The 52,363-nt window shown below is 63.7% G+C and carries 47 protein-coding genes and 1 tRNA gene (1 of these 48 running past the window's edge); 37 read left to right on the top strand and 11 right to left on the bottom strand.

Annotated elements, in window-relative coordinates; translation table 11 throughout:
• Positions 1 to 3,614 (bottom strand): retention module-containing protein (locus tag M2D63_RS12870; RefSeq protein ID WP_285863301.1); only part of this gene is annotated, 3,614 nt, incomplete at its 3' end.
• A 347-nt stretch (positions 3,615 to 3,961) separates the two neighbouring features.
• On the opposite strand from M2D63_RS12870, the gene M2D63_RS12865 reads away from it, so the two are divergent.
• The 7 genes from M2D63_RS12865 to M2D63_RS12835 all read left to right on the top strand — a co-directional run bounded on the left by M2D63_RS12865 (position 3,962) and on the right by M2D63_RS12835 (position 12,825).
• Positions 3,962 to 5,299: a TolC family outer membrane protein gene (locus M2D63_RS12865; protein WP_285863300.1), complete on the top strand. Its 1,338-nt coding sequence runs from the start codon at positions 3,962 to 3,964 to the stop codon at positions 5,297 to 5,299.
• Between the two features lie 42 nt (positions 5,300 to 5,341).
• Positions 5,342 to 7,498: a type I secretion system permease/ATPase gene (locus tag M2D63_RS12860; protein WP_285863299.1), complete on the top strand. Its 2,157-nt coding sequence runs from the start codon at positions 5,342 to 5,344 to the stop codon at positions 7,496 to 7,498.
• 7 nt (positions 7,499 to 7,505) lie between these two features.
• Positions 7,506 to 8,861, top strand: a complete 1,356-nt coding sequence (locus M2D63_RS12855) for an HlyD family type I secretion periplasmic adaptor subunit (protein ID WP_405309955.1) — start codon at positions 7,506 to 7,508, stop codon at positions 8,859 to 8,861.
• Between the two features lie 275 nt (positions 8,862 to 9,136).
• Complete coding sequence (locus tag M2D63_RS12850; protein ID WP_285863297.1) at positions 9,137 to 10,036, top strand: TauD/TfdA family dioxygenase; 900 nt, start codon at positions 9,137 to 9,139, stop codon at positions 10,034 to 10,036.
• Between the two features lie 19 nt (positions 10,037 to 10,055).
• The gene (locus M2D63_RS12845; RefSeq protein WP_285863296.1) at positions 10,056 to 11,075 is read left to right on the top strand and encodes an ABC transporter substrate-binding protein; all 1,020 of its coding nucleotides are present in this window, start codon (positions 10,056 to 10,058) and stop codon (positions 11,073 to 11,075) included.
• Between the two features lie 5 nt (positions 11,076 to 11,080).
• Complete coding sequence (locus M2D63_RS12840; RefSeq protein WP_285863295.1) at positions 11,081 to 11,944, top strand: ABC transporter ATP-binding protein; 864 nt, start codon at positions 11,081 to 11,083, stop codon at positions 11,942 to 11,944.
• 14 nt (positions 11,945 to 11,958) lie between these two features.
• The gene (locus M2D63_RS12835) at positions 11,959 to 12,825 is read left to right on the top strand and encodes an ABC transporter permease (RefSeq protein WP_285863294.1); all 867 of its coding nucleotides are present in this window, start codon (positions 11,959 to 11,961) and stop codon (positions 12,823 to 12,825) included.
• A 5-nt stretch (positions 12,826 to 12,830) separates the two neighbouring features.
• Here M2D63_RS12835 and M2D63_RS12830 read toward each other — a convergent pair whose 3' ends face one another.
• Positions 12,831 to 13,451 (bottom strand): WYL domain-containing protein, encoded by a 621-nt coding sequence (locus M2D63_RS12830; protein ID WP_285863293.1) that lies wholly within the window; start codon positions 13,449 to 13,451, stop codon positions 12,831 to 12,833.
• Positions 13,452 to 13,658: 207 nt separating this feature from the next.
• On the opposite strand from M2D63_RS12830, the gene M2D63_RS12825 reads away from it, so the two are divergent.
• The 5 genes from M2D63_RS12825 to M2D63_RS12805 all read left to right on the top strand — a co-directional run bounded on the left by M2D63_RS12825 (position 13,659) and on the right by M2D63_RS12805 (position 19,146).
• Positions 13,659 to 14,477: a tetratricopeptide repeat protein gene (locus tag M2D63_RS12825; RefSeq protein ID WP_285863292.1), complete on the top strand. Its 819-nt coding sequence runs from the start codon at positions 13,659 to 13,661 to the stop codon at positions 14,475 to 14,477.
• Between the two features lie 100 nt (positions 14,478 to 14,577).
• The gene (locus M2D63_RS12820) at positions 14,578 to 16,668 is read left to right on the top strand and encodes an FUSC family protein (protein WP_285863291.1); all 2,091 of its coding nucleotides are present in this window, start codon (positions 14,578 to 14,580) and stop codon (positions 16,666 to 16,668) included.
• Positions 16,665 to 16,877: a DUF1656 domain-containing protein gene (locus M2D63_RS12815; RefSeq protein WP_285863290.1), complete on the top strand. Its 213-nt coding sequence runs from the start codon at positions 16,665 to 16,667 to the stop codon at positions 16,875 to 16,877. The genes M2D63_RS12820 and M2D63_RS12815 overlap by 4 nt, the downstream gene beginning before the upstream one ends.
• Positions 16,874 to 17,749 carry an HlyD family secretion protein gene (locus tag M2D63_RS12810; RefSeq protein ID WP_285863289.1) on the top strand — a complete coding sequence of 292 codons (876 nt, stop codon included), beginning with the start codon at positions 16,874 to 16,876 and terminating at the stop codon, positions 17,747 to 17,749. Before M2D63_RS12815 ends, M2D63_RS12810 begins: the two co-directional genes overlap by 4 nt.
• Positions 17,746 to 19,146, top strand: coding sequence for an efflux transporter outer membrane subunit (locus M2D63_RS12805; RefSeq protein WP_285863288.1), 1,401 nt, complete (start codon positions 17,746 to 17,748; stop codon positions 19,144 to 19,146). The genes M2D63_RS12810 and M2D63_RS12805 overlap by 4 nt, the downstream gene beginning before the upstream one ends.
• Before the next feature lie 156 nt (positions 19,147 to 19,302).
• On the opposite strand, the gene M2D63_RS12800 is transcribed toward M2D63_RS12805, so the two are convergent.
• On the bottom strand, positions 19,303 to 20,049 hold the full coding sequence (locus tag M2D63_RS12800) for a slipin family protein (protein WP_285863287.1): 747 nt from the start codon (positions 20,047 to 20,049) through the stop codon (positions 19,303 to 19,305).
• A gap of 2 nt (positions 20,050 to 20,051) precedes the next feature.
• On the bottom strand, positions 20,052 to 21,437 hold the full coding sequence (locus M2D63_RS12795) for a nodulation protein NfeD (protein WP_285863286.1): 1,386 nt from the start codon (positions 21,435 to 21,437) through the stop codon (positions 20,052 to 20,054).
• Positions 21,438 to 21,539: 102 nt separating this feature from the next.
• Between M2D63_RS12795 and M2D63_RS12790 the strand changes: the two genes are divergently transcribed.
• From M2D63_RS12790 to M2D63_RS12780, 3 genes are all read left to right on the top strand, one after another.
• A complete protein-coding gene (locus tag M2D63_RS12790) occupies positions 21,540 to 21,998 on the top strand; it encodes an aminoacyl-tRNA deacylase (RefSeq protein ID WP_285863285.1) in 459 nt (152 codons plus the stop codon).
• Positions 21,999 to 22,058: 60 nt separating this feature from the next.
• Positions 22,059 to 22,301 carry a DUF2789 domain-containing protein gene (locus M2D63_RS12785; RefSeq protein WP_285863284.1) on the top strand — a complete coding sequence of 81 codons (243 nt, stop codon included), beginning with the start codon at positions 22,059 to 22,061 and terminating at the stop codon, positions 22,299 to 22,301.
• Positions 22,302 to 22,373: 72 nt separating this feature from the next.
• A complete protein-coding gene (locus M2D63_RS12780) occupies positions 22,374 to 23,015 on the top strand; it encodes an NADH:ubiquinone oxidoreductase subunit N (protein ID WP_285863283.1) in 642 nt (213 codons plus the stop codon).
• Positions 23,016 to 23,031: 16 nt separating this feature from the next.
• Here the strand turns inward: M2D63_RS12780 and M2D63_RS12775 are convergent, their stop codons facing one another.
• From M2D63_RS12775 to M2D63_RS12765, 3 genes are all read right to left on the bottom strand, one after another.
• Complete coding sequence (locus tag M2D63_RS12775; protein WP_285863282.1) at positions 23,032 to 23,472, bottom strand: CBS domain-containing protein; 441 nt, start codon at positions 23,470 to 23,472, stop codon at positions 23,032 to 23,034.
• Between the two features lie 180 nt (positions 23,473 to 23,652).
• A complete protein-coding gene (locus M2D63_RS12770; protein ID WP_285863281.1) occupies positions 23,653 to 23,955 on the bottom strand; it encodes a DUF3077 domain-containing protein in 303 nt (100 codons plus the stop codon).
• A 395-nt stretch (positions 23,956 to 24,350) separates the two neighbouring features.
• A tRNA-Arg gene (locus M2D63_RS12765) sits at positions 24,351 to 24,427 on the bottom strand.
• A 260-nt stretch (positions 24,428 to 24,687) separates the two neighbouring features.
• On the opposite strand from M2D63_RS12765, the gene gabD reads away from it, so the two are divergent.
• The 3 genes from gabD (at position 24,688) to M2D63_RS12750 (ending at position 28,940) form a co-directional block, all read left to right on the top strand.
• On the top strand, positions 24,688 to 26,130 hold the full coding sequence (gene gabD, locus M2D63_RS12760; protein WP_285863280.1) for an NADP-dependent succinate-semialdehyde dehydrogenase: 1,443 nt from the start codon (positions 24,688 to 24,690) through the stop codon (positions 26,128 to 26,130).
• 183 nt (positions 26,131 to 26,313) lie between these two features.
• Entirely contained in the window at positions 26,314 to 27,594 is a 1,281-nt protein-coding gene (gene gabT, locus M2D63_RS12755) for a 4-aminobutyrate--2-oxoglutarate transaminase (RefSeq protein ID WP_285863279.1), read from the top strand.
• Positions 27,595 to 27,731: 137 nt separating this feature from the next.
• The gene (locus tag M2D63_RS12750) at positions 27,732 to 28,940 is read left to right on the top strand and encodes a response regulator (RefSeq protein WP_285863278.1); all 1,209 of its coding nucleotides are present in this window, start codon (positions 27,732 to 27,734) and stop codon (positions 28,938 to 28,940) included.
• A gap of 69 nt (positions 28,941 to 29,009) precedes the next feature.
• On the opposite strand, the gene M2D63_RS12745 is transcribed toward M2D63_RS12750, so the two are convergent.
• On the bottom strand, positions 29,010 to 29,999 hold the full coding sequence (locus tag M2D63_RS12745) for a sensor domain-containing diguanylate cyclase (protein WP_285863277.1): 990 nt from the start codon (positions 29,997 to 29,999) through the stop codon (positions 29,010 to 29,012).
• A gap of 134 nt (positions 30,000 to 30,133) precedes the next feature.
• The gene (gene desA, locus M2D63_RS12740) at positions 30,134 to 31,318 is read right to left on the bottom strand and encodes a delta-9 fatty acid desaturase DesA (protein WP_285863276.1); all 1,185 of its coding nucleotides are present in this window, start codon (positions 31,316 to 31,318) and stop codon (positions 30,134 to 30,136) included.
• 148 nt (positions 31,319 to 31,466) lie between these two features.
• Between desA and dibA the strand changes: the two genes are divergently transcribed.
• From dibA to M2D63_RS12655, 17 genes are all read left to right on the top strand, one after another.
• The gene (gene dibA, locus M2D63_RS12735) at positions 31,467 to 33,362 is read left to right on the top strand and encodes a phosphodiesterase DibA (RefSeq protein WP_285863275.1); all 1,896 of its coding nucleotides are present in this window, start codon (positions 31,467 to 31,469) and stop codon (positions 33,360 to 33,362) included.
• 203 nt (positions 33,363 to 33,565) lie between these two features.
• Complete coding sequence (oscA, locus tag M2D63_RS12730) at positions 33,566 to 33,748, top strand: sulfur starvation response protein OscA (protein ID WP_285863274.1); 183 nt, start codon at positions 33,566 to 33,568, stop codon at positions 33,746 to 33,748.
• Between the two features lie 72 nt (positions 33,749 to 33,820).
• Positions 33,821 to 34,828: a sulfate ABC transporter substrate-binding protein gene (locus M2D63_RS12725; RefSeq protein WP_285863273.1), complete on the top strand. Its 1,008-nt coding sequence runs from the start codon at positions 33,821 to 33,823 to the stop codon at positions 34,826 to 34,828.
• 87 nt (positions 34,829 to 34,915) lie between these two features.
• Complete coding sequence (gene cysT / locus M2D63_RS12720) at positions 34,916 to 35,734, top strand: sulfate ABC transporter permease subunit CysT (protein WP_285863272.1); 819 nt, start codon at positions 34,916 to 34,918, stop codon at positions 35,732 to 35,734.
• A gap of 14 nt (positions 35,735 to 35,748) precedes the next feature.
• Positions 35,749 to 36,621 (top strand): sulfate ABC transporter permease subunit CysW, encoded by an 873-nt coding sequence (gene cysW / locus M2D63_RS12715; RefSeq protein ID WP_285863271.1) that lies wholly within the window; start codon positions 35,749 to 35,751, stop codon positions 36,619 to 36,621.
• Positions 36,622 to 36,624: 3 nt separating this feature from the next.
• Entirely contained in the window at positions 36,625 to 37,614 is a 990-nt protein-coding gene (locus M2D63_RS12710) for a sulfate/molybdate ABC transporter ATP-binding protein (protein ID WP_128322962.1), read from the top strand.
• Between the two features lie 250 nt (positions 37,615 to 37,864).
• Positions 37,865 to 40,207 (top strand): TonB-dependent receptor, encoded by a 2,343-nt coding sequence (locus M2D63_RS12705; protein WP_405309935.1) that lies wholly within the window; start codon positions 37,865 to 37,867, stop codon positions 40,205 to 40,207.
• A gap of 244 nt (positions 40,208 to 40,451) precedes the next feature.
• Complete coding sequence (locus tag M2D63_RS12700) at positions 40,452 to 41,255, top strand: energy transducer TonB (RefSeq protein ID WP_285863270.1); 804 nt, start codon at positions 40,452 to 40,454, stop codon at positions 41,253 to 41,255.
• Positions 41,256 to 41,282: 27 nt separating this feature from the next.
• Entirely contained in the window at positions 41,283 to 42,005 is a 723-nt protein-coding gene (locus M2D63_RS12695; protein WP_285863269.1) for a MotA/TolQ/ExbB proton channel family protein, read from the top strand.
• Between the two features lies 1 nt (position 42,006).
• Positions 42,007 to 42,408, top strand: coding sequence for a biopolymer transporter ExbD (locus M2D63_RS12690; protein ID WP_285863268.1), 402 nt, complete (start codon positions 42,007 to 42,009; stop codon positions 42,406 to 42,408).
• Positions 42,409 to 42,600: 192 nt separating this feature from the next.
• On the top strand, positions 42,601 to 43,182 hold the full coding sequence (locus M2D63_RS12685; RefSeq protein ID WP_285863267.1) for an alpha/beta hydrolase: 582 nt from the start codon (positions 42,601 to 42,603) through the stop codon (positions 43,180 to 43,182).
• A gap of 65 nt (positions 43,183 to 43,247) precedes the next feature.
• A complete protein-coding gene (locus M2D63_RS12680; protein ID WP_285863266.1) occupies positions 43,248 to 44,177 on the top strand; it encodes a sigma 54-interacting transcriptional regulator in 930 nt (309 codons plus the stop codon).
• A 146-nt stretch (positions 44,178 to 44,323) separates the two neighbouring features.
• Positions 44,324 to 45,109, top strand: coding sequence for a MetQ/NlpA family ABC transporter substrate-binding protein (locus M2D63_RS12675; protein ID WP_285863265.1), 786 nt, complete (start codon positions 44,324 to 44,326; stop codon positions 45,107 to 45,109).
• Positions 45,110 to 45,539: 430 nt separating this feature from the next.
• Positions 45,540 to 46,205 carry an amino acid ABC transporter permease gene (locus M2D63_RS12670; RefSeq protein WP_285863264.1) on the top strand — a complete coding sequence of 222 codons (666 nt, stop codon included), beginning with the start codon at positions 45,540 to 45,542 and terminating at the stop codon, positions 46,203 to 46,205.
• On the top strand, positions 46,186 to 46,845 hold the full coding sequence (locus M2D63_RS12665) for an amino acid ABC transporter permease (RefSeq protein WP_285863263.1): 660 nt from the start codon (positions 46,186 to 46,188) through the stop codon (positions 46,843 to 46,845). Before M2D63_RS12670 ends, M2D63_RS12665 begins: the two co-directional genes overlap by 20 nt.
• Positions 46,842 to 47,615: an amino acid ABC transporter ATP-binding protein gene (locus tag M2D63_RS12660; RefSeq protein WP_285863262.1), complete on the top strand. Its 774-nt coding sequence runs from the start codon at positions 46,842 to 46,844 to the stop codon at positions 47,613 to 47,615. Before M2D63_RS12665 ends, M2D63_RS12660 begins: the two co-directional genes overlap by 4 nt.
• Positions 47,612 to 48,490 carry a transporter substrate-binding domain-containing protein gene (locus M2D63_RS12655; protein WP_285863261.1) on the top strand — a complete coding sequence of 293 codons (879 nt, stop codon included), beginning with the start codon at positions 47,612 to 47,614 and terminating at the stop codon, positions 48,488 to 48,490. Before M2D63_RS12660 ends, M2D63_RS12655 begins: the two co-directional genes overlap by 4 nt.
• A gap of 110 nt (positions 48,491 to 48,600) precedes the next feature.
• On the opposite strand, the gene M2D63_RS12650 is transcribed toward M2D63_RS12655, so the two are convergent.
• Positions 48,601 to 50,970 carry a penicillin acylase family protein gene (locus tag M2D63_RS12650; RefSeq protein WP_285863260.1) on the bottom strand — a complete coding sequence of 790 codons (2,370 nt, stop codon included), beginning with the start codon at positions 50,968 to 50,970 and terminating at the stop codon, positions 48,601 to 48,603.
• Between the two features lie 84 nt (positions 50,971 to 51,054).
• Here M2D63_RS12650 and M2D63_RS12645 point away from each other — a divergent pair, with 84 nt between their 5' ends.
• A complete protein-coding gene (locus tag M2D63_RS12645) occupies positions 51,055 to 51,621 on the top strand; it encodes a sugar O-acetyltransferase (RefSeq protein WP_285863259.1) in 567 nt (188 codons plus the stop codon).
• Here the strand turns inward: M2D63_RS12645 and M2D63_RS12640 are convergent.
• On the bottom strand, positions 51,600 to 52,169 hold the full coding sequence (locus M2D63_RS12640) for a DUF6436 domain-containing protein (RefSeq protein ID WP_285863258.1): 570 nt from the start codon (positions 52,167 to 52,169) through the stop codon (positions 51,600 to 51,602). The genes M2D63_RS12645 and M2D63_RS12640 overlap by 22 nt on opposite strands.
• 101 nt (positions 52,170 to 52,270) lie before the next feature.
• Between M2D63_RS12640 and M2D63_RS12635 the strand changes: the two genes are divergently transcribed.
• Positions 52,271 to 52,363 carry the beginning of an alpha/beta hydrolase gene (locus M2D63_RS12635; RefSeq protein WP_285863257.1) on the top strand. Its footprint extends 849 nt past the window's final position, so only the first 93 of its 942 coding nucleotides appear in the window; it begins with the start codon at positions 52,271 to 52,273; the stop codon falls past the right edge of the window.

Genomic DNA, 52,363 nt, shown 5'->3' with positions numbered 1-52,363 from the left:
TAGGTGATTTCACCACCTTCGTTGACCGATGGGGTGGCGGTCAGCTTCAGACCGGTGGTGTCTTCGGTACCTGGACCGTCGGTGACGGTCACGGTGGTGGTACCCGAGGCAGTCAGCTCCTCGTAGTTGCCGCCCGAAACGTCCTTGATGGCGTTGGTCAGATCGAGGTTGGTGGTGTGCACGTTGTCCGGTGCGGTGAACTGCACGGTGCCAGTGCTCTGACCGACGCCAATAACAATCTGCTGGCCATTGGTCAGGTTGATCACCAGCGGCGTGCCAGTCACTGGTGCGCTGACGGTGGCGGTGTAAGTAATCACGCCACCTTCGCCGATGGTGCTGACATCGGCGGTCAACTTGACGGTCGACGGATCGATGGTGTCGTTGACCTCGGTGACGGCCGCCGACGGGTCGACGTTAAGGTTTTCGAAGTCGCCACCGGAAGTGCCGGTGATGGTCGCTTCGACCTGACCAGCATCGATGTACACGTCATCGTCCGGTGCCGCGACAGTCACGCTGCCGCTGGTTTCGCCCGCCGCGATGGTGATGGACTCACCATTGCTGAGGGTGATGGTCATGGCGGTGCCAGCCGGGTTGGTCAGGGTGGCGGTGTAGGTGATCTCGCCACCTTCGTTGACCGACGGGGTCGCGGTCAGCTTGAGGCCAGTTTCATCCTGGGTACCTGGGCCGTCGGTGACGGTCACGGTGGTGGTACCCGAGGCAGTCAGGTCCTCGTAGTTGCCACCCGAAACGTCCTTGATCGCGTTGGTCAGATCGAGGTTGGTGCTGTGCACGTTGTCCGGCGCAGTGAACTGCACGGTACCGCTGCTTTGGCCGACGCCGATAACGATCTGCTGGCCATTGGTAAGGTTGATCACCAGCGGCGTGCCAGTCACTGGGGCGCTGACGGTGGCGATGTAGGTGATCACGCCACCTTCGCCGATAGTGCTGACATCGGCAGTGAGTTTCACCGTCGACGGATCGATGGTGTCGTTGACCTCGGTGACGGCTGGGGTGTTATCCACAGCCAGGTTCTCGAAGTCACCGCCACTGGTGCCGGTGATGGTCGCTTCGACCTGACCGGCATCGATGTAGACGTCATCGTCCGGCGCCGCCACGGTCACGCTGCCGCTGGTTTCGCCCGCCGCAATGGTGATGGACTCACCATTGCTGAGGGTGATGGTCATGGCGGTGCCAGCCGGGTTGGTCAGCGTCGCGGTGTAGGTGATCTCGCCGCCTTCGTTGACCGATGGGGTCGCGGTCAGCTTCAGGCCAGTTTCATCCTGGGTGCCCGGGCCGTCAGTAACGGTGACGGTGGTTTCACCGGAAGCGGTCAGTTCCTCGTAGTTGCCGCCACTCACGTCCTTGATGCTGTTGGTCAGGTCGAGGTTGCTGTTATGCACGTTGTCTGGCGCAGTGAACTGCACGGTGCCAGTGCTCTGGCCGACGGCGATAACAATTTGCTGGCCGCTGGTGAGGTTGATCACCAATGGAGTGCCGGTCACCGGCGCGCTGACGGTAGCGGTGTAGGTGATCACGCCACCTTCGCCGATAGTGCTGACATCGGCAGTGAGTTTCACCGTCGACGGATCGATGGTGTCGTTGACCTCGGTGACGGCTGGGGTGTTATCCACAGCCAGGTTCTCGAAGTCACCGCCACTGGTGCCGGTGATGGTGGCTTCGACCTGACCGGCGTCGATGTACACGTCATCGTCCGGAGCAGCCACGGTGACGCTGCCCGAAGTCTCACCGGCCGCAATGGTGATGGACTCACCGTTGCTGAGGGTGATGGTCATGGCGGTGCCAGCCGGGTTGGTCAGCGTCGCGGTGTAGGTAATTTCACCGCCTTCGTTGACCGACGGGGTGGCGGTCAGCTTCAGACCGGTGGTGTCTTCAGTCCCCGGACCATCAGTGACGGTAGTCACCGGATTACCCGCCGTCTCCAGCTGCTCGTAATTGCCCCCGGTGGTGCCGGTGATGCTGTTGGTCAGGTCCGGATTGGTGCTGTGCACATTGTTCGGTGCGACAAAGTCCACGGAGCCGGAGCTGCTGCCCACAGGAATAGTGATCTGCTGACCATTGGCCAGGTTGATCACCAGCGGCGAACCGGTCACCGGAGCGCTCACCGACGCGGTGTAGGTCACCACGCCGCCTTCGGCGACGCTGCTGTTCGCGGTCAGGGTGACGGTCGAGGTGTCGAGGGTGTCGGTGACTTCGGTAACGGCTGGCTCATTGCTGACCACCAGGTTCTCGAAGTTGCCACCATCGACTTTGTCGATATGCACGCTGACGTTGCCGGCATCGACGTACACGTCATCGCTCGGCGCTGGCACGGTGATGCTGCCGGAGGTACCGCCGGCGGCGATGGTGATCACCGCGCCATTGCTCAGGGTCACGGTAACCGGCGTGCCGGCCGGGTTGGTCAGGGTCGCGGTGTAGACGATCTGCCCGCCCTCGGCGACGCTGCCCGTGGCGCTCAGGCTCAGGCCGGTGTTGTCGATCGAGTCGTTGATGCTGGTGACGGCCGGGTTCGGGTTCGGCACCAGGTTTTCGAAGTTGCCGCCTGTGGCGCCAGTGATGGTGGCGCTGACGGTGCTGCCGTTGTTGTAGACGTCGTTGGCCGGGGTCTGCACGTCAACGGTGCCGGTGGTCTGGCCGGCGGCGATGGTGATGGTGCTGCCGTTGGACAGGGTCACGGTCACCGGCGTCTGCGCCGGGTTGGTCAGGGTCGCGGTGTAGGTGATCACGCCGCCTTCGGTGACGCTCGGCGTCGCCGTCAGGTTGACCGTGGTGGTATCGATGGTGTCGGTGATCTGGGTGACCGCCGGGGTGGTGTCCGGGGTGACGATCAGGCCCCCGCCACCGGTGGTGCCGGTGATGGTCGTGGAGATCTGGCCGCCATCGACGTACACGGTGTCGTTCGGGGCGATGGTGACGCTGATGCTGCCGCTGGTCTGCCCGGCGCTGATGACGATGATCTGGCCGTTGGAGAGGGTGACGGTCAGGTCGGTCAGCGGCGGCTGGCCCAGGGTGGCGGTATAAACGATTACGCCACCGGCTTCGGTGATCGAAGGCGTGGCGCTCAGGGTCAGGCCGGTTTCGCGGGTGGGCGTGGTGGTTGCCGGGTTATTGGCATCCAGCGCGCCGATCTCTTCGATACGGGTTTCGGTGGCAAAGCCGATCGGGGCGGTCGGGAAGCCGATGGTCGGGTCGACCGAGCCGGCCGTGGCGTCGAGCATGACGAAGCTGTGGCCGCCACCGGCGGCGCCACTACCGGCGGCAGACGGGCCGGCTGCGGTGGCTTCGAGTTCGGTGGTCGGGTCGGCACCGGCGGCAATAGCTTGTTGCAATTCTTCCACGGAAGGCGCGGCCTGCGCCGTGGCTGCTGCCAGGTCGGTGCTGCTGTCCGGCGCGTCGGCACTCCATTGCGTGTCGCGGCCCAGGTCCAGGGTGCGGCCATCGGCCAGCTCCAGGGTAACCGCGCCAGCCAGGCCGGTCAGCACTTGTTCGCCGGCAAACAGGCGGTCTCCTTCGATGAGTACGCGACGAGCGCCCTCAGGGGATACGGCAATAACCTGACCAACAATGCTTTTGACGATGGCAACAACGCTGCTCATTGGACTCTCCGAATGACCCGTTCAATTTGGCTTCCATGCCCGGCCGGCGCTGAATTGCCGCATCCGATGGAATGTATCTGTTCATATGTTGACGCTTGCTTGCGTCAATTTTACGTCAATAACTAATGGCTATTAAGTTTATGCCAAACTATTGACCTTCTGGCTGCCATCCTAAACAATCAGCACCGTAATGTCACATTGATATTTGGCCGGTTGCACCCTTCCTTCGTACGTTCCAGTACCCCTTCGGAAACTCTCCGACATTAAGGTCAAACCGGTTGCCATTTTCGAATGCAGCAACGTTTTTTGCTGTGATTTAGGACAAGATGTCCCTGGGAAAAAAGTACATGCGCGCGTTACTGTTCACCGCTCTTCCTTTCGCTCTCTCTGCCACTTTCGCTCAAGCCCAAAGCCTGCCGGAGGCCATGCAGAAAGCCCTCGAGGTGCACCCGGAGATCCAGGCCGGGGTCAACAGCCGCATCGCCGCCGACTACCAATTGCGTGCCGCCAAGGGCGGCTATTTGCCGCGGGTCGATGTGCTGGGCGGTTATGGTCGCGAAGGGACCGACAGCCCGAGCACCGGCAACCGCTGGGAAACCCTCAACCGCGGTGAATCCAGCCTGCGTTTGCGCCAGATGGTGTTCGACGGTTTTGCCACCTCCAGTGAAGTCGGGCGTCAACAGGCCACCGTCAACTCCCGCGCCTACTCCCTGCTGGGTGCTTCCGAGCGCACCGCACTGACCGTTGCCCAGGTCTACCTGGACGTCCTGACCCGTCGCGACATGGTGCGCCTGGCCGAAGACAACCTGCGCAGCCACGAACGCATCTTCGACCAGATCAAGCTGCGCACCACCCGTGGCGTCGGTCGCCTGGCCGACATGGACCAGGCCGAAGCGCGTCTGGCCCAGGCCCGCAACAACCTGCTCACCGAGCAGACCAACCTGGCCGATGCCAGGACCAACTACCTGAGCGTGGTCGGGCAAATGCCCGACGAGTTAAGCACGCCTGCGCCGTTTGTCGACCTGCTGCCGGCCAGCCTCGACGAAGCCCGTCACCAGATGGTCGAAAGCAGCCCGATCCTGCGCTCGGCGGAATCCGATATCGCGGCTGCGGAAAAACAATACGAGGCGGCGAAGTCTACGTTCTATCCGCGCTTCGATGCGGAACTCGGACGGACGGCTGACAACGACATCGATGGCCTGAACGGGCACAACAACGAATGGCAGGCTATGCTGCGCATGAGCTTCAACCTGTATGCCGGTGGGAGCAACAAGGCCGACCTGGAATCCAAGTCGTACTTGACCAACCAGGCGCTGGACATTCGTAACAATGCCTTGCGCCAGCTCAATGAGGAGTTAGGTCTGGCATGGAATGCTATGGACAACGCCAACGCGCAATTGCCTATTGCCCAGCAATACGTCGATTACAGCCGCAACGTACGCAGCGCCTACCAGCAGCAGTTCAGCCTGGGCGAGCGGACGTTGCTCGACCTGCTCGATAGCGAGAACGAACTGTTCACTTCCCAGCGTCGCCTGGCCGAGGTGAAGTTCATTCAAATGTTTACTCAATATCGAATCAAGGCGACCATTGGTCAGCTGCTCAAGAGCCAGGGTGTCGTCGCGCCGATGGCAACCGTTGTGCAGAACGACATGAAACCGCAAGTGAGCCTGCCAGGGATGAACTGAGGTTCACTTTAATCACCCACCGTCATTATCAAGAGAAGCCGCGTGGAATCAGAAGTCAGTCGAGTCCAACTCAGCCATGATCCACGCAGCCAGCACGATGACCCGTTGCTGGACAGCCTGCTGTCACTCTGTGTGCTGCACCAGAAGCCCGCCAGCCGGGCCATGCTGACCACCGGCCTGCCGCTGCCGGCCCAGCGCCTGAGCCCCGAGCTGCTGCCGCGTGCGGCGGCCCGGGCCGGGCTGCAGGGGCGTCTGTTGCAGCGCAAGCTGGAGCAGATTCCGAGCATCGCCATGCCGGCCATGCTGCTGCTCAAGGAGGGTCGCAGCGCGGTATTGCTCGGCTGGGAAAACGACGACACGGCGCGGCTGTTGCTCAGCGAGAGCGATGGCGGTGAAGTGCATGTCAGCCGCGAAGCCTTGCAAAGCGACTACAGCGGCCGGGTGTTCTTCGCCCAGCCGCAGCACAAGTTCGACGTCAATCACGGCAACCTGATCCCGCGTGCGCGCTCCTGGTTCCGTGACACTCTCAAGCGCAGCCGCTGGCTGTACATCGACGCCATCGCCGCAAGCCTGGTGATCAACCTGATCGCCCTGGCCGCGCCGCTGTTCGTGATGAACGTCTACGACCGCGTGGTACCCAACCAGGCCACCTCGACCCTTTGGGTGCTGGCCATCGGTATCAGCGGCGCCTATATCTTCGACCTGATCCTCAAAGGGCTGCGCAGCCTGTGCCTGGACCTGGCCGGGAAGAAGACCGACCTGATCATTTCCGCCACCCTGTTCGAGCGCATCGTCGGCATGGCGATGAAGTACCGCCCGGCGCGGGTCGGCAGCTTTGCCCAGAACATCCATGAATTCCAGGGCCTGCGCGATTTCCTCGCCTCGCTGACCCTGACCAGCCTGATCGACCTGCCGTTCACCCTGCTGATCCTGCTGGTGATCGCCATCATCGGCGGCCACCTGGTGTGGATTCCGATCATCGCCTTCCCGCTGGCCCTGGGCATCGGCTATGCCCTGCAAAAGCCTCTGGTGGCGACCCTGGAGCGGACCATGGCGCTGGCCTCCGAGCGCCAGTCGAGCCTGATCGAGACCCTGGCCGGGCTCGACGCGGTCAAGGTCAACAACGCCGAGAGCGAACGCCAGTACATGTGGGAGCAGACCATCGGCACCCTCAGCCGCCTGGAACTGCGGGTCAAGGTGCTGTCGGGCCTGGCCATGAACATTACCCTGCTGATCCAGCAACTGGCCGGCGTGGCGCTGATCTGTGCCGGTGTCTACCAGATCATGGCCGGCAACCTCAGCATGGGCGGCCTGATCGCCTGCTACATGCTCAGCGGTCGTGCCCTCGGCCCGCTGGGCCAGCTGTCCGGGTTGCTGACCCGCTACCAGCAGGCCAAGGTCACCATGGTCTCCACCGACCAGATGATGGAGCTGCCCCAGGAGCGCAATTTCGAAGAGCGTCCGCTGAGCCGTCAGGTGCTGCAAGGCGCCATCGAGTTCCGCAACGTCGACTTCACCTACCCGAACCAGCAGAACCTGGCCCTCAAGAACGTCAGCCTGACCGTCCGTCCGGGCGAGAAGATCGGCATCATCGGCCGCAGCGGCTCGGGCAAGAGCTCGCTGGCCAAGCTGATCGTCGGCCTGTACGAAGCCGACGGCGGCTCGCTGCTGGTCGATGGCGTGGATATCCGACAGATCGACGTCAGCGAACTGCGCCACAACATCGGCTACGTGCCGCAGGATATCCAGCTGCTGGCCGGCACCCTGCGCGACAACCTGGTCAGCGGTGCGCGCTATGTCGAGGACGAAATGGTCCTGCAGGCGGCCGAGCTGTCCGGTGTTCACGAATTCGCCCGCCTGCATCCGCAAGGCTACGAGCTGCAGGTCGGCGAACGCGGCCAGAACCTGTCCGGCGGCCAGCGCCAGAACGTCGCCCTGGGCCGCGCCCTGTTGCTCAACCCGCAGATCCTGCTGCTCGACGAGCCCACCAGCGCCATGGACAACACCGGTGAGGAGCGTCTCAAGCAACGCCTGCAAGCCGTGATCGAAAGCAAGACCGTGGTCCTGGTCACCCACCGGGCATCGTTGTTGTCGCTGGTCGACCGGTTGATCGTCATCGACCGTGGGCAGATAGTCGCGGATGGCCCGAAAGCCGCCGTCATGGATGCGCTGAAGAAGGGGCAGATCAGTGTTGCTTAAGGTGGATATGGGCCAGTTCAAGGAAAGCCTGCGCAAATACTTCAAAGGCTCCGGATCCTTCGGCGACCAGCCGCTGCCCGAGGTCAACAAGGCGCTGATCGAGGATGCGCCGCGCATCGTGCGCATGACCATCTGGGGGGTGATCGCCTTCTTCCTGTTCCTGGGGCTGTGGGCCAACTTTGCGATCATCGATGAAGTGACCCGCGGCGAGGGCAAGGCGATTCCGTCGTCCAAGCTGCAGAAGATCCAGAACCTGGAAGGCGGCATCGTTGCGCAGATCTACGCCAAGGAAGGCGAGATCGTCGAGGAGGGCGACCCGTTGCTGCGCCTGGACGATACTCGCTTCGTCTCCAACGTCGGCGAGACCGAGGCCGACCGCCTGGCCATGGCCCTGCGAGTCGAACGCTTGAGCGCCGAGGTCGAAGACCGTCCGCTGAAGATCGACGAAGAAATCCGCAAGGCCGCGCCGAGCCAGGCGGCCAACGAAGAGTCGCTGTACCAGAGCCGTCGCCAGCAGTTGCAGGACGAGATCGGCGGCCTGCGCGAGCAACTGGTGCAGCGCCAGCAGGAGCTGCGCGAGTTCAGCTCCAAGCAGGCCCAGTACCGCAACAGCCTGCAGTTGCTGCGCCAGGAAATCAGCATGTCCGAGCCGCTGGTGGCCCAGGGGGCGATCTCCCAGGTTGAAGTGCTGCGCCTCAAGCGCGCCGAGGTGGAAAACCGTGGCCAGCTGGACGCCACCTCGCTGGCCATCCCGCGTGCCGAATCGGCGATCAAGGAAGTCGAGCGCAAGATCGATGAAACCCGCGGCAAGTTCCGCAGCGAAGCCCTGACCCAGCTCAACGAGGCGCGTACCGACCTGAGCAAGGCCCAGGCCACCGGCAAGGCCCTGGATGACCGGGTCAGCCGGACCCTGGTCACTTCACCGGTACGGGGTATCGTCAAGCAGCTGCTGGTCAACACCATCGGCGGCGTGATCCAGCCGGGCAGCGACCTGGTCGAGATCGTACCGCTGGACGATACCCTGCTGGTCGAGGCGCGTATCCGTCCGCAGGACATCGCCTTCCTGCACCCGGGCCAGGAGGCCATGGTCAAGTTCACCGCCTATGACTTCACCATCTATGGCGGCCTCAAGGCCAAGCTGGAGCAGATCGGCGCCGACACCATCACCGACGAAGACAACAACACCTTCTACGTCATCAAGCTGCGTACCGAGCGCAGCCACCTGGGCACCGACGAGAACCCGCTGCTGATCATCCCCGGCATGGTGGCTTCGGTGGACATCATCACCGGCAAGAAGAGCGTGCTGAGCTACCTGCTCAAACCGATCATCCGCGCCCGCGCCGAGGCCCTGCGCGAGCGTTGAGTTCCCCTGTGGGAGCGGGCTTGCCCCGCGATCGGCCAGGCGACACTTCGGTAGCGGGTGTACTGGCCTCATCGCGGGGCAAGCCCGCTCCTACAGAGGGTTGAGCCTATGTATATGCATTAATGGTATTTAAATTATTTTTCTTATGACTTTATAGTCACTTCCCTGCGTACCTGCCGACCAATCGGCGCGCCGCACGACCGAACCAACACGGAACCCCGTGAGTTTCTGATCGATGCGCGCACCTTTGGGCGCGCTCTGCGTGGGAGTGAATCATGTCAGCGGCCTCCATCGCCTTGTCGCCCAGCGACAACGCACAGCAGCAACGCTTCGAAATCCTGCCGTTCAGCGGCGCCGTCGGTGCCGAAATCATCGGCCTGGACCTGACCCGAGTGGTCAGCGCCGACGATTTTTCCCGCATTCATCGGGCGCACCTGGACCACCATGTGCTGGTCTTCCGTGACCAGCGCATCAGCCCCGAACAACAGATCGCCTTCAGCCGCCGCTTCGGTGTGCTGCAGATCCATGTGCTCAAGCAGTTCCTGCTGGCAGGGCACCCGGAAATCCTGATCGTCTCCAACATCGTCGAAAACGGGCAGAACATCGGCCTGGGCGATGCGGGCAAGTTCTGGCACTCGGACCTCTCCTACAAGGAACTGCCGAGCCTGGGCTCGATGCTGCATGCCCAGGAGTTGCCCAGCGAAGGCGGCGACACCTTGTTCGCCGACATGCACAAGGCCTGGGACGGCCTGCCCGAGGCGCTGCGCAAGGCCGTCGAGGGCCGCCAGGCGGCGCATTCCTACACCGCGCGCTACAGCGAGACCAAGTTTGCAGGCAACTGGCGGCCGACCCTGACCGCCGAGCAACTGGCCCAGGTGCAGGAAGTGATTCACCCCGTGGTGCGTACCCATCCGGAAAACGGCCGCAAGGCGTTGTTCGTCAGTGAGGGCTTCACCACCCGCATCATCGGCCTGCCCGAGGACGAAAGCCGGCAGATTCTCGCCGAGCTCCATGCCCACAGCGTGCTGGAGCAGAACATCTACCGCCATCAGTGGCAGCCGCGCGACCTGGTGTTCTGGGACAACCGCTCGCTGATCCACCTGGCCAGCGGCTGCCCGGCGCACCTGCGGCGCAAGCTGTACCGCACCACCATCCAGGGCGATGCCCCGTTCTGACACTGTCGAGGAAAACAGCATGCGCAAGTCAATCAGCCGCCTGGCGGCCAGTATCGCCCTGGGTGCCAGCCTGCTCACCGGCAGCCTGGTCGCCCCCGCCACGGCCCAGGCCGAAGGCGAAATCCGCATCGCCGAACAGTTCGGCATCGTCTACCTGCTGCTCAATGTGGTACGCGACCAGAACCTGATCGAGAAGCACGGCAAGGCGCAGGGCATCGACATCAAGGTCGACTGGACGCAACTGTCCGGCGGCGCGGCCATCAACGACGCCCTGCTGGCCGGCTCGATCGATATCGCCGGCGCCGGTGTCGGCCCGTTGCTGACCATCTGGGACCGCACCCAGGGCCGGCAGAACGTCAAGGCCGTGGCGTCGCTGGGCAACTTCCCCTACTACCTGGTCAGCAGCAACCCGAATGTGAAGACCATCGCCGACCTCAGCGAAAAGGACCGCATCGCCCTGCCGGCGGTGGGCGTTTCGGTGCAATCGCGCTTCCTCCAGTACGCCGCCGCCAAGCAGTGGGGCGACAAGGAATACGCGCGCCTGGACAAGTACACCCTGGCCGTCCCCCATCCCGACGCCACGGCGGCCTTGCTGGCCGGCGGCACCGAGCTGAACGGGCATTTCTCCAACCCGCCGTTCCAGGACCAGGTGCTGGCCAACAAGAACGTCCATGTGGTGCTCAACACCTATGACCTGCTCGGCCCCAACTCGCCGACCGTGCTGTTCGCCACCGAGAAGTTCCGCAAGGACAACCCCAAGACCTACAAGGCCTTCGTCGATGCCCTGGCCGAGGCCGCGGATTTCGCCCAGAACGACAAGGCGGCCGCCGCCGATACCTACATCCGTGTGACCAAGGCCAAGATCGATCGCGAAGCGCTGCTCAAGATCATCGACAACCCGCAGTACGAGTTCAGCGTCACGCCGAAAAATACCTACCCGCTGGCCGAGTTCCTCTACCGCGTGGGCGCGATCAAACACAAACCCGAATCCTGGAAGGACTACTTCTTCCAGGACGAGAAGCCGCTGCAAGGGAGCTGAAGCGCATGAACAGCCCATTGCAAGGCCACACGGCCAGCAAGTTGAGCAGCGTCGCGACACCTGCGCTGCTGCAGGTGGACAACGTCAGCCTCGAATACCGCACCGCACAGCGCGTGGTGCGGGCCACTCACCAGGTCAGCTTCGAGGTGGACAAGGCCGACCGCTTTGTCCTGCTGGGCCCCTCCGGTTGCGGCAAGTCGACGCTGCTCAAGGCGATTGGCGGCTTTATCGCGCCGGTCGAAGGAGCGATCCGCCTGCAGGGCCAGACGGTCAACGGCCCGGGCCCGGATCGCATCGTGGTGTTCCAGGAGTTCGATCAGTTACCGCCGTGGAAAACGGTCAAGGAGAACGTGATGTTCCCGTTGCTGGCCTCCGGGACGCTCAAGCGCAAGGAGGCGCAGGCACGGGCCGAGCACTACCTGGAAAAGGTCGGCCTGGCGAACTTTGCCGACGCCTACCCGCACACCCTGTCTGGCGGCATGAAGGCCAGGGTGGCGATTGCCCGGGCGCTGGCCATGCAGCCGAAAGTGTTGCTGATGGACGAGCCCTTCGCCGCGCTCGATGCCCTGACCCGGCGCAAGATGCAGGAGGAGTTGCTGCTGCTCTGGGAGGAGGTGCGTTTTACCTTGCTGTTCGTCACCCACTCGATCGAAGAGGCGCTGGTGGTGGGCAACCGCATTCTGCTGCTGTCGCCGCATCCGGGCCGGGTGCGGGCAGAAATCCACAGCCATCAGTACGACCTGCAAAGCCTTGGCGGTAATGACTTCCAGGCGTCGGCACGGCGTATCCACCGGCTGCTGTTCGAAGATGACGGCCAGGCCGAGCAGGCGTCGGCCCTGGATTTTGCCGACATTCGTATCGCCTACTGACCGGGAGTTCTGCCATGACCACATCCGCTACACCGCGTCAGGAATACGAGGTGCTGCTCGAACCGTTGCTCGATGTCTCGCTGGAGCGCGACCTGTCGCTGGGGCAACGCCTCTGGCAACAGGGCTGGCTGCGCAAGGGCGTGATCCTGGTGCTGCTGGCGCTGGCCTGGGAGGCCGTCGCCCGCTACCAGGGCAACGACCTGCTGCTGCCCAGCTTCCTGCAGACCGCCGCCGCCTTATACCAGGGCCTGATCAGCGGCGAGCTGCTGGCCAAGGTCGGTGTCTCGCTGGTGGTGCTGCTCAAGGGCTACCTGCTGGGCATCGTCCTGGCCTTCGGCCTCACCAGCCTGGCGGTGTCGACCCAGTTCGGTCGCGACCTGCTCGGCACCCTGACCTCGATGTTCAACCCGCTGCCGGCCATTGCCCTGTTGCCCCTGGCCCTGCTCTGGTTCGGCCTGGGCGACAACAGCCTGATTTTCGTGCTGGTTCACTCGGTGCTCTGGGCCCTGGCCCTGAATACCTATGCCGGTTTTCTCGGGGTCAGCGAAACCTTGCGCATGGCCGGGCGCAACTACGGCCTGCGCGGCTTGCGCCTGGTGGTGCATATCCTGGTCCCGGCGGCGCTGCCGTCGATCCTCTCGGGCCTGAAGATCGGCTGGGCCTTTGCCTGGCGCACGCTGATCGCCGCCGAGCTGGTGTTCGGCGCCACCAGCGGCAAGGGCGGGCTGGGCTGGTACATCTTTCAGAATCGCAACGAGCTGTACACCGACAAGGTCTTCGCTGGCCTCGCGGTGGTGATCCTGATCGGCCTGCTGGTGGAAAGCCTGGTGTTCAACACCCTGGAGCGTCTTACCGTGCGGCGCTGGGGCATGCAGCGCTGAAGGCGTCAGTCGTCCTGGTACTGCGCCGCCGCCTTGCTCAGGGTTTCGGCCATTTGCTGGCGCAAGGGCAGGGGCTGTTCGATGATCAGCCCGTCGCCCTGGCTCAGTAACCACCAGCGCAACTGCCAGCTGTTGCTCACGGTCGCCCGCAAGCGGTGACCCTGTTGCAGCTGGGTGAGCTGCATATCCGCAGACAACGGCGTCTCGCGCATCAGCCGCGCCAGGTTGTCGTTGATCCAGGCTTGCAGCTCGATCCTCTCGGGTACTTCGCAGGGCGGGGCATCGCTGCGCAGGTAGGCTTGCAGGTCGAAATCGAGCATCCCCTCATGGGCAGTGTCGCTGGCATGCAGCTTGCGCGAGCGATGCACCGCCAACTGCTGTACATCGCTGTAGGCAGTGGCCGCCCAGTACCAGCCATAGGGAATGCTCTTGTCATTACGCTCGAGCGGAAAGATCAACGACAGCTCGTTGAGGTCGCGCTCGATGCTGCGTTTGCTGATGGTAAAGCCTGCGTCCTGCAGGCGTGCGACCAGCTCGGCACTGGTGATGCCCGGTGAGCGGCTGGGCAACTGGCGCAGCAACTCCCACTGGCGGCTGAGGGTGGCACGGGTGGTGGCGGAGGGCAAAAGGTGGCGTCCTTGTCTAGGCTTGCGGTTGTAGCATGGCTCCCGCGAACAGATATGGCAATTAGCCATTTACGCATACAAATCAAGGATGATGCAGTTGATTTGCCTGAACCGAATCGTTCGCGACAGGTTTTGTCGTGACCCTGCGCAGAATCACGCCTCATCACGCCCGCTGTCGGATCCGTGGGTTGTTCAATGAGGATGAACATGTCAGCTGCCAGCAACATCTACCCGCTGCTCGAGCGCCTGCTGCCCGAGCGAATCACCCCTGCGTCCGTTCGGCCCGGCCAGGCGCCGCGGTTGTATGCCGGGGTGGGTATGCCCAGCCAGCGCGCGGTTCTGGGTGAAAGCTTCAGCCTGATCAACCGCCTGGAAGAAGCCTCGGACCTGCAGCTGCTGTACGGCGAACTGCGCAGCCAGGCCCTGGAGGGCAATGTGGCAGCGCTCAACGACCTGGGCTGGATCTGGCTCAACGGCAAGTACTGGTGCGCCGACCCGCTGCTGGCCGGGCACCTGCTGCGCATGGCGGCGCTGCAGGGCAGTGCGCCGGCCTGGTTCAACCTGGGCCAGCAGTATTATTTCGGCAAGGGCGTCGAGGTGGCCTACGCCACCGCCGCCGAGTACTACCAGCAAGCCTTCGAACGCGGCCTTGAGCAGGCCGCCGCGGCCCTGGGCGATCTCTACGAGGAGGAGATCTGCGACAGTGACAGCCAGGAGTGGAAGGTCGACCTGCACCAGGCCTACCGCTGGTTCCTGCGCGGCGCGCAGCGGGGTGAGGCGCGCTGTCGGTTCGAGGTGGGCTACCGGCAGTTGCACGGGCAGAGCGTGACCACCGATCACCGCTCTGCGGTGTACTGGCTTGAGCTGGCTGCCGTGGCCGGGGTGATGCAGGCTGCCGAAGAACTGGCGGTGCATTTCAGCGTTTCCGGCAATGCCTTGCGCTACCTGTTCTGGCGCGACCAGGCCATTGCCCTGGGCAGCTCGCTGGCGCTGACCATGAAGCTGGACGATCAATTGCAGCCTTGAGGGCAACGCTGGTCGGTCACGCTTGACGCGGGGGAGGTGGATCGAAGAACATTGATAGTTAGCAAACTATGAATATCGCAATGACCCCGGGTGTACTTTCTTGAAGGGCTTTTTCAGCTCCCTGCCGCCTGCGCGTGACTGGTTCTATGGCGTGCGCACGTTCGCGGCGTCGATGATCGCCCTGTACATCGCCTTGCTCATGCAACTGCCACGCCCTTACTGGGCCATGGCCACGGTCTATATCGTTTCCAGCCCCTTCGTCGGGCCGACCAGCTCCAAGGCGCTGTACCGTGCCCTGGGCACCTTGCTGGGCGCCGCCGGCGCGGTGTTCCTGGTACCGCTGCTGGTGCAGGCACCGGTGCTGCTGACCGTGGCTGTCGCCTTGTGGACCGGCACCTTGCTGTTTCTTTCCCTGCACCTGCGCACCGCCAACAGCTATGCGCTGATGCTCGCCGGCTATACCTTGCCGATGATCGCCTTGCCGGTGGTCGACAACCCCTTGATGGTGTTCGACATCGCCTCGTCCCGGGCCCAGGAAATCTGCCTGGGCATCGTCTGTGCGGCGGTGGTCGGGGCGATCTTCTGGCCCCGGCGGCTGACCCCGGTGCTGGTCGGTGCCACCGGTAGCTGGTTCAGCGCGGCGACTCGCTACAGCGATACCTTCCTCGCCCGTGAAACCGCCGCCGAGACCGTCGGCAGCCTGCGCGCCACGATGGTCGCCACCTTCAACTCGCTGGAGGTGATGATCGGCCAGTTGTCCCACGAAGGCGCACGGCCGCAGACGGTGAAAAATGCCCGTGAGCTGCGTGGCCGCATGATCCACCTGCTGCCGGTGGTCGATGCGTTGGACGACGCCTTGCTGGCGCTCGAAGCCCGGGCGCCGGCCGAGGCCGAACAGTTGCAGCCGCTGCTGGTGCAGGCCCGTGACTGGCTGCAAGGTACCGCCAGTGATGCCGAGGCAGGTCGCTGGTCGGCCCTGCGCGCCCGGATTGAACAGCTGCAGCCCAGTGCCGCCGCCCTCGACCAGCGCCCCTCGCTGCTGCTGTCCAACGCACTCTACCGCCTGGCCGAATGGGTCGACCTGTGGCAGGACTGCTGCAGCCTGCAACACGCCATCCGCAACGAAGACCTGTCGCCCTGGCGCGCGGTCTACCGTCACTGGCGCCTGGGCCGGCTGACGCCGTTCTTCGACCGCGGCTTGATGCTCTATTCGGTGTTCTCCACCGTCACCGCGATCATCGCCGCCACCACCCTCTGGATTCTGCTGGGCTGGAACGACGGCGGCAGCGCGGTGATTCTCGCCGCGGTGGCCTGCAGCTTCTTCGCCGCCATGGATGACCCGGCGCCACAGATCTACCGGTTCTTCTTCTGGACCGCGGCGTCGGTGGTGTTCGCCAGCCTTTACCTGTTCCTGGTGCTGCCCAACCTGCATGACTTCCCGATGCTGGTGCTGGCCTTTGCCGTGCCGTTCATCTGCGTCGGCACCCTGACGGTGCAGCCGCAGTTCTACCTCGGCACCTTGCTGACCATCGTCAACACGGCCTCGTTCATCAGCATCCAGGGTGCCTACGACGCCAACTTCCTGACCTTCATCAACGCCAACCTGGCCGGGCCGGTGGGGCTGCTGTTCGCCTTTCTCTGGACCCTGGTGATGCGCCCGTTCGGCGTCGAGCTGGCGGCCAAGCGCCTGACCCGCTTCAGCTGGAGCGACATCGTCGGCATGACCCGTCCGGCGACCCTGGCCGAACACCGCCGCCTCGGCGTGCAGATGCTCGACCGCCTGATGCAGCACTTGCCGCGCCTGACCCAGACCGGCCAGGACACCGGCAGCGCCCTGCGCGACCTACGCGTGGGCCTGAACCTGCTCGATCTGCTGGCCTATATGCCACGGGTCGGCGCCCAGCCACGGCACCTGCTGGAACAGGTGGTGCAGGAGGTGGGTGCGCATTTCCAGGCCTGCCTGGATGCCCGCCGTCGCCTGCACGCGCCCGAGGTGCTGCTGCACAGCATGGAGTTGGCCCGTCGCGCCCTGAACCTCAACGACCTGGACGCCAGCGGTGATGCCCGGCTGCACTTGCTGCACGCCTTGAGCGGCCTGCGCCTGGCCCTGCTGCCCGGGGTCGAGGTGGTGCTGGAGCCCTCCGATGAGCAGCCACAACTGCCCTATGGCATCGACGGAGCCCCCCTGTGATCGGTGATCTGGATATCAGCGGGGTGTTCCTGCCCACGCTGCTGGTGATGATGGTCCTTACCTACCTGTTGTTCCTCGGGGTGCACGCGCTGCTCACCCGGGTGCATTTCTACCGCCTGGTCTGGCACCGGGCGCTGTTCAACGTTGCGCTCTACGCCGTGCTGCTCGGCACGGTCGATCACTTTTGCCGAAACCTGATGCTGCCATGAAGAAACCCCTGTTGACCCTGGGCCGCGTGGTCCTGACCCTGTTGGTAGTGACACTGGCGACCGTGCTGGTCTGGCAGATGGTCCTGTACTACATGTTCGCCCCCTGGACCCGGGACGGGCATATCCGCGCCGACGTGATCCAGATCGCCCCGGACGTGTCCGGGTTGATCCAGCAGGTCGACGTACGCGACAACCAGGTGGTCAAGCGCGGCGATGTGCTGTTCACCATCGACCAGGACCGCTTCCGCCTGGCCCTGCGCCAGGCCCAGGCGACCCTGGCCGAGCGCAAGGAAACCCTGGCCCAGGCCCAGCGTGAAGCGCGGCGTAACCGTAACCTGGGCAACCTGGTGGCCCAGGAACAGCTGGAAGAAAGCCAGTCCCGCGAGGCACGGGCGCAGTCGGCGCTGGCCGAAGCCCAGGTGGCGGTGGATGCGGCCCAGCTCAACCTGGACCGCTCGGTGGTGCGCAGCCCGGTCGATGGCTACCTGAACGACCGCGCCCCGCGCGCCCATGAGTTCGTCAGCGCGGGCAAGCCGGTGCTGTCGGTGGTCGACAGCGACTCCTACCATGTCGACGGCTACTTCGAAGAAACCAAGCTGGCCGGCATCCAGATCGGCCAGGCCGTGGACATCCGCGTGATGGGCGACAACGCCCGCCTGCGCGGCCATGTGCAGAGTTTTGCCGCCGGCATCGAGGACCGTGACCGCAGCAGCGGCGCCAACCTGCTGCCCAACGTCAATCCCGCCTTCAGCTGGGTGCGCCTGGCCCAGCGGATTCCGGTGCGGATCGCCTTCGACGAAGTGCCCCAGGACTTTCGCATGATCGCCGGCCGCACCGCGACCGTGTCGATCATCGACGGTAGCCGGCCATGAAACGCCTGTCGCTGCTGGGTCTGAGTCTGCTGCTGTCGGCCTGCCAGATGGTCGGGCCGGACTACTCACTGCCCAAGGAGGCGGCGATCCAGCGTGCCGACCTGCAAGGTCCGCTGCGCCAGGATGCCGACAGCGTGGTTTCCGCACCGGTGCCCCGGGACTGGTGGCACCTGTACCAGGACCCACGGCTCGATGCCCTGGTCAGCCAGGCCCTGGCCGCCAACAGCGAACTGCGCGTCGCCGCCGCCAACCTTGCCCGCGCCCGCGCCCAGGTCGAGGAGGCCGAAGCCCGGGGCGGCTTGAATGGCGGCGTGAAGCTCGGCGCCCAGCGCTTGCAAGAGTCGGGCGAAGCCTTCCTGCTGCCGGAGAAGGTCCCGGTGGCGAACATCGGCGAAGCCATTATCAGCGCGTCCTACCAGTTCGACCTGTGGGGCACCCTCAAGCGCGGCGTCGAAGCGGCCCAGGCCAACGCCGATGCCACCCAGGCCGCTGCCGATACCGCCCGTATCACCCTGGTAGCCGAGGTGGTGCGCGCCTACACCCAGGTCTGCGCGGCCAACGAGGAATACCATATCGCCCATGAGTCCCTGGACCTGCAGCAGCAACAAGTGGCCCTGACCCAGCGCCTGCGCGATGCCGGCCGCGGCGACGAAACCCAGGTGACCCGCTCGCAGACCCAGTACAAATCCCTGCGCGCCGAGTTGCCGCGTTACCAGGCCGCCCGTGAGGCAGGCCTGTATACCCTGTCGATGCTGCTGGAAAAGCCGCTGGCGCAACTGCCGGCTGGCACCGCCGAGTGTGCAGAGCTGCCACATATTGCCCAGATCGTTCCGGTGGGCGACGGCGCCGCCTTGCTCAAGCGGCGTCCGGACATCCGCCAGGCCGAGCGGCACCTGGCGGCGGCCACGGCGACCATTGGCGTAGCCACCGGCCAGCTCTATCCGGACATCAGCATCGGCGCCCAGGTCGGCACCATCGGTATCCTGGAAAACCTCGGCGAGCCGGCCACCAACCGCTGGGGCTTCGGTCCGTTGTTGACCTGGACCGTACCGACCAACGGCTCACGGGCGCGGATTCGCGAGGCCGAGGCCTCGACCCAGGCGGCGCTGGCGCATTTCGACGGGGTGGTGCTCAATGCCATTCGCGAGACCCAGACCAGCCTGGCCCAGTACAGCGCCTTGCTCGACCGGCGCGATGCCCTGGCCGATGCCGAGCGCTCGGCGCAGCAGGCGGCCGACCAGACCCACCGTTACTACCAGGCCGGGCGGGAGTCGTTCCTGGCCGACTTGCAGGCCACCCGCACCTATACCGACATGCGCGCGCAACTGGCGGCGGCCAATACCCAGGTGGCGATGGGGCAGATCGGGTTGTTCCTGGCGCTGGGCGGCGGCTGGTGAGGTAGCAAGGCTGCGCCTTGCATCGCAGGCTTCGCCAGCTCCCACAGGTAGCAAGGCTGCATCTTGCATCATTGGCTGTGCCGGCTCCCACAGGTATCAATGCTGCACCTGTGGGAGCTGGCGGAGCCTGCGATGGGCTGCAAAGCAGCCCCAGCCTCACTTATCCGCAAACCCCTTGAGCAGATCGATCGGCAGCGGGAAGACAATGGTCGATGACTTGTCCCCGGCAATGCTGCCCAACGTCTGCATGTAACGCAGCTGCATGGCCCCCGATTGGCGACCGAGCATTTCCGCCGCCTGCATCAGCTTTTCCGAGGCCTGCAATTCACCCTCGGCATGGATCACCTTGGCCCGCCGCTCACGTTCGGCTTCGGCCTGGCGGGCGATGGCGCGGATCATCGACTCATTGAGGTCGACATGCTTGATCTCGACATTGGCCACCTTGATCCCCCAGGCATCGGTCTGCGCGTCGAGCACCTGGCGGATGTCCAGGTTCAGGCGTTCCCGCTCGGCCAGCAGCTCGTCCAGTTCATGCTTGCCGAGTACCGCGCGCAGGGTGGTCTGGGCCAGCTGGCTGGTGGCCATGAGAAAGTCCTCGACCTGGATGATCGCCTTCTGCGGGTCGAGCACGCGAAAGTAGAGCACCGCATTGACCTTCACCGAGACGTTGTCGCGGGTGATCACGTCCTGCGGCGGCACATCCAGCACCACGGTGCGCAGGTCGACCCGGACCATCTGCTGCACGCCCGGAATCAGCAGCACCAGCCCCGGCCCCTTGACCCGCCAGAAGCGCCCCAGCTGGAACACCACGCCCCGTTCGTATTCGCGCAGGATGCGAAACGCCGACAGCAACAGCACCGCGGTCAGCGCCAGCACTGCACCAAAGCCCAGTTCGAAGAACATGCTCAGTCTCCTTGCGCCACGGCATCCGCCGCCGCGCTGACGTCCAGTAGTACGCCTTTGCGTGAGATCACCCGGACACGTTGTCCGACGGTAAGTGGCGTCTGGCACTGGGCCTGCCACTGTTCACCCTGTGCCTGCACCGAGCCGATGTACGGATCGCTGTCATTGACCGCCATCACCGTGGCCAGGCTGCCGACCAGGCCGGCATCGCCACTGACCAGCGCCCGCCTGCGCGCTTTTATGGCCATGCCCAGCACACCGCCCAGCAACAAGGCCGAGAGCAGGGCCAGGGTCAGGATCAACGGCAAAGGAATGCCGAAGCCCGGTACATCGGTGTCCATGAGGATCACCGCGCCGACCACGAAGGCGACAATGCCGCCAAAGCCGACCACGCCGAAGCTGGGCAGGAACGCCTCGGCAATCATGAAGGCCAGGCCCAGCAGGATCAGGGCAGCGCCGGCATAGCTGACCGGCAATAGCTGCAAGGCATACAAGGCCAGCAACAGGCAGATGCCGCCGATCACCCCACCCACCCCGGAGCCGGGGCTCATGAACTCGAACATCAGGCCATAGACCCCGATCATGATCAGGATCAGCGCCACGCTGGGATTGGTGATGATCGCCAGCAGCCGTGTGCGCCAGTCCGGCTGGCGCTCGACCAGCGGCGCATCGCGGGTATGCAGTTGCTGTGACTGGCCGGCGACCTCCAGGGTCTTGCCGTCGAGCTGGCGCAGCAGGTCTGGGAGGTCATTGGCCACCAGGTCGACCACCTTCAGGCGTACGGCCTCATTGGCCGGCAGGCTCACGGCCTCGCGTACGGCCTGTTCGGCCCAGTCGGCGTTGCGCCCGCGCAACTGGGCCAGGCTGCGGATGTAGGCAGCCGCATCGTTGACCTGCTTGCGGGTCAGGGTGTCTTGTTCACTGCGCGGAGCCTGCTTGTCACCGGTGGGCGTTGCCGGCGGTGCTGCGGGATCCTTGGGGGTGCCGGGCAGGCCGCCGATTTGCACCGGCGTGGCGGCGCCGAGGTTGGTGCCCGGGGCCATGGCCGCGACGTGACTGGCGTACAACAGGTAGGTGCCGGCGCTGGCGGCGCGGGCACCACTGGGGGCGACGAAGCTGGCGACGGGCACGGGGCTGGCCAGGATCGCCTTGATGATCTCGCGCATCGAACTGTCGAGCCCGCCGGGGGTGTCGAGGCGGATCACCACCAGTTGCGCCTGCTCGGTCTTTGCATGCTCCAGGCCGCGTATCAGGTAATCGGCACTGGCCGGACCAATGGCGTCATTGATGCTCAGCACCATCACCGCGGGCCCCGGCGCAGCCTGGCCGCCCGGTAGCGCGCCGAGCAGGAGCAGAAGCAGCAGGTGCCGACACCAGCGAGCGATCACCTGAATTCACCCGGGCTGTACGTGTTCTCTAAGTTTAGTCGGCTGCCTCAGGCTATACGGCCTAAACTTCAGAAGTGGGGGAGCAGTATCCGGAGGTGCATCATGCGTATGGCAAAAACCCTGCAGCAATGCCTGGACAAGGCCGGCTGCGACTATGACATCGTTCCTCACGCGCATTCGTCCACCAGTCTCGAATCGGCACGCCTGGCTGGAGTACCGGCCGAACGGGTGGCCAAGTCGGTCATGCTCGACGACCGCCACGGCAACTACCTGATGGCCGTGTTGCCGGCCAACCGGCACCTGGACATGAGCAAGGTGCCTGTCACCGGGCAGTGGCACATGACCAGCGAAAGTAATCTGCCCCACCTGTTCGGCGACTGCGAACGGGGCGCCATTCCTGCGCTGGGCGATGCTTACTCGCTGAAGATGCTGGTCGACCCGACCTTGACCCGTCAGGACGACATCTACGTCGAAGCCGGCGATCACGATCACCTGATCCACATGAAAGTGAAGGAGTACCTGAAACTGGTGCCTCACGCCGAAGTGCGCGAGGTTTGCTGATGACCAACCCACCGCCAGGCAGGCGTCGTGGATGCCCCGCCTGGCCTTAAGGAGTGACGAATGGAAAAGCCAATACACCCGTTTTCAGACCTTTTCAAACAACTGGGCCTGCCTGACGATCCCGTCGGCATCGACCAGTTCATCACCACCCATTCTCCGCTCAAGGGGGAGATAAAACTGGTCGATGCACCGTTCTGGAACGCCGGCCAGAAAGCATTCCTGCAAGACAGCATCCTTCAGGATGCCGACTGGGCGGAGCTGTTCGACCAGCTCAACGAGGCCCTCAGGCGTCCCAGAAAATAAACGCTGAGCGGCACCTGATAGCGGTGTTCGGCGTTGCTATGCTCAGGAAAAAACAACAGGGGGATAGCGCCAATGAAAGATCCCTACGCCGTCGGTTTCTGGTGTGTCGTGACAGTCCTGGGCCTGCTGACCGCCGGCTATTTCTATGGCGTCAGACAGGCCTATCAGCTGGACCAGGCCCTGACGTTCCTCTACGCCGCCGCCGGGCTGATCGGGGCGCTGGCGTTGACTGCGCTGGCATGGATCGCCTGGCAGCAGTTGCGGGTCAACAAGCGCCAACTGGCCCAGGGCCGCACGCTGGTCGCGATCTGGAACACCAAGGTTGCCCTGCGCCGCGTCGAGACGGTATTCGACCGCTACTTCTGGGGCAGTTACTGGCAACCGGGGCGGACCTTCCAGGAAGTCATGGGTGAGCTTGAAGGCACGCCGCTGGAGCAGAGCCTGGAAGCCCTGAAGCGACAATGCCGGGAGCTCGACCGGGAAACCCACGACCGCCGCCGTCACTGGTTCGACAACGCCCGCGAGCTTTCCACCGTGGCCACCGCCATGGCCCGCGAACGTTATCAGCTGGACCTGTGCGACTCGCAGCAAAGCAGCGGCCGCGGCGGGGCGGCGGTGCTCAATCGGGATCTGGAAGTGCTGGTGTATACCTGGTCGGCGCGCCTGCGCAGCTTCGACCACCAGCTCGACGAGCTGGAGGGCGAATACCGCTGATACGGTTCGCGGCGACTCAGTCGCCGCGGATGTATTGTTCCAGTTGCTGGATCATGTTGGCCTGTTCGGCGATGGCTTCCTTGACCAGGTCACCGATCGACAGCAGGCCCAGCAGCTCGCCGTTCTCCACCACCGGCAGGTGCCGCAGGTGGCTGTTGGTCATCATGTTCATGCAGTAGTCGATGTTCTGGTGCGGGGCGACCGTGATCACCGGCGCGCTCATGATCGCGCTGACCGGGGTGCCCACCGACGAACGCCCCTTGAGCACCATCTTGCGTGCATAGTCGCGCTCACTGACGATCCCCACCACCTGGCCACCTTCGACGACCGGCAGGGCACCGACGTTCTTCTCGGCCATCAACCTCAGTGCGTCGAGCACCATCTGGTCCGGGGCGATGGTATGAACCTGGTGATGCTGCTGCGCTTTGGTTTTAAGAAGCTGTGCCACGGTTTTCATAGTGCGCCTCTGCAATGCATGGAGTGGTTGACGGCAGATACCTACAGAATCGTGTACAGAAGGCTGCAGGGCAAGGGAGAAAGCGGCATCGAGTCGATTGAAAAACGTCATCGTTCGGGCTTGGCGAGTGAGGTTGAAGAGAAGGCGCTCAATCTACAGATCGCAGCCTGGCGGCAACGGCTACAGTGTGGCCCGATCTTCCAGGCCATCGAGCAACGCATCCACCAGCCCCTTGGCCATTTCCACCGAATGCAGGGTGGACCAGAGAAAGCCCTTGCTGGCGGGGTCAATGTCATCCATGGCCTTGTAGCCGGTGTCGTAGGCGCAGCCCAGGTAAAGTGAAACATGCACCAGCGCGTCGTGGGCGGCGATGCCGGAACAGACGGCGAACAGGGGAGAGTGACCGGCCTGGCAGCTGCCGAAGATGGTGTGGGCGGTAGTGGCGGAATGGTCCAGCGGTGGATCGGGAACGATTTTCTTCATGTCGAATTCTCAGCTGTGGGGCTGACACCGTTATCCGTTACCACACGAATGGGTGGCAGCTGTGCGCAGGGTGGTAAACCGGACGAGAATTCAAAACCCGGCAGGCTCGAAAGCCTCCCACGCACAGCCGCCATAGGCTGTATTGAATTCAACACCTCGGGTTACCACACCCGATCACCGAGTTTCGGTGACGGACAGCAGCCTAGAGGTACGAATTCCCAGGGACAATCAGACGGGCATCGACAGACTGGGTAGGTTATTTCCTAGGACGCAAAATCAGCCAGCGATTTCGAAAGTTCGAAACAAAATCTGACACTGTGGCAAGAACCACATTCGCGACTAGGATAGGTGTTCGGCAGAAACGCCAGCCCTTTGGGACCAAAGGGAGAGGAAGATGGCGCACTCGGCGGGATTCGAACCCACGACCCCTGCCTTCGGAGGGCAGTACTCTATCCAGCTGAGCTACGAGTGCAACGCGGGCGCCATGATACCCATCTAGACTGGCGGCGTCCATCGTCAGAATGTGTGTGGGCGATTTCGCACACTTTGTGGTCTATAAATGTCGTTGATCCGAAAAAAGCGGCCGCACAGCGCTTTTTGTTCTTTTTTTCGAACACCCTATTGTCCTTTCTCTTCGTTGCTCCTAGGATTCGTTTGAGATTTCAAACGCTCTCCTTTTTCTACAATCAATAATTCGCTCCGTGCCTGCACGGTGCCGTTAAGGAAGCCGACATGCAGCTTAAAGACGCCCAGTTGTTCCGCCAGCAAGCCTTTATCGATGGCGTGTGGTTGGACGCGGACAACGGTCAGACCATCAAGGTCAACAACCCGGCCACCGGCGAAATCATCGGCACCGTGCCGAAGATGGGCGCCGCTGAAACCCGTCGTGCCATCGAGGCCGCCGACAAGGCGCTGCCGGCCTGGCGCGCACTGACCGCCAAGGAACGTGCTGGCAAGCTGCGTCGTTGGTTCGAATTGATGATCGAGCACCAGGACGACCTGGCCCGCCTGATGACCACCGAGCAGGGCAAGCCACTGGCCGAAGCCAAGGGCGAAATCGTCTATGCCGCCTCGTTCATCGAGTGGTTCGCCGAAGAAGCCAAGCGTATCTATGGCGACACCATTCCTGGCCACCAGCCAGACAAGCGCCTGATCGTCATCAAGCAACCAATCGGCGTAACCGCAGCGATCACCCCGTGGAACTTCCCGGCCGCGATGATCACCCGTAAAGCCGGCCCGGCCCTGGCCGCTGGCTGCACCATGGTGCTCAAGCCTGCCTCGCAGACCCCGTACTCCGCCCTGGCCCTGGTCGAACTGGCCGAGCGTGCCGGCATTCCGAAAGGCGTGCTGAGCGTGGTCACCGGCAGCGCTGGCGAAGTTGGCGGCGAGCTGACCAGCAACCCGATCGTGCGCAAGCTGTCCTTCACCGGCTCGACCGAAATCGGTCGCCAGCTGATGGCCGAATGCGCCAAGGACATCAAGAAAGTTTCCCTGGAGCTGGGTGGCAACGCCCCGTTCATCGTGTTCGACGACGCTGACCTGGACAAGGCCGTCGAGGGCGCGATCATCTCCAAGTACCGCAACAACGGCCAGACCTGCGTCTGCGCCAACCGTATCTATGTGCAGGACGGTGTCTACGACGCCTTCGCCGAGAAGCTCAAGGCCGCTGTGGCCAAGCTGAAGATCGGCAACGGCCTGGATGCAGGCACTACTACTGGCCCGCTGATCGACGAGAAAGCTGTCGCCAAGGTCCAGGAGCACATCGCCGACGCCGTGGGCAAAGGCGCCCAGGTGCTGACCGGCGGCAAGATCATCGAAGGCAACTTCTTCGAGCCGACCGTTCTGGTCAACGTGCCGAAGAATGCTGCCGTGGCCAAGGAAGAAACCTTCGGCCCGCTGGCGCCGCTGTTCCGCTTCAAGGACGAGGCCGAAGTCATCGCCATGTCCAACGATACCGAGTTCGGTCTGGCCTCGTACTTCTATGCCCGTGACATGAGCCGTGTGTTCCGTGTCGCCGAAGCCCTGGAATACGGCATGGTCGGAATCAACACCGGTCTGATCTCCAACGAAGTCGCGCCGTTCGGCGGCATCAAGGCCTCGGGCCTGGGCCGCGAAGGTTCCAAGTACGGCATCGAGGACTACCTGGAAATCAAATACCTGTGCATCAGCGTCTGATCGCAGCGTAAGGCTTTACCTCTGCCAGCGGGGCGCGAGAGCGACGTCTCGCTGGCCTTTTTACACCGTACACCTGGTGGCCTGGGCCCCTGCGGCAGTCGATCAACGCATGCTGCCCGCAGTTGAATACCGGCCACCCCGACTTGAATCGCGCCACCTTGGGTGTGGCGCATTGAGGACACTATGAGCAAGACCAACGAATCTTTGATGCAACGTCGTGTCGCCGCTGTTCCACGCGGTGTTGGCCAGATCCACCCGATTTTCGCCGACACGGCGAAGAACGCCACCGTGACTGACGTCGAAGGCCGCGAGTTCATCGACTTCGCTGGCGGTATCGCGGTACTGAACACCGGTCACGTGCATCCGAAGATCATCGCTGCCGTTGAAGCCCAACTGCACAAGCTGACCCACACCTGCTTCCAGGTTCTGGCCTACGAGCCTTACGTCGAGCTGTGCGAAAAGATCAACGCTCGCGTTCCAGGCGATTTCGCCAAGAAAACCCTGCTGGTCACCACCGGTTCCGAAGCCGTTGAGAACGCCATCAAGATCGCCCGTGCCGCCACTGGCCGCGCTGGCGTGATCGCCTTCACCGGCGCTTACCACGGCCGTACCATGATGACCCTGGGCCTGACCGGTAAAGTCGTGCCGTACTCGGCCGGCATGGGCCTGATGCCAGGCGGCATCTTCCGCGCCATCTACCCGAACGAGCTGCACGGTGTGAGCATCGACGACTCGATCGCTTCGATCGAGCGCATCTTCAAGAACGACGCCGAAGCCCGTGACATCGCGGCCATCATCCTTGAGCCAGTTCAGGGCGAAGGTGGTTTCTACGTCGCACCGAAAGAATTCATGAAGCGTCTGCGCGCCCTGTGCGACCAGCACGGCATCCTCCTGATCGCTGACGAAGTGCAGACCGGCGCTGGCCGTACCGGCACCTTCTTCGCCATGGAGCAGATGGGCGTTGCGCCTGACCTGACCACCTTCGCCAAGTCGATCGCCGGTGGCTTCCCACTGGCCGGCGTGTGCGGCAAGGCCGAGTACATGGACGCCATCGCTCCAGGCGGCCTGGGCGGCACCTACGCCGGTAGCCCGATCGCTTGCGCCGCGGCCCTGGCCGTGATGGAAGTGTTCGAAGAAGAAAAACTGCTGGACCGCAGCAAGGCTGTCGGCGAGCGTCTGGTCACTGGCCTGCGCAAGATCCAGGACAAGCACCCGATCATCGGTGACGTGCGTGCCCTGGGCTCGATGATCGCTGTTGAAGTCTTCGACAAGGCCGGTTCCCACACCCCGAACCCGACCGCCGTCGCTTCGGTTGTGGCCAAGGCGCGTGACAAGGGCCTGATCCTGCTGTCGTGCGGCACCTACGGCAACGTCCTGCGTATCCTGGTTCCGCTGACCTCGCCTGATGAGCAACTGGACAAAGGTCTGGCAATCATCGAAGAGTGCTTCGCAGAACTCGCGTAAACTGTGACGCAGTAGAAGAAAAACCCGCTTCGGCGGGTTTTTTTTCGCCCAAAGGAATGCCAGGGGGCTAAGGTTCCCAGACTGGAGACGCCTAGGAAGGCGCACTGGACTGCGTGCAGAGAATTGGAGAGTCGAGTATGAGCGTTGCCAACCCACCCGTGGCGCCCTGTGTGTTGATTGCCGAAGGCGATCCCTGGGTACGGGAGATGCTCAGCCAGATGCTGCTTAGCGTGCGATGCGATGCCCGTGTGCAGGTGTGTGCCGATGGCTCCCAGGCGCTGGCCGCCCTGGCCAGCAAGCCGGACCTGATCATCGCTGCCCGCGAGTTGCCCGGCGGCGATGGCCTGGAGCTGTTGCGCAACGTGCGGGCCAAGGGCCGGCAGCCGCATTTGCCGTTCATTCTGATGAGCAACCGCAGCGACAGCGCCAGCGTGCGCGAGGCATTGCCGTTCGCCCCCACCGCCTACCTGAGCAAGCCACTCAATATGGATTCCTTGCGGCATCGCCTGGAAGACTTGTTGCTCAAGGTCGGCGAGGAGATCGCCTGCCCGATGCCGGCACTGCAACCGGGCATGACCTTGCCGCGCTTCCTCGAAGGGCGCCGCGCCACCGCCGATGGGGGGCCGCTGCTGGCCGACGTACAGCAGGCGATCAAGCGCAGCCTCAATCCGCAGGGGCTCAACCTCAAGACCCTGGAAGAAGAGATCCGCAACGACCCGCAGATCACCGCCGTGCTGATCGCCGCAGCCAACAGCGCCGCGTTGCACCGGGATGCCGGCGTGCAGACGCTGCTGCAGGCACTGAACAAGCTGGGCACCACCCAGAGCATGAACCTGATCCTGGGCCTGGCGCTCAAGCGCAGTGCTCGCCTCAGCGACCCGCTGCTGTCCCGCCATGCCGAGCACTTCTGGGCGCTGTCGCTGCACACCGGCGAATACGCCCGGACCCTGGCCCGCCTGCTCGAACTGGACCAGGAGCGCTGCTATTGCGCGGGCCTGCTGCATTGCCTGGGCGATCTGGCGCTGCTGCGTTGCCTGCAGGAATGGCGCCTTGCCGGGGGAGAGCTGGATGAGGATGCCGTCGAACTGTCGCTCAACGAATTTGCTGCCGCCTTCGGTTCAGCCTTGCGCACGCGCTGGCGCTTGCCGCTGGAGTTGCGTGAGCTGATTGCCGCGGTCTACCAATTGGGCGGCGGGGTGTATTCGCGTGAAGCGCTGGCGATGAACCTGGCCGGACAGATAGCCCGGCTGCCGGCTGAGCAGGGGCTGGAAGCGCTGGCCGAGAGCCGCACGGCGCGGTTGCTGAAGGTGGGGATGGCGGAGCTGGGGCGCTTGCGCAAGGCGTGACGGGGCATCGCGGGGCAAGCCCGCTCCTACAGGGGGGTAGGAGCGGGCTTGCCCCGCAAAGAGGCCCTTTCAGCCGATCACAATCTGATTCTTGCCCTGGCGCTTGGCTTGGTACATCGCCGCATCCGCCCGGGCGAACAGGCTGTCGAGTGTTTCATCGTCTTCACGAATCCCGGTCAGCCCCTGGCTGATCGTCACCCCGAATACCTGCGCTTCATGGATGAAGCTCAGGCGCTGGATCTCGCGCTGCAGGCGTTCGGCGATCTGCTGAGCCATCTGCGGGGTGCAACCGGGAAACACCGCCGCGAACTCTTCGCCGCCGATGCGCCCGAACTGGTCACCGCGGCGTAGCACTGCCTTGCCGGTGTCGGCGATACGCTGCAGCACCTGGTCGCCCTGCAGGTGGCCATAGGTATCGTTGATCTGCTTGAAGTCATCGATGTCCAGCAACAGGAACGCCAGCGGGGTCTGCGCCTGGCGTGCGCTGTCGAAGGCGTCCTGGGCGCAGTCGAAGAAGTGCCGGCGGTTGCTGCTCTGGGTCAGCACATCGGTGGTGGCCAGGCGCTGCAATTCGCCTTCCAGGCGCTTTTTCTCGGTGATGTCTTCGGCCATGCCGACCACGATGAGCCGCTGCCCGCTGTCGGCCTGCTGGTTGATGAAACACTTGTCGCTGATCCAGCGGACTTGCCCGTTGGCGGCGATGATCCGGTACTCGCGGTCTTCCACGGCGCCTTTGACCAGCACTTCGGCCAGGCTGCGTTCGGCGTACTCCAGGTCGTCGGGGTAGATGCTGTCGCGCCATTCGTTGAAGTCGGCCAGCAGCAGGCTGGTCGAGCGGCCGAAGATGCGTTCGTAGGCCGGGCTGACGTAAAGCACCTGGCGCGATTCCCAGTCGAAGGCCCAGAGCACGGCATTGACGCTGTCGAGCAGGGAGCTGAACAGTTGTTCGCGCTCGCTCAGGCGTGCCACTTCGCCCTGTGCGTGCATCAGGGCCAATAGGGTCTGGGCGGCTTCAGGAGCCGGGCTACCGGGCGGGGACGTTGGTTTCTTGTTGACCATTTGCGCGGAACTTCTCACACAGAGGCGGGCGGCCACGACCCGGCCCGCCACGCGGGCGTTGTGCCTGTCAGAGTAAGAATAGGCGGTGAAGTTCCGGGCGGCGCACCCCGCAGGGGGCGCGCCGATCAGTGGCGTCAGCCCAGGGCAGGGCGCAGGGAGTAGGTTTTCAGCTGGGCGGCGAAGTCGCGCAGCGACTGGATACCGCTGGCTTCGGCCTCGTGTACCCAGTCTTTCATGGCCGCCAGCATGTCGTGGCCGTTGGCGCTGGTGCGCAGCCAGATCTGTTGCAGGGCCAGGCGTTTCTCGTAGATGGTCTTGAGCGCCTGGCTGTGTTCGAGCATGGTCTGGATGCGCAGGTGATGGCGATCCTCCAGCAGGCTGGTCTCCCGCGACAGCAGGCGCTTGGCCCGGCGGAACTGATGGCGCACCGAGTCGTCGACCCGCGCCAGCTCCTGCTTGACCAGCGGGCCGATCACCAGCTTGCGGTACTGGGCCATGATCTGGAAGCGGTTGTTGAGGATCGCCATGGCGGTGTCCATGTCCAGCTGGCCCTTGCCCTCGACCCGGTGGGCGATGGGCGCGACCCGCTGGACCTTGGCCAGGCGCAGCCAGCAGAACAGCTTGATCCAGGCCCAGCCCATGTCGAACTCCCAGCGCTTGACCGACAGCTTGGCCGAGTTGGGGTAGGTGTGGTGGTTGTTGTGCAGCTCTTCGCCGCCAACGATGATGCCCCAGGGCACCAGGTTGGTGGCCGCGTCACGGCATTCGAAGTTGCGATAGCCCACGGCGTGGCCCAGGCCGTTGATCACCCCGGCGGCCCAGAACGGAATCCACATCATCTGCACGGCCCAGATGGTGATGCCGATGGTGCCGAACAGCAGCAGGTCGATGACGGCCATCAGGGCGATGCCGCCCAGTTTGTAGCGCGAGTAGAGGTTGCGCTCGATCCAGTCTTCGGGGCAGTTCTTGCCGTAGATGCGCAGGGTTTCCGGGTTGCGCGCTTCTTCGCGGTACAACTCGGCGCCCTTGCGCAGGACCGTGGACAGGCCCTTGATCACCGGGCTGTGCGGGTCATCGACGGTTTCGCATTTGGCGTGGTGCTTGCGGTGGATGGCGGTCCACTCGCGGGTGTTCTGCGCCGTGGTCAGCCACAGCCAGAAACGGAAGAAGTGCTTGAGCCCGGCGTTCAGTTCCAGCGAGCGGTGGGCGGAATAGCGGTGCAGGTAGACGGTGACACTGACGATGGTCACGTGGGTCATGACCAGGGTGACTGCCAGCAGCTGCCAGGCCGACAAGTTGAGCAAACCTTGGTACCACATAGGTGAAGAGGCCCTCTGAGCATAAGGAACAGCGGCAAGCATTATCCCAGCGCGGATAAATAAAACCAGTCGGCCTTTTAGATAAGAGGTCAGGGGATGTTTCTACCCTATAATCCCCCAAATTTTTATGTGGGCTTGTCGGGACCTTATGTCTGCTTCCGTTCGAGACGCCATGCGCATGGCGGCACTCTACCTGGTGCTGTCCGTGCTCTGGCTGGCATTGTCTGATCAATTATTGAGCAGTCTTTTCGATGATCACCAGCAACTGGCCCGCTGGCAGCTGCTCAGTGCCTCTGTCTGGGTAATGGTCAGCGCACTGCTGATCTTCTCGTCCCGCGCCCGCCTGCTCAACTTCATCGGTGTCGGTGCGCGCCTGCGCCGCGAGGACCGCGAGCGTCTGCGCATGGCCGCGGCGGTGTTCGACAGCACCCTGGAAGGCGTACTGGTGACCGATAGCGCCGGGGTGATCGTGCATGTGAACCGCGCGTTCATGCAGATCACCGGGTACGACAAGGACGAGGTCATCGGCCTGCGCCCGAACAAGTTCAAATCCGGTCGCCACGATACGGCGTTCTACCAGCAGATCTTCGCCACCCTGGCGCAGAAGGGCGAATGGAGCGGCGAGATCTGGAACCGGCGCAAGACCGGCGAGGTATACCCGCAATGGCAGACCATCTGTTCGATCCGCGATGACAGCGGCGCGCTCAGTCACTATGTGGCGGTGTTCAGCGACATCAGCGCGATCAAGCACACCGAGCGCGAGCTGGCCTACCTGGCCCACCATGACCCGCTCACCGACCTGCCCAACCGCCTGCTGTTCAACGACCGAATCGAGCAGGCGCTGGCTGCGGCCCAGGCCAACAAGCGCGGCTGCGCCTTGTTGCTGCTGGACCTGGACCATTTCCAGAGCATCAACGACGGTCTTGGCCACAATGTTGGCGACCAGTTGCTGAAAATGGTCGGCGAGCGTCTCAAGGACCTGCTGGGCAGTGGCGTGACCCTGGCCCGGCTGGGTGGTGACGAGTTCGCGGTGCTGGTCGAGCATTGTCCACAGGTCGGCCAGGCCGCGGCACTGGCGCAAAGCATCCTCGATGTGATGAGGCCGCCCTTTGAAATCGAGTCCCAACGCCTGTTCATCAGCGCCAGCGTCGGTATCAGCCTGTTCCCCAGCGACGCCCTGAGCGCCGAGCAACTGTTGCGCAATGCCGACTCGGCCTTGTTCAAGGCCAAGGCCTGCGGTCGCGCGGGCTATGCCCTGTACACGGAAGAGCTGACCGCCCATGCCCAGCAGCGGGTCGAGACCGCGGCCGAATTGCGTCGGGCACTGGATCAGGAAGAGTTGCGGGTGTACTTCCAGCCGGTGCATGACCTGCTGTGCGGCAAGATGATCGGCGTCGAGGCCCTGGTGCGCTGGCAGCATCCTGAGCGCGGGCTGGTGCCACCCGGGGAGTTCATCCCGATTGCCGAGCGCACCGGCCTGATCGCCGACATCGACACCTGGGTGCTCAACCAGGCCTGTGCGCAGATGGTCCAGTGGCAAGCCGGCGGGCGGCATCTGGAGTTCGTGGCGGTGAACATCTCCAGCCGCCTGTTTACCCATCGCGATCTTTACCAGCAGGTGGCCAAGGTGCTGCGCGACACCGGGCTCGACCCCGGTGTGCTTGAGCTTGAAGTAACCGAAAGCGCTGTGATGGAAGACCCCGAAGTCGCCCTGGAACAGCTGCATCGCCTGCGCGAGCTGGGGCTGCGCCTGGCCATCGACGACTTCGGCACCGGCTACTCCTCGCTGCTGCGCCTCAAGCGCCTGCCGGTGCAGAAGCTCAAGATCGACCAGGGCTTCGTCGCCGGGTTGCCCGCGGATGAAGACGATGCGGCGATCGTCCGGGTGATCGTCGCCCTGGGCAGGAGCATGGGTATGCAGGTGCATGCCGAAGGGATCGAGCAGGCTGAGCAGGCGCAGTTTCTTCTTCAGCAGCAATGCCTGCTGGGGCAGGGGTACTGGTTCGGGCGGCCGGTGCCGGCCGGGGAGTTGCGTTGGGGCTGAAGGCCCATCGCGGGGCAAGCCCGCTCCTACAGCTCCCCGTAGGAGCGGGCTTGCCCCGCGATAATCAGGATTTTCGGTTATATAAAAATTCTTAAATAGTATTTTTAAGAATATTCAAGCCCCCCTAAGATTGCCCTCAAGCCAGGTGCAATCACCCTCACTTACGCGATTGCCCGGCACCCCTCATCCACAGGAGCACGAGCATGAGCGCATCTCTGCGTAGCGTTGACGGTCAGGACGAAACCACCATTCTGCGCGAGATCCAGAGCGCCTTGCGCGACCTGCGCTTCGGCGCGGTGGAAATCACCGTGCACAACGCCCAGGTCGTGCAGATCGAACGCAAGGAAAAATTCCGCCTGCAGAACCCCGGCCACAAGCCCGGCTGAACGTAGGAGCGGGCTCGTCCCGCGATGAACGCGCCACCCAATTAGAAAAATACGCCAATCGGGAGCTTCACCATGTCCATCCGCCGTTATGCCCTGGCCGCACTCGCCAGCGCCGTTTTTGCCGGTTCCGCCATCGCCAAGGACTACGAGTTGTTGAACGTGTCCTACGACCCGACCCGTGAGCTCTACCAGCAGTACAACGCCGAGTTCATCAAGCACTGGCAGCAGGCGCACCCGGACGACAAGGTGAAGATCCAGCAGTCCCACGGTGGTTCGGGCAAGCAGGCCCGGGCAGTGATCGACGGCCTGCGCGCCGACGTGGTGACCCTGGCCCTGGCGGGCGATATCGATGAAGTGGCCAAGCTCGGCAAGACCCTGCCGGATAACTGGCAGACCCGCCTGCCGGACGCCAGCACCCCCTACACCTCGACCATCGTGTTCCTGGTGCGCAAGGGCAATCCCAAGGGCATCAAGGACTGGGGCGACCTGATCAAGAAGGATGTCTCGGTCATCACCCCGAACCCGAAAACCTCCGGCGGCGCCCGCTGGAACTTCCTCGCCGCCTGGGCCTACGGCCTGAAAGCCGGTGGCAGCGAAGCCAAGGCCCAGGAATACGTGCAGGAGCTGTTCAAGCATGTGCCGGTGCTCGATACCGGTGCCCGCGGCTCGACCATCACCTTCGTTAACAACGGTCAGGGTGACGTGTTGCTGGCCTGGGAAAACGAAGCCTTCCTGGCGCTCAAGGAAGACGGTGGCAGCGACAAGTTCGAGATCGTCGTGCCATCGCTGTCGATCCTCGCCGAGCCGCCGGTGGCCGTGGTCGACAAGAACGCCGAGAAGAAGGGCAACGAGCAGATCGCCGAGGCCTACCTCAAGTACCTGTACAGCCCGGCCGGGCAGAAGATCGCCGCCGACAACTTCTACCGTCCGCGTGATGCCAAGGTGGCCGCCGATTACGCCAAGCAGTTCCCGAAACTGGACCTGGTGACTATCGACAAAGACTTCGGTGGCTGGAAGACTGCCCAACCCAAGTTTTTCAACGATGGTGGCGTGTTCGATCAGATCTATACGGCGCAGTGATACTTGGCCGACAGGATAATCGCCGTTCAGTAGCCAGCATGGGCCCGGGATTCGTCCCGGGCTTCGTGCGTTCAACCAGGGACCTTTATGTCACGTCGTATTTCCCCCGTCATACCCGGCTTCGGGCTGACGCTGGGCTACACCTTGGTGTACCTCAGCCTGATTGTGCTCATACCGCTGGGCGCCATGTTCGTGCATGCCGCCCAGCTCACCTGGGAGCAGTTCTGGGCCATCATCAGTGCACCGCGGGTACTTGCCGCGCTCAAGCTGAGTTTCGGTACTGCCCTCTTCGCCGCCATCATCAACGGCATCATCGGCACCCTGCTGGCCTGGGTGCTGGTGCGCTACACCTTCCCCGGACGCAAGATCATCGAGGCGATGATCGACCTGCCGTTCGCCCTGCCCACCGCGGTGGCCGGTATCGCCCTGACCGCGCTGTATGCGCCGGCCGGCCTGGTCGGCCAGTTCGCCACTGACCTGGGCTTCAAGATCGCCTACACCCCCCTGGGCATCACCCTGGCGCTGACCTTCGTGACCTTGCCCTTCGTGGTGCGCACGGTGCAGCCGGTACTGGCCGATATCCCGCGCGAGGTCGAAGAGGCCGCTGCCTGCCTGGGCGCCAAGCCACTGCAGGTGTTCCGCTATGTGCTGCTGCCAGCCTTGTTGCCAGCCTGGCTGACCGGCTTCGCCCTGGCCTTTGCCCGGGGCGTGGGTGAGTACGGTTCGGTGATCTTCATCGCCGGTAACATGCCGATGAAGACCGAGATCCTGCCGCTGCTGATCATGGTCAAGCTCGACCAGTACGACTACACCGGCGCCACCGCCATCGGCGTGTTGATGCTGGTGGTTTCCTTCATCCTGTTGCTGCTGATCAACTTGCTGCAGCGGCGCATCGAAACCCCTTGAAGGAGGCCATGTCCATGTCTGCATCGTCTATTGGCGCGGCCGCCTCGGCCAACGCCGCCCGCCGTGGCAGCGCCACTTCGCGGCGTATCCTGATCAGCCTCGCCTGGCTGATCTTCGCCCTGTTCCTGCTGCTGCCGCTGGTGATCGTGGTGTCCCAGGGCCTGAAAATGGGCCTGGGGACCTTCTTCGAGGCGATCTTCGAGCCCGACGCGCTGTCGGCCCTGAAGCTGACCCTGATCGCCGTGGCCATCTCGGTGCCGCTGAACCTGGTGTTCGGCGTCAGCGCGGCCTGGTGCGTGAGCAAGTACACCTTCCGCGGCAAGAGCATCCTGGTGACCCTGATCGACCTGCCGTTCTCGGTCTCGCCGGTGATCGCCGGCCTGGTCTACGTGCTGATGTTCGGCGCCCAGGGCCTGTTCGGCCCCTGGTTGCAGGATCACGACATCCAGATCGTCTTCGCCTTGCCGGGCATTGTCCTGGCGACCATCTTCGTCACCGTGCCCTTCGTCGCCCGCGAACTGATCCCGCTGATGCAGGAGCAGGGCACCCAGGAAGAGGAGGCTGCGCGCCTGCTCGGCGCCAACGGCTGGCAGATGTTCTGGCACGTGACCCTGCCCAACATCAAATGGGGCCTGATCTACGGCGTGGTGCTCTGTACCGCGCGGGCCATGGGCGAGTTCGGCGCGGTGTCGGTGGTCTCCGGGCACATTCGCGGGGTGACCAACACCTTGCCGCTGCACGTGGAGATCCTCTACAACGAATACAACCATGTCGCGGCCTTCAGCGTGGCCAGCCTGTTGCTGATCCTGGCGCTCTTCATCCTGCTGCTCAAGCAGTGGAGCGAGTCCCGCATTAACCGTCTGCGCCACAGCGCAGCGGAGGAATAATTCATGTCGATCGAAGTTCGTAACGTCAGCAAGCGCTTCAACGCTTTCCAGGCCCTGGACAGCATCAACCTGGATATCCACAGCGGTGAGCTGGTGGCCCTGCTGGGCCCGTCCGGCTGCGGCAAGACCACGCTGCTGCGGATCATCGCCGGGCTGGAAACCCCCGACCAGGGCAACATCGTCTTCCATGGCGAGGATGTGTCCGGCCACGACGTGCGTGATCGCAACGTCGGCTTCGTGTTCCAGCACTACGCCCTGTTCCGCCACATGAGCGTGTTCGACAACGTCGCCTTCGGCCTGCGCATGAAGCCCAAGGGCGAGCGGCCAAGCGAGAGCAAGATCGCCGAGAAGGTCCATGAACTGCTGAACATGGTCCAGCTTGACTGGCTCAGCGACCGTTACCCCGAGCAACTGTCCGGCGGCCAGCGCCAGCGGATCGCCCTGGCCCGCGCCCTGGCGGTGGAGCCCAAGGTGCTGCTGCTCGACGAGCCGTTCGGCGCCCTCGATGCCAAGGTGCGCAAGGAGCTGCGCCGCTGGCTGGCGCGCCTGCATGAGGACATCAACCTGACCTCGGTGTTCGTCACCCACGACCAGGAAGAGGCCATGGAAGTCGCCGACCGTATCGTGGTGATGAACAAGGGCGTGATCGAGCAGATCGGCTCGCCGGGCGAGGTGTACGAGAACCCGGCCAGTGACTTCGTCTATCACTTCCTCGGCGACTCCAACCGCTTGCACCTGAGCGAGGGCCACCACGTGTTGTTCCGACCGCACGAGGTGTCGCTGTCGCGGCACGAGATCGAAGGCCATCATGCCGCGGAAGTGCGTGATATTCGTCCGTTGGGCGCGACTACCCGAGTGACCCTGAAGGTCGAGGGCCAGAGCGAGCTGATCGAGGCCGAAGTGGTCAAGGACCACGACAGCCTGAGCGGGTTGGCGCGTGGCGAAACCCTGTTCTTCAAGCCCAAGGTCTGGCAGAAAGTCGCCAACATCTGACCCACTCTGATCGCGGGGCAAGCCCGCTCCTACAGAGGTTTTCACCAAACCTGTAGGAGCGGGCTTGCCCCGCGATTGCATTGCGCTTCACCTCCCTCCTATATGCCTATTCGGCATTAAAAGTATCGGCCAAATGCATTTGCCGCAGCTCGGTCGCACTCCTTATAAAGTCACTCTCTTATTCGGTAAAAATATGTAAATCAATATACAAATAACTATCAGGAATATACGTTCCTGCCAGGAGCTGTCCATGAGTCCGACCCTTCGCGCTGCACCTCTCTCATCCCGTCGGCTCAAGCGCCTGCCTATGGCCCTGCTGCTGGCCGGCAGCGCGCACTGGCTGCCGGCCCAAGCCGACGAGCCGGCGCAGACGGCAGTCAAGGCCAGTGACAGCCAGCTCAAGACCGTGACCGTGACCGCCCGGCGCCGCGAGGAAAGCGCCCAGAGCGTGCCGACGCCAATCAGCGTGCTCGACGGCCAGACCCTGGAAAACCAGCGCGTCTACCGCATCCAGGACCTGCAGCAACTGGTGCCGAGCGTCAACGTTGCCTACATGCATGCGCGCCAGTCCAGCGTGTCGATCCGTGGCCTGGGTAACAACCCGGCCAGCGATGGCCTGGAGGGCAGCGTCGGGCTCTACCTGGACAACGTCTACCTCGGCCGGCCGGGCATGGCGGTGTTCGACCTGGTGGACATCGAGCAGCTGGAAGTGCTGCGTGGTCCGCAAGGCACCCTGTTCGGCAAGAACACCACTGCCGGGGTGATCAACATCAGCACCCGCGCGCCCAGCTTCACCCCCGAGCGCAGCATCGAAACCTCGGTGGGCGAGGATGGCTACTTCCAGACCAAGGGCACGCTGTCCGGCCCGTTGAGCGAGACCCTGGCCGGGCGCATTTCGGCCTACCGCACCCGCAGCGACGGCGATATCAAGAACGAGTTCGACGGCCATACCCTCAATGGCGGCTCGCGCCAGGGCTTTCGCGGGCAGTTGCTGTACAAGCCGAACGAGCAGTTCAATCTGCGCTGGATCGGCGACTACAACGAAGAAGACTCCAGCGCCGGCACCCGCCTGCTGTTCAGCACCGGGCCGACCATCAATGGCGTCAACCGCTACGAAACCCGTGCCAGGGCGGCCGGTGCCACGCTGATCGACGGCAGCACGCGCAAGGTCAACCTCGATAGCGATCAGCAGGTCACGGTGTTCCAGGGCGGCACCTCGCTGGAAGCCAACTGGACCCTGGACAACGACTTCACCCTGACCTCGGTCAGTGCCTACCGCTGGTGGGATTTCACCCCGCGCAACGACGAGGGCCTGAACGTGCCGGCGGCCTACAACTCCGGCGTGTCGGTGCGCGACAAGCAGTACTCCCAGGAATTTCGCCTGGCCTCGCCCACCGGTGGATTCTTCGACTACGTGGTGGGTGCCTACTACTTCGGCTCGGACCTGGATAACCAATCCTTCGTCTTCTACGGGCCCCAGGCCGATATCTGGAACGGCACGCCCGCTGGCGCCCTGGCCAATGTCACCACCCTGGGCAAGGGCCATATCGACACCGACAGCTTCGCCCTGTTCGGCCAGGGCACCTGGCACCTGACCGAGCGCCTGGATTTCACCGCCGGCATCCGTGGCACCTACGAAGAAAAAAGCGCCTGGGTCGACCGCAATGCGCCGGTCAACGGTGCCGCGGTCACGGGCGCGGCCGCCGCGGCCCGCCAGGCACGGGTCGGCGCCTATGATTCGGGGGATCTCAACCAGTACACCTTCAGCCCTTCGGGGCTGCTCAACCTGAGCTACCGCTTCACCGATGACCTGCTCGGCTACGCCACCTTGTCCCACGGCGAGAAGTCCGGCGGGGTCAACCTGACGGTGGCGACCGCACCGGTGGCCGGGGCCGATTCGCTGCTGGTGGGCACCGAGCGCGCCAATAACGCCGAACTGGGTCTGAAGAGCACCCTCTGGGACCGCCGTCTGCAACTCAACGCCAACCTGTTCTGGACCGAGGTCCACGGCTACCAGACCAACGCCTACGACGAAGCCAACCGGGTGCAGTACCTGACCAACGCCGGTTCCGTGCGTTCGCGCGGGGTCGAGGTGGAAAGCACCCTGGTGCCAATCCGTGGCCTGACCTTGAACCTCAACGGCTCCTACAACGACGTCCGCTATCTCTCCTACAAGGACGCCCCGTGCCCGCCGGAGGTCGCCCTGCAGCCAGGCGCACCGGCCTCCTGCGACCTGACCGGGCACCAGGTGGTCGGCGCCTCGAAGTGGATCGGCAACGCCAACGGCACCTACCAGTGGGACCTGGACAACGGCCTGCAGCCCTATGTCACCGCCAGCTACGCGTTCCGTTCCAAGGCCGTGGGCACGGTCGAGGACTCGGACTTCGCGCAGATCCCCAGCTATGCCGTGGTCAACCTGTCCACCGGCCTGCGGGGCGATCTGGGGCAGGGGCAGTGGGATGTCTCGCTGTGGCTGAAGAACGCCTTCGACAAGACCTACTACACCACCCTCTGGAGTGCGGCCAATGGCGGTTATGAAGGACTGCCGGGCACGCCGAAAACCCTGGGCCTGACCGCTCGCTACGACTTCTGAGGCCGGTTTTGCCATGCCTGCGCCACATACTTTTCATGCGTGGCAGGCATAGCAAATACGCCGATGGGCGCAAGGCCGCGAACGGCGCGGCTTTGAGCGGAGGCATCGTTTTTCATATTCGTAAATCATCTATCTATAACTTTAAAGATTACTTTAAGAAATAAGCAGTGCCGATTGATGATCCATCCAGCGAAGGCCAATGAGCGGCCTTCGATGTAACGAACGCAGACCCGGGAGCTGATCAATGGGTAATGTCCAGACCGCCGCCGCCACACTCGATGTGCGCTGGCGCCAGACGCCGGGCGGCGCGCTGGTCGACTTCGGCCGAGCGCACCGTGTGCCCCTGGCGCAGCAACGCTTGCAGCGCACGCCGAACAGCGCCCTGGGTCGCCGCGACAAGTTCCTGCTGGGCGTTTTCGCCCTGGCCCTGCATGGCGCCGTGGCCTATTGGCTCAGCCAGGCGCCTACACCGGTTCTACCGGTGGTAGCGCCAGAAATTCCACCGATGACCATCGAGTTTTCCCAGCCGGCACCGCCAGTGGTCCAGCCACCGCCACCCGCACCGCCACCTGCGGTCGTGGAGCCACCGCCGCCGGTGGTGGATGAGCTGGCGGCCAAACCTGCGCCCAAGCCGCTGCCCAAGCCGAAACCCAAGCCTGTCGCCAAGCCAGTGGCCAAACCGGTGACCAAGGCCGTCGAGCAGCCACCGGCACCCGCGCAGCCCGTCGCGCCAGCGGCGCCACCCGCACCGCCTGCGCCAGCGCCGGTGACACCGGCCTCGGCCAGTGCCGGCTACCTGAAGAACCCGGCGCCGGAATACCCGGCACTGGCCCACCGCCGCGGCTGGGAAGGCACGGTGCTGTTGCGGGTGCATGTGCTGGCCAGCGGCAAGCCGGGCGAGATCCAGCTGCAAAAGAGCAGCGGCCGCCAGCCACTCGACGAGGCCGCCCTGGCGGCGGTCAAGCGCTGGAGCTTCGTGCCGGCCAAGCAAGGGGACGTGGCCCTGGATGGCTGGGTCAGCGTACCGATCGAATTCAAGATCCACTAATTCGCGCTAACAGAGAGAGTACTGATCATGACGTTATTGGCATCCCCCCTCGAATCCATCGAAAGCGCGGTGATCTGGCTGCTGGTGGGCTTCTCTGTGGTCACCTGGGGACTGGCCCTGGTCAAGGGCGTGCAGTTCCTGCGCCTGAAAAACCAGGACAAGCGCTTTCACAAGCAGTTCTGGGCCGCCTCCAGCCTGGATGCCGCTGCCGAGCTGAGCGACAGCCAGCCTGGCGCGGCGGCCCGGGTAGCCCAGGCCGGCTACGCGGCAATCGCTGTGGGTGAGCCGGGCGATGCCCGCGACCTGAGCCAGGCGATCAACCACCAGGACCGCCTGGAGCGTGCCCTGCGCCAGCAGATCGTGCGTGAGCGCCGCTCCCTGGAAACCGGCCTGGCGGTGGTCGCCAGTATCGGCAGCACCTCGCCCTTCATCGGCCTGTTCGGCACGGTCTGGGGCATCATGGAAGCACTCAAGGGCATCAGCGCCGCCGGTTCCGCCAGTCTGGAAACCGTGGCCGGGCCCATTGGTGCGGCGTTGGTGGCCACCGGCGTGGGGATCGCCGTCGCGGTGCCGGCGGTGCTGGTTTACAACTACTTCCTGCGCAGCCTGAAGCTGACCGCCGCCGACCTCGACGACTTTGCCCACGACTTCTACAGCCTGGCGCAGAAGAGCGCCTTCCGTGTGCTGATCCATCCGACTGCCTACAAAGCGGCCGGCAGCCATCCGCAGACTGTGAAGGAGGCCTCCTGACATGGCCTTCTCGACCCAGGACAGTGACGAAGTACTCAGCGAGATCAACGTGACGCCGCTGGTGGACGTGATGCTGGTGCTGCTGGTGGTGTTCATCGTCACCGCGCCCCTGCTGACCAATGCCATTCCCATCAATTTGCCCAAGACCGAGGCCGTGGCCCCGGTGGAGCAGAAGGACCCGCTGGTGGTGAGCATCGATGGCGGCGGCCAGCTGTTCATCAACAAGGATCAGATCCAGCCCGACCTGCTGGAAACCAACCTGCAGGCGGCCAAGGCCAAGGACCCGGAACTGCGCGTGCAGCTGCAGGCCGACGATGGCGTGAACTATGGGGAAGTGGCGCGTGCCATGGCCTCGATCGAACGAGCCGGTATCACCAAGTTGTCGGTGATCACCGCCCGCTGAGCAACACACCTCAGGCAAGTCTTCAGGGCCATTTCTCTGGCAGGGGGGTGGCCCTTTTTTTATCTGCGTCTCGGGAACCGCTCCTACAGAGAATAGTTTTGGTTATTAATAAATAGCTTCTTATTCCTTTACGAATATAACCACGCCCCTATACTTTGCCTCAAGCACGCAAACCCCACAGGAGGCGTCCCCATGCGCAACACGTCGATCCGTTACCTGATTGTGCCGGGCTGGCAAGGATCGCCAGAAGATCATTGGCAGAGCCACTGGCAGCAGGTGCTGCCCAACAGTGCCCGGGTGGAGCAGGCCGACTGGCTGACGCCGCGGCGCGAAGATTGGGTGGCGGCACTGGAGCAGGCCGTGGCCGCTGACGCTTCGCCGGTCATCCTGATTGCCCACAGCCTGGGTTGCATCACCGTCGCCCACTGGGCAGCGCAAGCCAGCGTGAGTTTGCTACGCCGGGTGCATGGCGCGTTGCTGGTGGCGCCGGCCGATGTCGAGCGCCCGACCTGCGCCGATGCCCTGCGCAACTTCGCGCCGATTCCACAGCAGACATTGCCGTTCCCGAGCCAAGTGGTCAGCTCCGACAACGACCCGGCGGTCAGTGCCCCGCGGGCCATGCAACTGGCCCGTGGTTGGGGTGCCGAGGTGGGCTTTCTCGCCGGGGCCGGACATATCAACGTCAAGTCCGGCCACCGTCGCTGGGAGCAGGGCTTTGCCTACCTGTACCGCCTGCAGAACCGTCTCGAACAGCACGCCCTTCGCCGCGCCTGACCCCGGGCGCTGACCTTTCGCCAGAACCAACGCCCGGCCCCAGGTGCTGCGGGCGGGAGTTTGCCATGAGTCATCACGATACCTTCGGCCAGCCCTTGCTGACCTTTCCCGAACTGGACAAGAGCCCGCTGAGCATCCGCGCCAAGGCGCTGGTGTTCGTCGACCCGCGTTCGCGGCAATTGCGCCAGGAGCTCGAACTGCTGGCGCCGCTGGCGCTGCCGGTGCTGATTCGCGGCGAGACCGGCACCGGCAAGGAGCTGCTGGCCCGGCAGATCCACCGCGCCAGCGATCGCGGCGGCCTGTTCGTTTCGGTCAACTGCGCGGCCATCAGTCCGACCTATGCCGATGCCGAGCTGTTCGGCTACAGCGCCGGCGCCCACAGTGGCACCGCCAGCAGCCGTGCCGGCTGGTTTGGCTCGGCCAATGGCGGCACCTTGTACCTGGACGAAATCGCCGACCTGCCGCTGGCGATCCAGGTGAAACTGCTCGCGGCCCTGGAAAACCGCGAAGTCACCCGGGTCGGCGCACAACAGCCCAGCCCCGTGGATGTGCGCCTGGTGGCGGCGTCGAGCATCGACCTGGGCGAGGCGGTCAGCGCCGGCAAGTTCCATGACCGGCTCTACCATTACCTGCATGAGGGCCAGTTGCTGCTGCCGGCGTTGCGCGAGCGGGTCGGCGACATCCTGCCGCTGGCCGAGTATTTCGTCGGCATCTACAGCCCGCGCCTGAACCTGTCGGTGCCGTTGATCAGCGAGGCGGCGCAACGGGTGCTGGAACTGCACAGCTGGCCAGGCAATACCCGGGAGCTGGAGAACGTCATTCACTTTGCCTTGCTGGTCAGCAGCGGTGAAGAAATCCTGCCCCGGCACCTGAATCTGCCGACGCCGCTGCAAGCCCTGGCCAGCCAGCTCGAACAGTTTTGCCAGCTGGCCGACGCGCAGGAACGCACTGCCCTGCAGGCGCTACTGGGGAAGACTTTGCAGCGTCTGGGCTGATGGTTGAAAATGGAATAAGCAGCAAAATAAAAGATATTGTTGCGGAATAAAAAATCTAGGTATTGTCCGCTCCAAGCCAGCTAGCAATGTGCTGGCAACCCATTTTGCCGTCGACCGATGGTCATGTATTCGAATAAGGATTACGCATGAAAAAGGCTCTGTTGTTCACTGCTCTGGCGGCCGCTCTGTCGGTTGCAGGTTTTGCCCAGGCGGGCGAGAAACTGGTGGTCGCCGCCACCCCCGTGCCTCATGCCGAAATCCTCGAGCTGATCAAGCCGACCCTGGCCAAGGAAGGTGTGGACCTGGAGATCAAGGTGTTCACCGACTACGTGCAGCCTAACGTGCAGGTCGACCAGAAGCGCCTGGACGCCAACTACTTCCAGACCCTGCCGTACCTGAAGAACTTCAACGAAGGCAAAGGCACTCACCTGGAAACCGTTATCGGTGTTCACGTCGAGCCTTTCGGCGGCTACTCGAAAAAGGTCAAGAACCTGAGCGAACTCAAGGAAGGCGCTACCGTTGCCATTCCTAACGAGGGCAGCAACAGCGGTCGCGCCCTGCTGCTGTTGCAGAAGGCCGGCCTGATCACCCTGAAGGATCCGAAGAACGCCCTGGCAACCCCGAAAGACATCGCCGAGAACCCGAAGAAACTGAAGTTCCGCGAGCTTGAGTCGGCCATGCTGCCGCGCGTGCTGGACCAGGTCGACCTGGACATGATCAACACCAACTACGCCCTGGAAGCCGGCCTGAACCCGGCCAAGGACGCCCTGGTGATCGAAGGCGCCGACTCGCCATACGTCAACTTCCTGGTAGCCCGTCCGGACAACAAGGACAGCGCCGCCATCCAGAAGCTGGCCAAGGCCCTGACCAGCCCGGAAGTGAAGACCTTCATCGAGAAGAAATACAGCGGTGCGGTACTGCCGGCGTTCTGATTCGCCGTAGCAGCCCAAACACCTCGATAACGTCGACGCAGGCAATGCCGCGTCGGCGTTTTTTTATGCCTCAGTTTCGCGACCGGACCGCGCGCAGCAGGGCGCTCAGCAGTTTCAGCAGGTCCTGGGGATCGTGGTTCGCCTGGTTGTTCATTGTTGTTTTCTTCCTTGAGATAGGAGGGAAGTGACAGGGGTTGGATTGCCTTTTGGGCGGAAAGATCCCGGCACACCGAAGGATTTCGCAGGTTAGCTGTTTGGGTGATATCAATATGCAATAAAGGTATTTAAATAATTTTTCTTATGCCTTTAGAGTCTTAGTGATGGTGCTTACCCGCACTGACAACCCTGTTTAGAGCGGTCCGATTACCCTTGGACCGATCCGAGATCCGTCCATGTCGCACTGCCACCATTCTGTGTCGAGGCCCTGTCCATGAGTTTCGACGTCGCCTTTATCCTTAGCACATTCCCGGCGTTTCTCAAGGCCGTGGGGGTTACCCTGCAGGTCGGCCTGATCGCCATTGCCACCTCGTTGCTGGTGGCGCTGGTCAATGCGGCAATCCTGGTCTATCGCACGCCGTACCTGCAGCGCCTGGTAACGCTCTACGTCGAGCTGGCGCGCAATACGCCGCTGCTGATCCAGCTGTTCTTCGTCTACTTCGCCCTGCCGACCCTGGGCCTGAAGATTTCCGGCTTTGCCGCGGCGATCATCACCATGACCTTCCTCGGTGGTGCCTACCTGACCGAAGTGCTGCGCGCCGGTGTCGAGGCGGTGCCGGCGGCGCAGCTGGAGTCCGGGCGTTCGATCGGCCTGTCCGAAGGCCAGCTGCTGCGCCACGTGATCCTGCCCCAGGCCGGGATCCTCAGCCTGCCGTCGCTGTTCGCCAATTTCATCTTCCTGCTCAAGGAAACCACCGTGGTGTCGGCGGTGGCGGTGCCGGAGATTCTCTACACCACCAAGAGCTACATCGCCCTGTATTACAAGACCTACGAGATGCTCGCGGTGCTGACGCTGATCTGCGTGCTGCTGTTCCTGCCGTTGTCGCTGTTGCTCAGCCGTCTGGAAAGGAGGCTGCAACATGGCCAGTTCGGGTCTTGAGTTGCTGCTGGTGTCCTTGCCGCAACTGGGCAAGGGCGCTGCGCAGACCCTGGCCATCTCGGGCCTGGGGATTGTCTTCAGCACCCTCGGTGGCGTGCTCTACGGCGTGCTGGCCAGCCTCAACCTGCGCAGCCTGAACCTGGTGCTGCGGGTCTACCTGGAGCTGTTCCGGGCGATCCCGGTGCTGGTTTGGTTGTACCTGCTGTTCTTCGGCTTGCCGATCTTCTTTGCCTTGAGTATCCCCAGCTTCTGGTGCGCGGTGCTGGTGCTGTCGTTGTGGGGCGCCAGTGAGGTGGGCGAAGTGGTGCGCGGTGCCTTGCGCTCCTTGCCCCGCGGGCAACGCGAGGCCGGGCTGTCGATCGGCCTCGGTGCCTGGCAGCTGTATGGCTACGTGTTGCTGCCCCAGGCGCTCAAGCGCATGACCCCACCGACCATCAACATCTACACGCGGATCATCAAGACCAGTTCGCTGGCGGTGCTGATCGGGGTGGTCGATGTGATCAAGGTCGGCCAGCAGATCATCGAGCGCACCTACGAATCGGTGCTGATCTACGGCGCGCTGTTCCTGTTCTTTTTCTTTATCTGCTACCCGCTCTCGGCCGCCTCGCGCGCCCTTGAGCGCCGCTGGACACACGCATGAGCGCACTGATCGGGTTCAAAGGCTTCAACAAATCCTTCGGCAAGCACCGGGTGCTGAACAACATCGACCTTTCGGTGCGCAGCGGCGAAGTGGTGGTGATCCTCGGCCCCAGCGGCTGCGGCAAGAGCACCTTGCTGCGCTGCCTCAATGGCCTGGAAAGCGCCGACAGCGGTCACCTGCGCCTGGCCGGCGAGGAACTGCTGGATCCGCGCACCGACTGGCGCCAGGTACGCCAGCGGGTGGGCATGGTGTTCCAGAGTTATCACCTGTTCGGCCACATGAACGTGCTCGACAACCTGTTGCTCGGCCCGCTCAAGGTGCAGAAGCGCGAGCGCCGCGAGGCCCAGGCCCAGGCCGAAGCACTGCTGGCCCGGGTCGGCCTGCTGGACAAGCGCGATGCCTATCCGCGCGAGCTCTCCGGTGGCCAGCAGCAGCGCATCGCCATTGTCCGTTCGCTGTGCATGAACCCCGAGGTGATGCTGTTCGACGAGGTCACCGCCGCCCTGGACCCGGAGATGGTCAAGGAGGTGCTGCAAGTGATCCAGGGCCTGGCCCGCGACGGCATGACCCTGCTCATCGTCACCCATGAAATGGCCTTCGCCCGTGCGGTGGCCGATCGCATCGTGTTCATGGAGGCCGGCAGGATCCTTGAACAGCGCGACCCCGAGAGCTTCTTTACGAACCCGCAGACCGCACGCGCGCAGCAGTTCCTGGAGAAATTCTCCTTTGTAGAAAGCCTGCCCACACTGCCCGCAAAGGAACTGTCATGAAAACTGCGAAAACCTCGAAACTGCTGGTGTCCCTGTTCGGCCTGGCTCTGCTGGCCGGTTGCAACAAGGCTGAAGAACCGGCCAAGCCGGCGTCGTCGGGCGCTGCACCGGCCACCAGTTACCTGGAAACCATCAAGGCGCGCGACAAGCTGATCGTCGGCGTATTCACCGACAAGCCGCCGTTCGGCTTCGTTGACGAGAGCGGGCGCTACGTCGGCTTCGATACCGACATCGGTCGCCAGTTCGCCAAGTCGCTGCTCGGTGACGAGAACAAGGTCGAATTCGTGGCGGTGGAACCGGCCAGCCGTATTCCCTTCCTGCAAAGCGACAAGGTCGACCTGATCCTGGCCAACATGACTGTCACCCCGGAGCGCAAGGAGGCGGTGGAATTCACCAACCCCAACCTGCGCGTGGCGGTGCAGGCCCTGGTGCCGGAAGGCAGCAGCGTGAAAAAACTCGATGACCTGGCCGACAAGACCACCATCGTCACCACCGGCACCACGGCGGATATCTGGCTGACCAAGAACCACCCGGACTGGAAGTTGCTCAAGTTCGAGAAAAACTCCGAGTCGCTGCAGGCCCTGGCCAATGGCCGTGGTGACGCCTACGCCCAGGACAACCTGATCCTGTTCAGCTGGTCGAAGCAGAACCCGGGCTATCGCGTGTTGGCCGAGAAGCTAGGGGAAGAAGCACCGATCGCCCCGGCGGTGAAGAAGGGCAATATCGAGCTGCGTGACTGGGTCAATGCCGAACTGGCGCGCCTGGGTGAGCAGAAGTTCCTGCTCAAGCTGTATGACCAGTACGTGCGCAAGGAACTGAGCGACGACACCAAGCCTGAGAGCGTGATTGTCGAAGGGGGCAAGTGGCAGGGTTGATTCCGTAGCGCGGCCATCGCAGGCTACGCCAGCTCCCACAGGGGCTTGAGGTTGTCACTGTAACTGTGGGAGCTGGCGAAGCCTGCGACCGACTGCGCAGCAGTCGCCGTCTAATGCCCCGGTACCAGCCGCAAGGTGCTCTTTGCGGCAACAGGCCCCAGCTGTGCCTTGTGGTAGCGCCCCTCGATGTAATCCCTGGCCTGGTCGGCATAGTGCCTGTCGAACAGCACACCACTTTGCCCGACCGGGTTGCTGGTCAGGGCCTGGCCCGGATCGGCAAAGTCGATCAGCCGTCGGGTAGAAGGCCCGTAGGTTACCGGCCAGGGCGCCGGCCCGATCTTCGCCGACAGGTTGTTCGGCACTTCATGACTGCCGGGCGCGGCAAAGGCGCCGACATTGAACAGCAGGTTCAAGGGTTTCTGCAGCCCCAGCGGGTGGTTGTGGGTCAGGGTATGCGCCTTGCCCCACTGCCAGTCGGCCGGGTCCTTGCCCAGGGTTTCGCGCAGGTGCGCCAGGCTCGCCTGCCAGGCGCGCTTGACCGCTTCGCGACGCCCGCCCTGCTCGCTGCTGCCGCGCAGCCGCCACCAGGGCGATTCGGCATCGGCGGCCAGGCGCGGCAGGGCGGCATCGATGACCCGGGTGCTGATCAGCGGCTTGAACCAGGCATCGCCCAGCTCGTCGTGCAACGCCGCATAGGCCAGGTCGTAGAGGAACTGGTTGAACAGGGTGGCGCTGACCGAGTCCAGCGGGTAGTCGCCGTTCCAGCCGGCCAGTTGTTCCACCAGCTCTTTCTCCTGATCGCCCTCGGCCACCTCGCGCAGCACGCCGAGCAACGGTGCCAGGGTGCGCGGCCCGTAGGCGGTCACGGTGTCGAGTTGCAGCGCCTGGCTGTTCTGGGTATCCCATTTGGTCAGCGGGTCGGCCAGCTGGCGGTTCAGTTGTTGCCCGCGGTCGGCCAGGTTGTAGTAGCCGGGGATTGGCATGGACGCCGGTGGCTGGAAGTTGGCCGAGACGATATAGCCGCTCGGCGGGTTTTCCTGTTGCGGGTTGGCGCTGAACGGGTAGAAGCCGAGCTTGTCGGCCTGGGACGTGCTGCCGTCGAGGATGAACGACGGGTTGACCCCTTGCGCACGGACCGGCAATTGCGCGGCCGCCCACCAGCCGATATCACCGCGGGCATTGGCCCACACCAGGTTCAGGCCGGGCGCCTGGATCTTTGCGGCGGCGGCGCGCATCTTGTCCAGGGTGTCGGCGCGGTTGACCTGGTAGAAGCCTTCGAGCAGCGGGTTGTCGGTTTCCAGGAAGGCCCACCACATGGCGATCGGCGTCGGCCCGGCGTTGTCGCCGATCACCGGGTTGACGATCGGACCGTGGGGCGAGCGGCGCAAGGTGATGGTCAGCGGTTGCTCGCCCTTCACCGCGATGCTGTCCTGGGTCACGGTCAACGGCTGCCACTGGCCATTGATGCGCACCTGGTCGGGGTTGTCCGGGTTGACCTGTTCGGCGATCAGGTCGACATCGTCGTTCTGGAACATGGTCAGGCTCCAGCCGAAGTCGCGGTTGTGCCCCAGCGAGGCAAAGGGGTTGAGCGCCTGGTGGTAGCCGTAGAGGTTGAAGCCCGGCGCCGACAGCTCGGCCTCGTACCACACCGACGGCACGGCAAAACTGATGTGCGGATCGCCGGCGAGCAAGGGTTTGCCACTGCGGGTACGGCTGCCGGACACGGCCCAGGCGTTGCTGCCTTCGTACTGGGGAATGCCGGCAGCGCTCAGGGCGTCCTGGCTCACCCGTGCCAGGTGCTCCAGGCTTTTCCAGTCGGCGGCGGCCAGGGGCGGGCCGTTGTGTACGGCACCCTGGGGGTCCCACGCCAGGTCGAAGATCTTCAGGTAGTCGTCACCGAGATGATCGCGTACGAAGGTCAGCACCGGCTCGGTGCGAAAGGCTGCGGCGAAGCTGTAGGCCATGTAACCGGCAATGCTCAGGGTGTCCTGGGCGGTGAACGGCCGCGGGGTGATGCCCAGCACGTCGAATTCCATGGGCTTGGGGTGGCTGGCCTGCCAGGCGTTGACGCCGTCGAGGTAGGCTTGCAGGGCAATCCAGGCCGGCGCTTGTTTGTCCTGGCGTGCGACCAGGCGTTCGGCCTGTTCGCGGATGCGCAGGCTGCGGAACAGGGTATCGGTGGGTACCAGCTTGCTGCCGAGGATCTCGGCCAGCTCGCCCCGGGCCAGGCGGCGGATGATCTCCATCTGGAACAGGCGGTCCTGGGCATGCACGTAGCCCAGGGCGCGGTACAGGTCGGTCTCGTTGTCGGCCTGGATATGCGGCACGCCACGCTCGTCGTAGCGCACGTTGACCGGCGCCTGCAGGCTGGCCAGTGCGACCTCGCCCTCACGCTGGGGCAGCTTGCCCTGCACATACCAGTAACCACCGCCAGCGGCTGCGGCAATGGCCATGGCGAGGACGGTCAGGCTGCGCTTCATCGGAACTCCTTGTACGTTTTGCCGGATACTGTGGTCCGATCATCACGGTATTTGCGTTCGGAGCATAGTCTCCAGGGAGGAAACATGGATCTCAGTGAAAAGCAGAAAATGCTCAGCGGCCAGCTCTATCACGCCGGTTGCCCGGAGCTGCAGGCCGAGCAGATCGCCAACAAGCACTGGATGCAGCGCTACAACAACAGTACCGAGTTGCTCAACGAACAGCGCCACGGCTTGCTGGTCGAGCACTTCGGCGCGGTCGGCGAGGGCGCGGTGATTCGTCCGCCGTTCTATTGCGACTATGGCTACAACATCAGCGTCGGCAAGAACGTTTTCATGAACTTCAACTGCGTCATCCTCGATGTCACCCCGGTGAGCATCGGCGACGACTGCCAGATCGGCCCCGCGGTGCAGATCTATACCGCCGACCATCCGCTGGACCCCGAACTGCGTCGCAGCGGGCTGGAAAGCGGGCGACCGGTGAAGATCGGCAACAATGTCTGGATCGGCGGTGGCGCAATCATCCTGCCCGGTGTGACCGTGGGTGATAACGCCGTGATCGGCGCCGGTAGCGTGGTGACCCGTGATGTGCCGGCTGGCGCCACCGTGGTGGGCAACCCGGCGCGGGTGCGTCAGTCAGCCCAGGGGCAATAGCAGCCTACGGCCAGGGTATGGGTGGCGCTGACCGTCCGGCCCTGGCTCAGGGCCAGGAGAATCGGCTCGATGAAGCTGTTGCTCGAATTGCAGGTCGCCCCTTCGCTGTAGGGACCGAAGTAGGCCAGGTTGCCCTGGCGGTCCCAGATCGCCACGCCCGGGGTGGCGGGCAGGTGCTCGGCCCCGGGCAGTACCGCCAGGGGCTTGAGGCCGCTCAAAGTGGCGGGGAGCTGGCCGTGGCTGCCGGGTTTTTGCACCACGTAGAATTCCACGCCCTGTGGGGCGAAATGCTCGATCAGCTCGGCCAGGTGCTGCTGGTTGCCGACGTTGCAGGGGCAGGCTGGGTCCCAGAAATGCACCAGGCGGATCGGGCCAGGGCCGGCGATGGCGGCGGGCAGTTGCAGGCGGTCGCCGGCGAACAGCGCGGTCTGGTTGTCGAACGGGCGCAGGTAGCGGCTCTGGAAGTTGTCGTAGGCCCACCACAAACCGGCGGCGCATAGTGCGGCGATGAGCAGGCCGAGCAGGGTTCGGGTGGCGAGGGCAGGCATGGGTGCGGTATCCAGGTAAAGTTGCCTAGCTTGCCATGCCGCTGGCGACAGCTGAATATCACCGCTCAACAACCCGCTCATTCGTTGCCTGGAAATCTACTATGTCTGCGTCCTTTCAGCCCGAGGTGCTACGCGCCAGCCTGTCCACACTGGCTGCGTGTCAGCCACTGTCGGCACAAGCGCAGGCCTACCAG

This window comes from Pseudomonas sp. BJa5 (genome assembly GCF_030272875.2).
GTDB lineage: Bacteria > Pseudomonadota > Gammaproteobacteria > Pseudomonadales > Pseudomonadaceae > Aquipseudomonas.
This window is presented reverse-complemented; position numbering and strand designations above follow the sequence as displayed.

Excerpts from the sequence above, each read along its gene's own strand:
- M2D63_RS12865 (WP_285863300.1), top strand. The coding sequence starts at position 3,962 with ATGCGCGCGTTACTGTTCACCGCTCTTCCTTTCGCTCTCTCTGCCACT.
- M2D63_RS12855 (WP_405309955.1), top strand. The coding sequence starts at position 7,506 with ATGGGCCAGTTCAAGGAAAGCCTGCGCAAATACTTCAAAGGCTCCGGA.
- M2D63_RS12850 (WP_285863297.1), top strand. The coding sequence starts at position 9,137 with ATGTCAGCGGCCTCCATCGCCTTGTCGCCCAGCGACAACGCACAGCAG.
- M2D63_RS12845 (WP_285863296.1), top strand. The coding sequence starts at position 10,056 with ATGCGCAAGTCAATCAGCCGCCTGGCGGCCAGTATCGCCCTGGGTGCC.
- M2D63_RS12840 (WP_285863295.1), top strand. The coding sequence starts at position 11,081 with ATGAACAGCCCATTGCAAGGCCACACGGCCAGCAAGTTGAGCAGCGTC.
- M2D63_RS12835 (WP_285863294.1), top strand. The coding sequence starts at position 11,959 with ATGACCACATCCGCTACACCGCGTCAGGAATACGAGGTGCTGCTCGAA.
- M2D63_RS12825 (WP_285863292.1), top strand. The coding sequence starts at position 13,659 with ATGTCAGCTGCCAGCAACATCTACCCGCTGCTCGAGCGCCTGCTGCCC.
- M2D63_RS12810 (WP_285863289.1), top strand. The coding sequence starts at position 16,874 with ATGAAGAAACCCCTGTTGACCCTGGGCCGCGTGGTCCTGACCCTGTTG.
- M2D63_RS12805 (WP_285863288.1), top strand. The coding sequence starts at position 17,746 with ATGAAACGCCTGTCGCTGCTGGGTCTGAGTCTGCTGCTGTCGGCCTGC.
- M2D63_RS12800 (WP_285863287.1), bottom strand. The coding sequence starts at position 20,049 with ATGTTCTTCGAACTGGGCTTTGGTGCAGTGCTGGCGCTGACCGCGGTG.
- M2D63_RS12790 (WP_285863285.1), top strand. The coding sequence starts at position 21,540 with ATGCGTATGGCAAAAACCCTGCAGCAATGCCTGGACAAGGCCGGCTGC.
- M2D63_RS12785 (WP_285863284.1), top strand. The coding sequence starts at position 22,059 with ATGGAAAAGCCAATACACCCGTTTTCAGACCTTTTCAAACAACTGGGC.
- M2D63_RS12780 (WP_285863283.1), top strand. The coding sequence starts at position 22,374 with ATGAAAGATCCCTACGCCGTCGGTTTCTGGTGTGTCGTGACAGTCCTG.
- M2D63_RS12775 (WP_285863282.1), bottom strand. The coding sequence starts at position 23,472 with ATGAAAACCGTGGCACAGCTTCTTAAAACCAAAGCGCAGCAGCATCAC.
- M2D63_RS12770 (WP_285863281.1), bottom strand. The coding sequence starts at position 23,955 with ATGAAGAAAATCGTTCCCGATCCACCGCTGGACCATTCCGCCACTACC.
- gabD (WP_285863280.1), top strand. The coding sequence starts at position 24,688 with ATGCAGCTTAAAGACGCCCAGTTGTTCCGCCAGCAAGCCTTTATCGAT.
- gabT (WP_285863279.1), top strand. The coding sequence starts at position 26,314 with ATGAGCAAGACCAACGAATCTTTGATGCAACGTCGTGTCGCCGCTGTT.
- M2D63_RS12750 (WP_285863278.1), top strand. The coding sequence starts at position 27,732 with ATGAGCGTTGCCAACCCACCCGTGGCGCCCTGTGTGTTGATTGCCGAA.
- M2D63_RS12745 (WP_285863277.1), bottom strand. The coding sequence starts at position 29,999 with ATGGTCAACAAGAAACCAACGTCCCCGCCCGGTAGCCCGGCTCCTGAA.
- desA (WP_285863276.1), bottom strand. The coding sequence starts at position 31,318 with ATGTGGTACCAAGGTTTGCTCAACTTGTCGGCCTGGCAGCTGCTGGCA.
- dibA (WP_285863275.1), top strand. The coding sequence starts at position 31,467 with ATGTCTGCTTCCGTTCGAGACGCCATGCGCATGGCGGCACTCTACCTG.
- oscA (WP_285863274.1), top strand. The coding sequence starts at position 33,566 with ATGAGCGCATCTCTGCGTAGCGTTGACGGTCAGGACGAAACCACCATT.
- M2D63_RS12725 (WP_285863273.1), top strand. The coding sequence starts at position 33,821 with ATGTCCATCCGCCGTTATGCCCTGGCCGCACTCGCCAGCGCCGTTTTT.
- cysT (WP_285863272.1), top strand. The coding sequence starts at position 34,916 with ATGTCACGTCGTATTTCCCCCGTCATACCCGGCTTCGGGCTGACGCTG.
- cysW (WP_285863271.1), top strand. The coding sequence starts at position 35,749 with ATGTCTGCATCGTCTATTGGCGCGGCCGCCTCGGCCAACGCCGCCCGC.
- M2D63_RS12710 (WP_128322962.1), top strand. The coding sequence starts at position 36,625 with ATGTCGATCGAAGTTCGTAACGTCAGCAAGCGCTTCAACGCTTTCCAG.
- M2D63_RS12705 (WP_405309935.1), top strand. The coding sequence starts at position 37,865 with ATGAGTCCGACCCTTCGCGCTGCACCTCTCTCATCCCGTCGGCTCAAG.
- M2D63_RS12700 (WP_285863270.1), top strand. The coding sequence starts at position 40,452 with ATGGGTAATGTCCAGACCGCCGCCGCCACACTCGATGTGCGCTGGCGC.
- M2D63_RS12695 (WP_285863269.1), top strand. The coding sequence starts at position 41,283 with ATGACGTTATTGGCATCCCCCCTCGAATCCATCGAAAGCGCGGTGATC.
- M2D63_RS12690 (WP_285863268.1), top strand. The coding sequence starts at position 42,007 with ATGGCCTTCTCGACCCAGGACAGTGACGAAGTACTCAGCGAGATCAAC.
- M2D63_RS12685 (WP_285863267.1), top strand. The coding sequence starts at position 42,601 with ATGCGCAACACGTCGATCCGTTACCTGATTGTGCCGGGCTGGCAAGGA.
- M2D63_RS12680 (WP_285863266.1), top strand. The coding sequence starts at position 43,248 with ATGAGTCATCACGATACCTTCGGCCAGCCCTTGCTGACCTTTCCCGAA.
- M2D63_RS12675 (WP_285863265.1), top strand. The coding sequence starts at position 44,324 with ATGAAAAAGGCTCTGTTGTTCACTGCTCTGGCGGCCGCTCTGTCGGTT.
- M2D63_RS12670 (WP_285863264.1), top strand. The coding sequence starts at position 45,540 with ATGAGTTTCGACGTCGCCTTTATCCTTAGCACATTCCCGGCGTTTCTC.
- M2D63_RS12665 (WP_285863263.1), top strand. The coding sequence starts at position 46,186 with ATGGCCAGTTCGGGTCTTGAGTTGCTGCTGGTGTCCTTGCCGCAACTG.
- M2D63_RS12660 (WP_285863262.1), top strand. The coding sequence starts at position 46,842 with ATGAGCGCACTGATCGGGTTCAAAGGCTTCAACAAATCCTTCGGCAAG.
- M2D63_RS12655 (WP_285863261.1), top strand. The coding sequence starts at position 47,612 with ATGAAAACTGCGAAAACCTCGAAACTGCTGGTGTCCCTGTTCGGCCTG.
- M2D63_RS12650 (WP_285863260.1), bottom strand. The coding sequence starts at position 50,970 with ATGAAGCGCAGCCTGACCGTCCTCGCCATGGCCATTGCCGCAGCCGCT.
- M2D63_RS12645 (WP_285863259.1), top strand. The coding sequence starts at position 51,055 with ATGGATCTCAGTGAAAAGCAGAAAATGCTCAGCGGCCAGCTCTATCAC.
- M2D63_RS12640 (WP_285863258.1), bottom strand. The coding sequence starts at position 52,169 with ATGCCTGCCCTCGCCACCCGAACCCTGCTCGGCCTGCTCATCGCCGCA.